The organism is Hafnia sp. (assembly GCF_036648275.1).
GTDB lineage: Bacteria > Pseudomonadota > Gammaproteobacteria > Enterobacterales > Enterobacteriaceae > Hafnia > Hafnia alvei.
This window is the reverse complement of record NZ_JAVXIQ010000001.1, coordinates 374,666-432,336: the sequence shown is the minus strand read 5'-3', so window position 1 is coordinate 432,336 and position 57,671 is coordinate 374,666. Positions and strand designations below refer to the sequence as shown.

56 protein-coding genes (2 of these 56 running past the window's edge) are annotated in these 57,671 nt (G+C 48.5%); 22 read left to right on the top strand and 34 right to left on the bottom strand.

The window, feature by feature from the left end; all coding sequences use genetic code 11:
* Positions 1-177, top strand: partial view of a multidrug effflux MFS transporter gene (locus tag RSC70_RS02185; protein WP_063587266.1) — the final stretch only. The gene continues 1,023 nt to the left of window position 1, outside the view; 177 of the gene's 1,200 nt are visible here — the last part of the coding sequence; its start codon lies off the left edge, out of view; it ends in the stop codon at positions 175-177.
* Between the two features lie 22 nt (positions 178-199).
* On the opposite strand, the gene dadX is transcribed toward RSC70_RS02185, so the two are convergent.
* Complete coding sequence (gene dadX / locus RSC70_RS02180; protein ID WP_332541513.1) at positions 200-1,270, bottom strand: catabolic alanine racemase DadX; 1,071 nt, start codon at positions 1,268-1,270, stop codon at positions 200-202.
* 89 nt (positions 1,271-1,359) lie between these two features.
* Positions 1,360-2,664 (bottom strand): D-amino acid dehydrogenase, encoded by a 1,305-nt coding sequence (locus RSC70_RS02175; protein WP_332541512.1) that lies wholly within the window; start codon positions 2,662-2,664, stop codon positions 1,360-1,362.
* Positions 2,665-3,379: 715 nt separating this feature from the next.
* On the opposite strand from RSC70_RS02175, the gene RSC70_RS02170 reads away from it, so the two are divergent.
* Complete coding sequence (locus RSC70_RS02170; RefSeq protein ID WP_040045095.1) at positions 3,380-4,915, top strand: SpoVR family protein; 1,536 nt, start codon at positions 3,380-3,382, stop codon at positions 4,913-4,915.
* Between the two features lie 74 nt (positions 4,916-4,989).
* Here the strand turns inward: RSC70_RS02170 and fadR are convergent, their stop codons facing one another.
* Positions 4,990-5,709, bottom strand: coding sequence for a fatty acid metabolism transcriptional regulator FadR (gene fadR, locus RSC70_RS02165; RefSeq protein ID WP_025801997.1), 720 nt, complete (start codon positions 5,707-5,709; stop codon positions 4,990-4,992).
* 298 nt (positions 5,710-6,007) lie between these two features.
* On the opposite strand from fadR, the gene RSC70_RS02160 reads away from it, so the two are divergent.
* Positions 6,008-6,295 carry a hypothetical protein gene (locus RSC70_RS02160; RefSeq protein ID WP_025801995.1) on the top strand — a complete coding sequence of 96 codons (288 nt, stop codon included), beginning with the start codon at positions 6,008-6,010 and terminating at the stop codon, positions 6,293-6,295.
* 60 nt (positions 6,296-6,355) lie between these two features.
* Here RSC70_RS02160 and RSC70_RS02155 read toward each other — a convergent pair whose 3' ends face one another.
* Complete coding sequence (locus RSC70_RS02155; protein ID WP_004090179.1) at positions 6,356-6,487, bottom strand: hypothetical protein; 132 nt, start codon at positions 6,485-6,487, stop codon at positions 6,356-6,358.
* Positions 6,488-6,733: 246 nt separating this feature from the next.
* On the opposite strand from RSC70_RS02155, the gene nhaB reads away from it, so the two are divergent.
* From nhaB to RSC70_RS02140, 3 genes are all read left to right on the top strand, one after another.
* On the top strand, positions 6,734-8,311 hold the full coding sequence (nhaB, locus tag RSC70_RS02150; protein WP_332541511.1) for a sodium/proton antiporter NhaB: 1,578 nt from the start codon (positions 6,734-6,736) through the stop codon (positions 8,309-8,311).
* A 110-nt stretch (positions 8,312-8,421) separates the two neighbouring features.
* Positions 8,422-8,952, top strand: a complete 531-nt coding sequence (gene dsbB, locus RSC70_RS02145; RefSeq protein WP_063587270.1) for a disulfide bond formation protein DsbB — start codon at positions 8,422-8,424, stop codon at positions 8,950-8,952.
* 182 nt (positions 8,953-9,134) lie between these two features.
* The gene (locus RSC70_RS02140) at positions 9,135-9,326 is read left to right on the top strand and encodes a hypothetical protein (protein ID WP_025801989.1); all 192 of its coding nucleotides are present in this window, start codon (positions 9,135-9,137) and stop codon (positions 9,324-9,326) included.
* Between the two features lie 178 nt (positions 9,327-9,504).
* Here the strand turns inward: RSC70_RS02140 and RSC70_RS02135 are convergent, their stop codons facing one another.
* The 3 genes from RSC70_RS02135 to RSC70_RS02125 all read right to left on the bottom strand — a co-directional run bounded on the left by RSC70_RS02135 (position 9,505) and on the right by RSC70_RS02125 (position 11,257).
* The gene (locus RSC70_RS02135) at positions 9,505-9,966 is read right to left on the bottom strand and encodes a YcgN family cysteine cluster protein (protein ID WP_025801981.1); all 462 of its coding nucleotides are present in this window, start codon (positions 9,964-9,966) and stop codon (positions 9,505-9,507) included.
* A gap of 106 nt (positions 9,967-10,072) precedes the next feature.
* Positions 10,073-10,729 carry a fumarylacetoacetate hydrolase family protein gene (locus RSC70_RS02130; RefSeq protein ID WP_025801979.1) on the bottom strand — a complete coding sequence of 219 codons (657 nt, stop codon included), beginning with the start codon at positions 10,727-10,729 and terminating at the stop codon, positions 10,073-10,075.
* A 243-nt stretch (positions 10,730-10,972) separates the two neighbouring features.
* Complete coding sequence (locus RSC70_RS02125) at positions 10,973-11,257, bottom strand: YcgL domain-containing protein (RefSeq protein WP_040045102.1); 285 nt, start codon at positions 11,255-11,257, stop codon at positions 10,973-10,975.
* 136 nt (positions 11,258-11,393) lie between these two features.
* Between RSC70_RS02125 and minC the strand changes: the two genes are divergently transcribed.
* The 3 genes from minC to minE are packed head-to-tail and all read left to right on the top strand — an operon-like array spanning position 11,394 to position 13,188.
* The gene (gene minC / locus RSC70_RS02120) at positions 11,394-12,077 is read left to right on the top strand and encodes a septum site-determining protein MinC (RefSeq protein WP_332541510.1); all 684 of its coding nucleotides are present in this window, start codon (positions 11,394-11,396) and stop codon (positions 12,075-12,077) included.
* Positions 12,078-12,102: 25 nt separating this feature from the next.
* On the top strand, positions 12,103-12,915 hold the full coding sequence (gene minD, locus RSC70_RS02115; RefSeq protein ID WP_025801973.1) for a septum site-determining protein MinD: 813 nt from the start codon (positions 12,103-12,105) through the stop codon (positions 12,913-12,915).
* A 3-nt stretch (positions 12,916-12,918) separates the two neighbouring features.
* Positions 12,919-13,188, top strand: coding sequence for a cell division topological specificity factor MinE (gene minE / locus RSC70_RS02110; protein ID WP_004090202.1), 270 nt, complete (start codon positions 12,919-12,921; stop codon positions 13,186-13,188).
* Positions 13,189-13,455: 267 nt separating this feature from the next.
* Here minE and rnd read toward each other — a convergent pair whose 3' ends face one another.
* Positions 13,456-14,571 carry a ribonuclease D gene (gene rnd, locus RSC70_RS02105; protein ID WP_234618395.1) on the bottom strand — a complete coding sequence of 372 codons (1,116 nt, stop codon included), beginning with the start codon at positions 14,569-14,571 and terminating at the stop codon, positions 13,456-13,458.
* 119 nt (positions 14,572-14,690) lie between these two features.
* The gene (gene fadD / locus RSC70_RS02100; protein ID WP_025801968.1) at positions 14,691-16,376 is read right to left on the bottom strand and encodes a long-chain-fatty-acid--CoA ligase FadD; all 1,686 of its coding nucleotides are present in this window, start codon (positions 16,374-16,376) and stop codon (positions 14,691-14,693) included.
* A 556-nt stretch (positions 16,377-16,932) separates the two neighbouring features.
* Here fadD and rluF point away from each other — a divergent pair.
* A complete protein-coding gene (gene rluF, locus RSC70_RS02095; protein WP_046450201.1) occupies positions 16,933-17,811 on the top strand; it encodes a 23S rRNA pseudouridine(2604) synthase RluF in 879 nt (292 codons plus the stop codon).
* A gap of 78 nt (positions 17,812-17,889) precedes the next feature.
* Here rluF and RSC70_RS02090 read toward each other — a convergent pair whose 3' ends face one another.
* The 4 genes from RSC70_RS02090 to RSC70_RS02075 all read right to left on the bottom strand — a co-directional run bounded on the left by RSC70_RS02090 (position 17,890) and on the right by RSC70_RS02075 (position 21,820).
* Positions 17,890-18,501 (bottom strand): Slp family lipoprotein, encoded by a 612-nt coding sequence (locus tag RSC70_RS02090; RefSeq protein WP_103009604.1) that lies wholly within the window; start codon positions 18,499-18,501, stop codon positions 17,890-17,892.
* A gap of 66 nt (positions 18,502-18,567) precedes the next feature.
* A complete protein-coding gene (gene tsaB, locus RSC70_RS02085) occupies positions 18,568-19,269 on the bottom strand; it encodes a tRNA (adenosine(37)-N6)-threonylcarbamoyltransferase complex dimerization subunit type 1 TsaB (RefSeq protein ID WP_046458145.1) in 702 nt (233 codons plus the stop codon).
* A 177-nt stretch (positions 19,270-19,446) separates the two neighbouring features.
* Positions 19,447-21,366, bottom strand: a complete 1,920-nt coding sequence (locus RSC70_RS02080) for an ATP-dependent DNA helicase (protein WP_282814623.1) — start codon at positions 21,364-21,366, stop codon at positions 19,447-19,449.
* Between the two features lie 136 nt (positions 21,367-21,502).
* Complete coding sequence (locus RSC70_RS02075) at positions 21,503-21,820, bottom strand: monooxygenase (RefSeq protein ID WP_025801959.1); 318 nt, start codon at positions 21,818-21,820, stop codon at positions 21,503-21,505.
* A gap of 137 nt (positions 21,821-21,957) precedes the next feature.
* On the opposite strand from RSC70_RS02075, the gene RSC70_RS02070 reads away from it, so the two are divergent.
* Complete coding sequence (locus RSC70_RS02070; RefSeq protein WP_025801958.1) at positions 21,958-22,302, top strand: RidA family protein; 345 nt, start codon at positions 21,958-21,960, stop codon at positions 22,300-22,302.
* A 61-nt stretch (positions 22,303-22,363) separates the two neighbouring features.
* On the opposite strand, the gene mdtI is transcribed toward RSC70_RS02070, so the two are convergent.
* The 6 genes from mdtI to zwf form a co-directional block, all read right to left on the bottom strand.
* Positions 22,364-22,693 (bottom strand): multidrug/spermidine efflux SMR transporter subunit MdtI, encoded by a 330-nt coding sequence (gene mdtI, locus RSC70_RS02065; protein ID WP_025801956.1) that lies wholly within the window; start codon positions 22,691-22,693, stop codon positions 22,364-22,366.
* Complete coding sequence (gene mdtJ / locus RSC70_RS02060) at positions 22,680-23,108, bottom strand: multidrug/spermidine efflux SMR transporter subunit MdtJ (RefSeq protein ID WP_025801954.1); 429 nt, start codon at positions 23,106-23,108, stop codon at positions 22,680-22,682. The genes mdtI and mdtJ overlap by 14 nt, the downstream gene beginning before the upstream one ends.
* Positions 23,109-23,729: 621 nt before the next feature.
* On the bottom strand, positions 23,730-24,371 hold the full coding sequence (locus RSC70_RS02055; protein WP_025801952.1) for a bifunctional 4-hydroxy-2-oxoglutarate aldolase/2-dehydro-3-deoxy-phosphogluconate aldolase: 642 nt from the start codon (positions 24,369-24,371) through the stop codon (positions 23,730-23,732).
* A 170-nt stretch (positions 24,372-24,541) separates the two neighbouring features.
* The gene (edd, locus tag RSC70_RS02050; protein ID WP_279204790.1) at positions 24,542-26,356 is read right to left on the bottom strand and encodes a phosphogluconate dehydratase; all 1,815 of its coding nucleotides are present in this window, start codon (positions 26,354-26,356) and stop codon (positions 24,542-24,544) included.
* 7 nt (positions 26,357-26,363) lie between these two features.
* Positions 26,364-27,059, bottom strand: coding sequence for a 6-phosphogluconolactonase (gene pgl / locus RSC70_RS02045; protein WP_332541506.1), 696 nt, complete (start codon positions 27,057-27,059; stop codon positions 26,364-26,366).
* A 143-nt stretch (positions 27,060-27,202) separates the two neighbouring features.
* Positions 27,203-28,678, bottom strand: a complete 1,476-nt coding sequence (zwf, locus tag RSC70_RS02040) for a glucose-6-phosphate dehydrogenase (RefSeq protein ID WP_040045109.1) — start codon at positions 28,676-28,678, stop codon at positions 27,203-27,205.
* A 477-nt stretch (positions 28,679-29,155) separates the two neighbouring features.
* On the opposite strand from zwf, the gene RSC70_RS02035 reads away from it, so the two are divergent.
* Positions 29,156-30,025, top strand: coding sequence for a MurR/RpiR family transcriptional regulator (locus tag RSC70_RS02035; protein WP_025801944.1), 870 nt, complete (start codon positions 29,156-29,158; stop codon positions 30,023-30,025).
* A 310-nt stretch (positions 30,026-30,335) separates the two neighbouring features.
* A complete protein-coding gene (gene pyk, locus RSC70_RS02030) occupies positions 30,336-31,778 on the top strand; it encodes a pyruvate kinase (protein WP_025801942.1) in 1,443 nt (480 codons plus the stop codon).
* Between the two features lie 83 nt (positions 31,779-31,861).
* Here the strand turns inward: pyk and lpxM are convergent, their stop codons facing one another.
* From lpxM to znuA, 3 genes are all read right to left on the bottom strand, one after another.
* Complete coding sequence (gene lpxM / locus RSC70_RS02025) at positions 31,862-32,824, bottom strand: lauroyl-Kdo(2)-lipid IV(A) myristoyltransferase (RefSeq protein ID WP_282806600.1); 963 nt, start codon at positions 32,822-32,824, stop codon at positions 31,862-31,864.
* A 165-nt stretch (positions 32,825-32,989) separates the two neighbouring features.
* The gene (mepM, locus tag RSC70_RS02020) at positions 32,990-34,309 is read right to left on the bottom strand and encodes a murein DD-endopeptidase MepM (RefSeq protein ID WP_332541505.1); all 1,320 of its coding nucleotides are present in this window, start codon (positions 34,307-34,309) and stop codon (positions 32,990-32,992) included.
* 13 nt (positions 34,310-34,322) lie between these two features.
* Positions 34,323-35,333: a zinc ABC transporter substrate-binding protein ZnuA gene (znuA, locus tag RSC70_RS02015; protein ID WP_332541569.1), complete on the bottom strand. Its 1,011-nt coding sequence runs from the start codon at positions 35,331-35,333 to the stop codon at positions 34,323-34,325.
* 73 nt (positions 35,334-35,406) lie between these two features.
* Here znuA and znuC point away from each other — a divergent pair, with 73 nt between their 5' ends.
* Together znuC and znuB are read left to right on the top strand one after the other, a co-directional pair.
* The gene (gene znuC / locus RSC70_RS02010) at positions 35,407-36,192 is read left to right on the top strand and encodes a zinc ABC transporter ATP-binding protein ZnuC (protein WP_234618391.1); all 786 of its coding nucleotides are present in this window, start codon (positions 35,407-35,409) and stop codon (positions 36,190-36,192) included.
* Positions 36,189-36,974 (top strand): zinc ABC transporter permease subunit ZnuB, encoded by a 786-nt coding sequence (gene znuB, locus RSC70_RS02005; RefSeq protein WP_332541504.1) that lies wholly within the window; start codon positions 36,189-36,191, stop codon positions 36,972-36,974. The genes znuC and znuB overlap by 4 nt, the downstream gene beginning before the upstream one ends.
* 70 nt (positions 36,975-37,044) lie before the next feature.
* Here znuB and ruvB read toward each other — a convergent pair whose 3' ends face one another.
* The 7 genes from ruvB to RSC70_RS01970 form a co-directional block, all read right to left on the bottom strand.
* Positions 37,045-38,049 (bottom strand): Holliday junction branch migration DNA helicase RuvB, encoded by a 1,005-nt coding sequence (gene ruvB / locus RSC70_RS02000; RefSeq protein ID WP_025801930.1) that lies wholly within the window; start codon positions 38,047-38,049, stop codon positions 37,045-37,047.
* Positions 38,050-38,071: 22 nt separating this feature from the next.
* Positions 38,072-38,686, bottom strand: coding sequence for a Holliday junction branch migration protein RuvA (gene ruvA, locus RSC70_RS01995; RefSeq protein WP_025801928.1), 615 nt, complete (start codon positions 38,684-38,686; stop codon positions 38,072-38,074).
* Between the two features lie 101 nt (positions 38,687-38,787).
* Positions 38,788-39,309, bottom strand: coding sequence for a crossover junction endodeoxyribonuclease RuvC (ruvC, locus tag RSC70_RS01990; RefSeq protein ID WP_025801926.1), 522 nt, complete (start codon positions 39,307-39,309; stop codon positions 38,788-38,790).
* Positions 39,306-40,052 (bottom strand): YebC/PmpR family DNA-binding transcriptional regulator, encoded by a 747-nt coding sequence (locus tag RSC70_RS01985; protein ID WP_025801924.1) that lies wholly within the window; start codon positions 40,050-40,052, stop codon positions 39,306-39,308. The genes ruvC and RSC70_RS01985 overlap by 4 nt, the downstream gene beginning before the upstream one ends.
* 119 nt (positions 40,053-40,171) lie before the next feature.
* A complete protein-coding gene (nudB, locus tag RSC70_RS01980; RefSeq protein ID WP_025801922.1) occupies positions 40,172-40,606 on the bottom strand; it encodes a dihydroneopterin triphosphate diphosphatase in 435 nt (144 codons plus the stop codon).
* The gene (aspS, locus tag RSC70_RS01975) at positions 40,606-42,396 is read right to left on the bottom strand and encodes an aspartate--tRNA ligase (RefSeq protein WP_103009598.1); all 1,791 of its coding nucleotides are present in this window, start codon (positions 42,394-42,396) and stop codon (positions 40,606-40,608) included. The genes nudB and aspS overlap by 1 nt, the downstream gene beginning before the upstream one ends.
* 107 nt (positions 42,397-42,503) lie before the next feature.
* Entirely contained in the window at positions 42,504-42,707 is a 204-nt protein-coding gene (locus tag RSC70_RS01970; protein ID WP_040045114.1) for an FmdB family zinc ribbon protein, read from the bottom strand.
* A gap of 819 nt (positions 42,708-43,526) precedes the next feature.
* Between RSC70_RS01970 and RSC70_RS01965 the strand changes: the two genes are divergently transcribed.
* The 3 genes from RSC70_RS01965 (at position 43,527) to RSC70_RS01955 (ending at position 46,120) form a co-directional block, all read left to right on the top strand.
* Entirely contained in the window at positions 43,527-44,633 is a 1,107-nt protein-coding gene (locus RSC70_RS01965; protein ID WP_234618389.1) for an SDR family oxidoreductase, read from the top strand.
* Positions 44,634-44,749: 116 nt separating this feature from the next.
* Complete coding sequence (locus RSC70_RS01960; RefSeq protein ID WP_282814625.1) at positions 44,750-45,568, top strand: DUF72 domain-containing protein; 819 nt, start codon at positions 44,750-44,752, stop codon at positions 45,566-45,568.
* Between the two features lie 156 nt (positions 45,569-45,724).
* Positions 45,725-46,120, top strand: a complete 396-nt coding sequence (locus tag RSC70_RS01955) for an MAPEG family protein (protein WP_332541501.1) — start codon at positions 45,725-45,727, stop codon at positions 46,118-46,120.
* Positions 46,121-46,706: 586 nt separating this feature from the next.
* Here the strand turns inward: RSC70_RS01955 and RSC70_RS01950 are convergent.
* Entirely contained in the window at positions 46,707-48,065 is a 1,359-nt protein-coding gene (locus tag RSC70_RS01950) for an amino acid permease (RefSeq protein WP_040045117.1), read from the bottom strand.
* 295 nt (positions 48,066-48,360) lie between these two features.
* Here RSC70_RS01950 and cmoA point away from each other — a divergent pair, with 295 nt between their 5' ends.
* Positions 48,361-49,152 (top strand): carboxy-S-adenosyl-L-methionine synthase CmoA, encoded by a 792-nt coding sequence (cmoA, locus tag RSC70_RS01945; RefSeq protein ID WP_063587640.1) that lies wholly within the window; start codon positions 48,361-48,363, stop codon positions 49,150-49,152.
* The gene (gene cmoB, locus RSC70_RS01940; RefSeq protein WP_025801905.1) at positions 49,149-50,120 is read left to right on the top strand and encodes a tRNA 5-methoxyuridine(34)/uridine 5-oxyacetic acid(34) synthase CmoB; all 972 of its coding nucleotides are present in this window, start codon (positions 49,149-49,151) and stop codon (positions 50,118-50,120) included. Before cmoA ends, cmoB begins: the two co-directional genes overlap by 4 nt.
* A 110-nt stretch (positions 50,121-50,230) precedes the next feature.
* On the opposite strand, the gene cutC is transcribed toward cmoB, so the two are convergent.
* On the bottom strand, positions 50,231-50,989 hold the full coding sequence (cutC, locus tag RSC70_RS01935; RefSeq protein ID WP_025801903.1) for a copper homeostasis protein CutC: 759 nt from the start codon (positions 50,987-50,989) through the stop codon (positions 50,231-50,233).
* A gap of 272 nt (positions 50,990-51,261) precedes the next feature.
* On the opposite strand from cutC, the gene RSC70_RS01930 reads away from it, so the two are divergent.
* Positions 51,262-52,404 (top strand): MalY/PatB family protein, encoded by a 1,143-nt coding sequence (locus RSC70_RS01930; RefSeq protein ID WP_282814627.1) that lies wholly within the window; start codon positions 51,262-51,264, stop codon positions 52,402-52,404.
* 66 nt (positions 52,405-52,470) lie between these two features.
* Here the strand turns inward: RSC70_RS01930 and RSC70_RS01925 are convergent, their stop codons facing one another.
* The gene (locus RSC70_RS01925; protein WP_282814628.1) at positions 52,471-53,034 is read right to left on the bottom strand and encodes a VOC family protein; all 564 of its coding nucleotides are present in this window, start codon (positions 53,032-53,034) and stop codon (positions 52,471-52,473) included.
* Positions 53,035-53,267: 233 nt separating this feature from the next.
* Between RSC70_RS01925 and argS the strand changes: the two genes are divergently transcribed.
* The gene (argS, locus tag RSC70_RS01920) at positions 53,268-54,998 is read left to right on the top strand and encodes an arginine--tRNA ligase (protein ID WP_282814629.1); all 1,731 of its coding nucleotides are present in this window, start codon (positions 53,268-53,270) and stop codon (positions 54,996-54,998) included.
* An 83-nt stretch (positions 54,999-55,081) separates the two neighbouring features.
* Here the strand turns inward: argS and murJ are convergent, their stop codons facing one another.
* Together murJ and RSC70_RS01910 are read right to left on the bottom strand one after the other, a co-directional pair.
* Complete coding sequence (murJ, locus tag RSC70_RS01915; RefSeq protein ID WP_130998565.1) at positions 55,082-56,620, bottom strand: murein biosynthesis integral membrane protein MurJ; 1,539 nt, start codon at positions 56,618-56,620, stop codon at positions 55,082-55,084.
* Positions 56,621-56,762: 142 nt separating this feature from the next.
* Positions 56,763-57,671, bottom strand: the 3' portion of a protein-coding gene (locus RSC70_RS01910; RefSeq protein ID WP_282814630.1) for a Gfo/Idh/MocA family protein. The gene runs 3 nt beyond the window's last position; the window shows 909 of its 912 coding nt (coding positions 4-912); its start codon lies beyond the right edge, outside the window; the stop codon is at positions 56,763-56,765.

Below are 57,671 nucleotides of genomic sequence, written 5' to 3'. Positions count from 1 at the left end.
GTTGGTTTTGTGCAAATGGCGATCGGTTCAAGTATTGCGTTAATCGCCATTGCGTTGCCGATGTCAGCTAAGCCTGCACTGGCGATTGTTATGTTGCTCGGTGGCCTATTGGCCTTATCCGCCCGATTGCTGAGTAGCAAGCTTAAAGGCCGGGTGAAGTCGATTAATCAGGCCTAAGTCGATTACGGCTCTTGTGCTATCAGCGTATGATCACTGGAACTCTCTGTGCTACGGCACAGAGAAGTTCATAGCCAATCGTTCCCGCAGACTGAGCAACATCGTCAACCGGCAGATTCTGCCCCCACAGTTCGACGGATGTACCAATCTGCGCATCGGGCAGTTCGGTTAAATCCACCGCGAGCATATCCATCGATACCGCACCCAACAAAGACGCTTGAATTCCGTTCACCCATACCGGCGTTCCCGATGGCGTATGCCTTGGGTAACCATCGGCATAGCCGCACGCCACAATACCGACTCTCTGTGGTTGATTGGCCTGATAACGGCTGCCGTATCCAATAGCATCGCCAGACGCCATATTTTGAATCGCAATAATTTCACTATATAAGCCCATCGCCGGCTGTAAATTGGCGTCAGCAATATCCTGCCAGCGCCCAGTTGGCGATGCGCCATATAAAACAACTCCCGGCCGAACCCAGTCTGCATGCGTATGCGGATGCCAAAGCACGGCTGCGGAATTAGCTAAACAGCGCGGTGCCGAAATATCTGCGCAAGCTGCGTTAAACGCGGCAAGCTGTGGCTCAACGCCAAGATGGTTATCAGCATTCGCAAAGTGGGTCATCAAAGTGACTTGCCCCACATGAGGTAACGCACGGGCAGAATGATAGGCCGCCATCAAATTCTCAGGCATAAAACCAAGCCGATGCATGCCAGAATTAACTTTGAGATAGATATCGATCGGTTGGCTCAACGGTGCGTGCTGTAACATCTGCAACTGATGCTCACAGTGAATCACCGTAGTCAGTCGATATTGATCGATAAGCGCTAAATCCTGCGCGTGGAAAAAACCTTCAAGCAGCAGAATCGGCCCATCCCAGCCCTGCTTACGCAACAAGATCGCTTCATCGATATCCAACAACGCAAAGCCATCCGTTTCTTTTAACGCTGGCCATACTCTACCGAGGCCGTGACCGTAGGCGTTGGCTTTAACCACTGACCAAATCTTAGCGCCGCGAGTTTGCTGGCGTATCTGACGCAAATTATGGGTCAGCGCCGAGAGATGTACCGTAGCGTGAATGGGGCGAGGCATAGCCCTCTCCTGTGAAATTAAAGCAAAATGCAGGTGAACCGCAGCGTTTATGAGCGCATAAACAGCCCCCATAAACGCGCTATTTTTTATTAATGTGCGGTATGGATATCGCTTAAGCTACGGCCGCTTTGCTGATGAAAACGTTTGTCGTAGCGGGCAACTGAAAGATCTTCCGAAGGTATAGCCGGAGTGACGCCTGAAATAATATCAGCCAGCAACTGCCCTGAGCCACAGGCCATCGTCCAGCCTAATGTTCCATGTCCGGTGTTTAAGTACAGGTTTTTAATCGGCGTTTTGCCAACCATTGGCGTGCCATCTGGCGTCATCGGGCGTAAGCCTGTCCAGAATTTGGCTTGCTCAATATTCCCACCGTTTGGATAAAGATCGCGAACCACCATTTCCAAAGTCTTACGACGCGCATCCAAGAGGTTAGTATTGAAACCGACGATTTCCGCCATTCCCCCTACGCGAATGCGTTGGTCGAAACGAGTAATCGCAATCTTATACGTTTCATCGAGTACGGTAGATACCGGTGCACCATCAGGATTGGTGATAGGAATGGTCAGCGAGTAGCCTTTCAGCGGATAAACCGGGATTGCCAGCATGTCATGTAGCAGAGCGGTAGAATAAGAACCTAATGCCACTACATAGGCATCACCAGTAATAACGTCGTTGCCGCACTGAATGCCGGTGATCTGGTTGCCCTCTTTGAGCAAACGATCAATTGATACATTAAAACGAAACTCTACGCCTGCACGCTGCGCCATGGCGGCCAATTGCTGGGTAAACAGCTGGCAGTCGCCGGTTTCATCATTGGGTAACTGCAAACCACCGGTGAGTTTGTGCTGAACCTGCGCCAGTGCCGGTTCAACCGAACCTAACTCACTCGCTTTCATCAAACGATAAGGAACACCGGCATCCTTTAACACTTCAATATCACGCGCCGCATTCTCAAATTGCTGCTCGGTGCGGAACAATTGCAGCGTCCCTTTTTGGCGGCCTTCATAATGAATATTGGTTTCCGCCCTCAATGCTTTTAAACAATCGCGGCTGTACTCAGACAAGCGCACCATGCGAGATTTATTCAGCGCATAGTGAGAGCTATCGCAGTTGCGCAGCATTTGCCACATCCAGCGCAGCTGATCGCTGGTGCCATCCAAACGGATCGCCAGCGGCGCATGGCGCTGGAACATCCATTTAATCGCTTTCAACGGAACGCCTGGCGCAGCCCAAGGAGCCGCATAGCCCGGAGAGATTTGCCCAGCGTTAGCCGCACTGGTTTCCAGTGCGGGGCCATCTTGACGATCTAACACCACAACATCATGGCCAGCCTGCGCCAGATACCAAGCGCTCGCCACGCCGACGACTCCACTACCCAGCACGATAACACGCATAGACGACTCCGCATCCCGATGATTAAAAGCACAATATTCTAGTTACATAAAAATAACCAAATATAAAAACCTATCCAACATTTCTTGACGCAAGTGTGAATGAAATCACGATTATTCATAGACTTCAGGTAAAGAGCCTCATTTCTCCACATACAGATAATAATCACTAACTCATTGAAATATAAGATTCAATATTATTATTGAATTTACACATCTGTAACATTACTATTAAGCATATGACATTCTAAATTGCCCCGCTGGTCATCGAACTTTACTTTATGTTGTATAAATGTGACTCACAGTGACTTCTTTTGTTTGATAACCATCAAACAGCTACATGCATCTACCAGCTAACTAAACGCCAGCATAAAGTGGCGATTTTCATTTCGTTAACTACAAAATTAACTGAGCAACTGCGTTGCAATTGGCTTAGTCATATCGTCACTAGGAACAGCGTTACGAGTGAAGTTTAATGCTGAGATAAGGCGATATTTTCAGAGCAAAAAACTATCAATTGAGAGGTTTCCAGCCAGCAAAAAACCTTTCTGATAACGTGTTTTCGTCACTTTAAGTGATTGGTAGCACGACAAAACATTTCGCTTTTTCTCCCTTGAGCTACGCTTGTTACAGGGTCTGCATGTCTGACAGATCCACTGACAAAAAGTCCACTGACAAAAAGTCCACTGACAATCATGTTTCGTCGGGAGATGCGCTAATGACTATTTCAACTCGTAAGCAGGCACGGGAAGCCACCACATTAAGTGATGGTCCTGATTGGACATTTCCGTTGCTACAGGATTATCTAGATCAAATCGATCGGGTTGCTAAACACTACCGACTGGACACTTATCCGCATCAGATTGAGGTGATCACCGCCGAACAGATGATGGACGCCTATTCCAGCGTTGGTATGCCTATCAACTATACCCATTGGTCCTTCGGTAAAAAGTTTATCGAAACCGAGCAGCTGTATAAGCATGGTCAGCAAGGTCTGGCGTATGAAATTGTCATCAACTCTAACCCTTGCATCGCTTATTTGATGGAAGAAAACACCATCACTATGCAGGCGCTGGTGATGGCACATGCCTGCTATGGGCATAACTCATTTTTTAAGAACAACTATCTCTTTCGTAGTTGGACAGATGCGAGTTCGATCGTGGATTATCTGCTCTTTGCTCGCCATTACATTACTCAATGTGAAGAGCGTTACGGCGTTGATGAGGTTGAGCGCCTACTGGACTCATGCCATGCGCTGATGAACTACGGCGTCGACCGCTATAAACGTCCGCAAAAAATATCCATGGAAGATGAAATTGCGCGCCAGAAATCGCGCGAAGAATATTTGCAAAGCCAAGTTAACGAGCTGTGGAAAACATTGCCGCGCCGCGAGCGTGAAGAGCATGCGGTTGAGGCCGCCCGTTTTCCCAGCGAGCCGCAGGAAAATATTCTCTATTTCTTAGAGAAAAACGCCCCGCTGTTAGAGCCTTGGCAGAGAGAGATCGTGCGCATCGTGCGTAAAGTGAGCCAGTATTTTTATCCGCAAAAACAGACTCAGGTGATGAATGAGGGTTGGGCCACCTTCTGGCACTACACGATTTTGAATCATCTCTATGACGAAAATCTGGTCAGTGACCGTTTTATGCTGGAGTTTTTGCACAGCCATACCAACGTGGTGTATCAACCGGCGTACAACAGCCCCTATTACAACGGCATTAATCCCTATGCGTTAGGCTTTGCCATGTTCCAAGATATCAAACGAATTTGTCAAAATCCGACCGAAGAGGATCGCCATTGGTTCCCCGCTATCGCCGGCACGGATTGGCTAGATACGCTGCACTTCGCCATGCGTGATTTTAAAGATGAGAGCTTTATCAGCCAGTTCTTATCACCGAAGCTGATGCGCGATTTTAGGCTTTTTACCGTGTTAGATGATGACCGGAATAACTATCTGGAAATCGATGCGATTCATAATGAAGAGGGCTATCGCCGCATCCGTGAGCAATTGTCGGCGCAGTATAATTTGAGTAACCACGAACCGAATATTCAGGTATGGAATGTCGCGCTGCGCGGTGACCGCTCATTAACGCTGCGTTATGTGCCGCATAATCGAGCTCCGCTAGATAAAGGCCGCCGCGAAGTGTTAAAACATCTGCATCGTCTATGGGGATTCGATGTGTATTTAGAGCAGCTTAATGATGATGGCAACGTCGAACTGCTGGAGCGCTGCCCTGCTCGACCCAATCAGCTTTGACCGTTTTCTCATCATAGAACGCAAAAAGGGCGCATCATGCGCCCTTTGTTTTATTCTCTATGCGACCCAATCAACTAGCGACGGCCTTCCGCCAAATCGCTCGGGATTGATCCCTGCATGCTATGCCAGATAGCACCGCTGTCTTTGCCATAGTTACGCACATATTCCATGACTTTCTCATAGTTCTGCTCGTGGCACAGCTGGCTCAGCTTGGCATAAAAGGTTAATGCCAATTTGCGCGCTTCTGGATTTGAGAAGTAATAACGCCCTACGCGGGTATACAATCCTTTCAAACCATTAAGGATGAGGCCGTAGATAGGATTGCCAGAAGCAAAGGCTAGCCCACGGAAAATTCCGTAGTCCAAATCCGTGAAAGCTTCTGCGTGATCGTCCACAGTCTCTGCCTGGGCCAAGATCTCCTGTACTTTATCTGGATGCTGACGCACCGCTGTACGAATAAAGATAGAGGCAATATTGGTACGTACAGATAATAGATTATCAATAAGCTGCGGAACACTATCGTGATCGAGACGAGCTAATGTTTCCAGAATATTTAAACCTGAGGTTTCCCAGAAATTATTCACTTTTGTTGGTTTACCATGCTGAATAGTTAACCAACCATCTCGAGCTAATCGCTGTAGAACCTCACGTAGCGTGGTGCGCGTGACACCAATGAGCTCAGACAGCTCACGCTCTGCCGGTAAGATTGATCCAGGTGCAAAGCGATTATTCCAAATGCTTTCAATGATATACTCTTCTGCAAACCCTGCTGGACTCTGCGCCTTAATAACCATATTGTTGACGTTCCGTAACGACGATATTCCACTAATAACATGGCGCTCATCATACCAGATCGCCTATGGCTGATATAGCGTTGATGCTCGGGATTCCACGAAACAATAGATCATCCATCACAAAAATAACCTCAATTTTATGCGGTAATTATGTTACACACCTGCATTTCTATGTAAAAGCCGCCTTCAACAATTAACACCTCATTAGCAAATAAGAATAAAACTCAATTAGATCTGGATTGCTGATAGATATGAGAGTTAAAATAACAATCGTTATCAATCGAGTTCAGAGGACAGTATGGATCTTGCAGGTATTTTGATTAGCGCATCCTGTGTGTTGACGACTTCCGCCCTACTGGTGACGGTCTATGGCGGCAGCGGTATGCCGCGTTTTTTCCGGAAACCTCAGCCTAAGTCTGAACCACATTATCAACAGTCAGTAGAAGCTTCCGCTTTAGAGGATGGAAAATCCCCTGACGTTGGCGATCTCAATATCTCTCTGCCAGCAATGAGCGCCATGGGCGATCTCAATATTGCATTGCCGGTGACACAAACCGTGATTGGCGATATCAGAGAAGCCTATTAGGCTATTGTGATGTGCATATAAAAAAACCGCCTAAACGGCGGTTTTTTGTGTTCACTGCTACTAGATTTTACAGCCTTCACAGTCGGCTTCATCATTCAGCTCAACAGGGACTTCATTGGCTTTTTCCTGCGCACGCTTTTCAGCCTGCTCAAGCTGAGCGTCAATGTCAAAATCAAAAATATCTTCGTTCATACAGAATACCTCGCTAGATCAATAAACGCAGTATAGCGGCGTTATCCACGCAGGTAAAACGCTACCTCCATGTTCATATTCTGCACAGACATAAATTCTCCAGATAAAAAACCATAATAATAAAATGATTTTAAAGGAATTATTTTATTTCCGTCTACTTTTACGTCACAGAACAAAAAGAGTATAGTCAGAGCTTCGCATTAAAATATTCTATCTGTTTGTTCAAATTTTGGGTGCAGAGTTGTTATGAACACCACATTTTCTCAGGCTTTCAGCAAAAATTTTCTCGGTAACGCACCAGACTGGTACAAAATAACCATTCTGCTCTTTCTGCTGGTGAATCCACTGGTATTCTTTTTTGTCAGCCCATTTGCGGCTGGATGGCTTCTGGTTGCTGAATTTATTTTCACCCTAGCCATGGCGCTAAAATGCTATCCCCTGCTTCCTGGTGGCCTGCTCGCTTTTGAAGCTATTCTCATCGGAATGACCACGGCGGAAAAAGTTAAGCACGAGGTGGCTGCTAATATAGAGGTCGTACTGCTGCTGATTTTCATGGTAGCGGGTATCTATTTTATGAAGCAGTTGCTGCTGTTTGTATTTACCAAGCTGCTGCTGAACATCCGTTCAAAAATCGCACTCTCATTAGCTTTTTGTATTGCTTCAGCCTTTCTATCTGCGTTTCTCGATGCTCTGACGGTCATCGCGGTTGTCATCAGCGTCGCCGTTGGGTTTTACGGCATCTATCATAAAGTCGCTTCAGGCATCGATGAATCATTGGCGCTTAATGATGACAGTCACCTTCAAAATGCAGGCCGACGCGCGATCTTAAATCAGTTTAGATCTTTCTTACGTAGCCTCATGATGCACGCAGGTGTGGGTACCGCGCTCGGCGGCGTCATGACGATGGTCGGTGAACCACAGAACCTAATTATTGCTAAAAGCGCTGACTGGGATTTTGTTTCCTTTCTATTACGTATGGCTCCCGTCACCGTGCCCGTGTTTATTTGTGGGATCATGACCTGCTATTTGGTTGAGCGGTTTCACATATTTGGCTACGGCACCCGCTTGCCAAAACGCGTTCGCCAAGTTCTACGTGAATACGATCATAACGCTACACGGAAGCGCACCCGTCAGGAACGCCAAAAACTGTTTATTCAGGCATTAATTGGTATTTGGCTGATCACCGCGCTGGCGTTCCATCTGGCCGAGGTAGGTTTGATTGGCCTGAGTGTTATCGTATTAGCCACGGCATTTTGTGGCGTTACCGATGAACACGCCATTGGCAAGGCCTTTCAGGAGTCACTGCCTTTTACCGCGCTGTTGACCGTATTTTTTGCCGTCGTCGCCGTTATTATCGACCAGCAGCTATTCTCACCGGTCATTCATTTTGTGCTTCAGGCCTCACCTGAACATCAATTAACGCTTTTTTATCTGTTTAATGGTCTACTTTCGTCTATTTCAGACAACGTGTTCGTGGGTACGGTGTATATTCATGAGGCGAAAGCGGCATTGGAATCTGGCGCGATCTCACTTAAACAGTTTGAGATGCTGGCCGTTGCGATCAATACCGGTACGAATTTACCATCGGTGGCAACGCCAAACGGTCAAGCCGCGTTCTTGTTCTTATTAACGTCAGCGCTCTCCCCTCTCATTCGTTTATCATATGGGCGGATGGTGTGGATGGCTCTGCCTTATACCGTTGTAATGACACTTGTTGGGTTAGCCTGCGTCCAGTTCACATTAGAACCGGTGACTCAGCTGTTTTACCAGTGGCATTGGCTGTCTTTACCGCCGGTCAATGAGGTATTGTCGAGTGTTAATTAGCAACATCATTAATACTTAAACAATGACTAGTTTTTCAATCTAATAGCTGGCAGGTAAGACAATATCGTTTACACTGCGCACATCTAGCTGTGGCATGGAATGGATCTGATATGTTGCAATTTTTAAATGGTTGTTCTCGTGGTCGCGGAGCTTGGGCACTTTTAGCCATCACCGCATTAATATTTGAGTTGGTCGCGCTGTATTTCCAGCATGTCATGCTATTAAAGCCTTGCGTATTATGCATTTATGAGCGCTGTGCATTGTTTGGCATTATGGGCGCAGGCATTGTTGGCGCCATTGCGCCTAAAACGCCGCTACGTTGGGTTGCTATCCTAATCTGGATTTATAGCGCCTATGAGGGCTTGATGCTGGCATGGAAGCACACCATGATTCAGCTACATCCATCGCCGTTTGTCACCTGTGATTTCTTTGTCTCCTTCCCTTCGTGGTTACCGTTAGACAAATGGGCTCCGGGCATTTTCTCGGCATCAGGTGACTGTTCAGTGCGTCAGTGGGAGTTTCTGACGTTAGAGATGCCACAATGGTTAGTCGGCATTTTTGCTGCGTTCTTGTTGGTTGCCGCATTGGTGTTCATTGCGCAGTTTGTGAAGCCAAAACGCCGCGATTTGTTTGGTCGCTAACGATCTCTTTGAAAGACAAAAGCACCTGTTAAGGTGCTTTTTTTTATGCCCCGCCGACTTCACATTGGCGCAAATCAGGTTAGTTGTCACAGTTACCAGCCTATTTATCCTAGCATCCTTGAATCCCTCGCTTCAGCCCTCTAATCTTGAGTGATAACATCCCACATTCAGAGAGCTAACCTATGATGCATCAATTCAAAGTTATCTACAGATCAAACAACGAAGTGCATGATTTCATTATGAACGGGCAAGCCACATTGAGTAAGGAGGATGGCGAGGTTTTAGAGGCCGCGCTGATTGACGTGGCGCAATACCTTAGCGCCAGTGCGAAAGACCTGCATATACTCTCGGTTGAGCGGTTACAGCATCTTTAAGTTAACCATTCAGTGAAAATTTAACGCAAAAAAGCCTGAAGATTATCAACGAATAAAACTCGAAGAAATCTATCAGGCTTTTTATCTTTCAGAAGAACTCGCACAACTAATAATATTTAAAGTCTATTATTAATTAAACCAGCTGCTGGCTTTTTTCTCGTTATCTACAAATTTAATATTAAGAATCAGACCCATTGGTTGCCCAGAAAGGTTTATTCATAATGTGGTCTTCCCAATCGCTAACTTCACTCTCGCGCACGGCAATGTAACGCACGGAGATCCGCTCGGCGTGCATCGCTTTCTTAGAGCCCACTTTGAGGGGATGCCATTCTGGTAAGTCTTTGCCTTCGTGAACCATCCGATAGGCGCAGGTAGGAGGAAGCCATTCGAAGGTTTCAAGATTTTCGCGCGTTAGCTTGATACAGTCTTCTTCATACTCAAAACGACGCTCATAATGACGACATTGGCACGTTTTGATGTTGAGTAGGTTACATGCAACGTTGGTGAAGTAGATTTCGTCGGTATCTTCGTCTTGCAGTTTATGCAAGCAGCACTGCCCACAACCATCACAAAGTGATTCCCATTCATCATTGCTCATTTCAGCTAATGTTTTTTCTTGCCAGAAAGGGAGAGTTGTCATGCTTGTGTGTCCGATAATTACAGTTGGGCTGCACTATATAGACGCTTTGGCGGTGAGATGCAAGTTTTGTCCTTACTAAAACTGTGCTTAGTAAGGACGCTACTGGCTAGATAATGCGAGTACTCAATGAGTTACCATTGATGGATAACGTTAGCATATCGCCAGAGACTAAAGGCCCAACGCCCTGTGGGGTTCCGGTCAAAATAATATCGCCCGCACGCAGAGTAAAGTAGCGGCTCATATAGCTTATCAGCGGCAGAATCGGCGTTATCATGTCACGCGTGTTGCCTTGCTGACGAATAGCGCCGTTGATGCTTAAGCTTAGTTCAGCATTTTGCGGGTCGCCAAACTCAGATTCAGGGATGAATCCAGAAATGGGGCAAGAACCATCGAAGGCTTTCGCCTTTTCCCAAGGACGTCCTGCTTTTTTGCATTCAGCCTGAATATCACGCAGCGTAAGATCTAAGGCAACTCCGTAACCTGCAATAGCGCGTGCCACACGATCTTCATTAGCCTGCTTCAGCGGTGTGCCAATCAGGATGGCCAATTCAATCTCATGATGAACAGAACCAAAATCTTTCGGGATGGCAACAGGCTGGCGAATATCACAAAGCGCCGTTTCCGGTTTGATAAATAACACCGGCTCTGGTGCCTGCATACCACCCATTTCTTTGATGTGATCGCCGTAGTTACTGCCAACGCAAACCACTTTACTGACAGGAAGCTCTAGCAAAGCGCCCTGCCAATCACGATGTTGATACATAGACTTCTCCTGTGGTTATACACAACGCGATGCTATCGCCACGTTATTCCATGGGGCATACATAATCTGAAGCGAGAATCGAGACGCCAACGACATCTGAGCTTCCTGCCCTTCTTATATAAAGTACATATGAAGCTAGTTATGAAACCAGTTATGAAACTACAGCCGCAATCATCAACACTTCAATGGATTTGCGCCGAGATAGCTCGGCGCTCTATATTTATGTGAATATCATCACACTATTCATTCGCCAGAGGATTTTTTAGTTTGCTCAAAATGCATTTTTAGCAAACTTTCGGGCGGCGGAGGCAGCTGTAAATAATACCCTTGCTCTTTTAAAGCACTTTTGACTTTTTCAATGTCGGCAGAGCCTAGTTTCTTTTTACTCTCTAAATCGATCATCATGGCTAATTGCGGTTGGCCAAAACTTTTCATCAGTTCTTCAGGCACCGATGAGAAATCGTCTCTTTTTTCGACATAAAGATAGGTCTGATCGCGTTTTGAACTTCTGTAAATGGTACAAATCATTTTTTCACTCTAATTAATTCAGACGGCGACTTGCCTAGATATAGCACTGACTATAACATGCTTAATGTACATCGGAATATTACCCCCTGTGTGGTTATTCCGGGGATTTAAAGTTGCTGAAACTGAGTCAGGATAGATGTCACAATCGCCAATAGAACTAAAAGGCAGCAGTTTTACCCTTTCGGTTGTTCATTTGCATAATTCGCAACCGGAGGTAATACGTGAGGCATTAATCGAAAAAGTCGAGCAAGCGCCCGCTTTTTTGAAAAATGCCCCTGTTGTTATTAATATTGCTAACGTCCCTGAAGGCGCAAGCTGGCAGAAATTACAACAGGCCATTACCGAAGCTGGGCTGCATGTCATTGGCGTAAGTGGTTGCACCGATGAAGGGCTTAAACGTGCTGTAACGCGTGCAGGCTTGCCTTTGCTAAGTGAAGGGAAAGGTATTAAGAAAAGTGCGCCCGTCGCGTTACCCGAGCCACCCGCACCGGTTAAAACCCGTATTTTGAGTACGCCGGTTCGGTCTGGACAGCAGATATATGCACGAGACTGTGATTTGATTGTCACCAGCAGCGTCAGCGCGGGTGCCGAAGTGATCGCCGATGGCAATATCCATATTTACGGCATGATGCGCGGACGCGCCCTTGCAGGAGCCAGCGGAGATACATCCAGTCAGATTTTTTGTGCTCACCTTGCCGCTGAACTGGTGTCTATCGCCGGTCAGTACTGGCTGAGCGATCAAATCCCTGAAGCTTTTTATGGGCAGGCTGCCAGACTCAATTTGAGTGACAGTGCCTTAACTATACAACCTCTATTCTAGGCCCTTCGACAAGGAACCCATATACATGGCACGCATTATTGTTGTTACATCCGGTAAAGGGGGCGTTGGTAAAACCACATCTAGCGCAGCCATCGCTACCGGTTTGGCCCAAAAAGGTAAAAAGACCGTTGTTATCGACTTTGATATCGGTCTGCGTAATCTAGACCTGATCATGGGCTGTGAGCGTCGTGTGGTGTATGATTTTGTTAACGTGATTCAAGGTGATGCCACTCTTAATCAGGCGTTAATCAAAGATAAGCGTACAGAAAACCTCTACATTCTCCCGGCCTCACAAACTCGCGACAAAGATGCCTTAACGCACGAAGGCGTTGAGAAGGTCTTAAACGATCTCGGCACGATGGACTTTGACTTTATCGTCTGTGATTCACCAGCAGGTATCGAAACTGGCGCACTAATGGCGCTGTATTTCGCTGATGAAGCCATCATTACCACTAACCCAGAAGTGTCGTCTGTACGTGACTCTGACCGCATCCTCGGCATTTTGGCGTCAAAATCTCGCCGTGCAGAAAAAGGCGAAGATCCAATCAAAGAGCATCTGCTGCTGACCCGCTACAACCCAGGCCGCGTGAGCCGTGGTGACATGCTGAGCATGGAAGATGTGTTAGATATTCTGCGCATCCCGTTGGTTGGCGTGATCCCAGAAAGCCCATCCGTACTGCGCGCATCAAACCAAGGCGAACCTGTTATACTGGATAAAGAGTCAGACGCCGGTCAGGCTTACCAAGACATGGTCGATCGCTTGCTGGGCGAAGAACGTGCATTCCGATTTGTTGAAGAAGAGAAAAAAGGCTTCCTGAAACGCCTGTTCGGGGGATAAAACATGGCATTACTTGATTTCTTCCTGTCGCGCAAAAAGCCGACAGCCAATATAGCCAAGGAACGGCTGCAAATTATTGTTGCGGAGCGACGTCGCGGTGATAGTGAGCCACAATATTTGCCCCAGTTAAAACGAGATATCTTGGCTGTAATCTGCAAATACGTGCAGATAGATCCAGAAATGCTGACGGTACAGTTTGAACAAAAAGGCGATGATATTTCGGTATTAGAGCTTAATGTGACCTTACCTGAAGCAGAAGAAGCAGCTAAATGATTTTATCATTCTGACGTTCTCTTATAGAAATATAAGGGAACGCCTGTATATATAAACAGACCTTTTAATAAGTAATTATCTCAAAAATAGCTATTATCAAGATTATTCCTAATATTAATTAATGCACCAATGAATATTGAGAATATTCACATAGACTACTTTCTATAAGTTTTGTTTTTATATTATTGATTCATTTTCTGATATGTTCGAAAAAAATAAAGACAGCCAATAGCTGTCTTTATTTATATTGCTCGATTGTCAAGACGATCACAAGGTAGCCAAAATGGCCCTAACCTGCTCGCCAAGCAAATCCGCTCTCCAGCCTTGAAGTAAGTCAGGCTGTTCTTCTTTCAGCTTCCAGTGCCAGCTTAGCAGTGCGTTTATTTGTCTACGCGAAGCGATCAGTTCCGCCGTTAACCCGCTACGTTCAGCCGCGTTTTGCACTACGGCTTTTAGCTCTTTAAACGCATGCTTATAACCACTGTGATCAACTAATCGTTCAACCGGCTGTGGCCATTCAGACTCAGGGATATTGGCGGACTCAGCCACCATTGCCACCAGCGTTTTTCCATGGAAACGGATCTCAGGGCCACTCAACCCCAGCTCGCCTAGTTCGCCTTGAGAGGTCGGTAGATAGCGCGCAACCTGCCACAGGTTCTCTTCACGCACCACGAAATTAACCGCCATGTCACGCTGCCTAGCTTGATTGATACGCCACTCAGCCAGTTTCTGTAAACACGCTAGCTGGCGCGTACGCAGCTGCCAAGCGTTGGTAATATCACGATAGGCTAACGCAGGTTCCACCACTTCTTGGCGACGACGACACAGGGCCAAGCATTCGTCATTTGCGGCATCCGTCCAGCCAGCCTCAGCCACTTCCGCAATAAGCTTATGTGCAAGCGGCAACAGATAGAAAACATCGGCAGCAGCGTACTCACATTGGCGCTCGGTCAGCGGACGCGCCAACCAGTCAGTGCGGGATTCACTTTTGTCTAATTCAACCTGTAAATACTCATTCACCATCGCGGCAAACCCACAGGAAAGCGGGCGGCCCGTGAAGGCAGCTAAAATCTGCGTATCGATCATTGGCGTTGGCAGCGTCTGAAAATCATGGATAAAAACCTCCAGATCTTCGCTACCTGCATGCAGAAGCTTTGTAACGTCGGGATTTTTCAGCAGTTCAACGAAGGGCTGCCAGTCGGTAATTGGCAACGGGTCGATCAGCGACAACGTTTCGCCATCAAAAAGCTGAATTAGGCCTAACTGAGGATAGTAGGTGCGGGTACGAACAAATTCGGTGTCTAGCGCAATGTAAGTGTGGCGGCTTGCTTGCTCGCAAACCTGCTTAAGTTCGCTACTGGTGGTAATTAACTGATAATTCAAAACATCATTCTCATTTTCATATTTCTGGCGTCATCAAAACGCCAGCTGAGTTAGTCGGTACAAACAACGACGCCGGTAGCAACCGGCGTCAACGTTTATCGGCTCAGAATAATGAGAAGCTATACGGCGCTTTCCTGCGAGGCCGCTTGCTCCTCACGCAATTTTCTGCGTAGGATTTTCCCTACGTTAGACTTTGGCAACTCATCGTAAAACTCCACCTTCTTCGGAACTTTATAGCCCGTGAGATGTTTACGACAGTGTGCAATCAGCTCATCGCGAGTCAGAGAGGGATCTTTCTTCACAACGCAGATTTTAACCATCTCGCCAGAAGCCCCGTTCGGAACACCGATTGCCGCGCACTCAAGCACTTTATCATGCATTGAGACCACTTCTTCGATTTCATTCGGATAAACATTGAAACCAGATACTAATATCATATCTTTTTTGCGATCGACAATGCGTAAGAAGCCCTCATCATCGATGGTGACAACATCGCCGGTAGATAGCCAACCGTCTTTAAGAATTTCGTCGGTCGCCTCAGGACGCTGCCAGTAACCAAGCATCACCTGTGGCCCTTTCACTTGTAGCTCCCCTGCCTCACCGTGCGGGACTTCATTGCCGTTATCATCGACCAAACGCACATCGGTAGAAGGAACCGGAAGGCCGATACTGCCACTATAGTGCTTCAAGTCGTACGGATTGCCTGAAACCAATGGCGCGCACTCCGTCAATCCATATCCTTCCAGCAAATGGCGTCCGGTTAATTTTTCCCACTTTTCGGCTACCGAACGCTGAACTGACATCCCGCCGCCGACTGACAACCGTAACGTGGAGAAATCCAACTCACGGAAATCTTCGTTATTGAGCAACGCATTAAACAGCGTATTGACACCCGTTAACGCCGTAAATGGATAGCGGCTGAGCTCTTTCACCACGGCAGGAATATCGCGCGGGTTGGTGATCATCAGATTGCAGCCACCCATCTCAATAAACAGCAGGCAGTTCACGGTTAAAGCAAAAATGTGGTACAGCGGCAGCGCCGTCACCACCAGCTCATGGCCTTCATTCAGCAATGGGCCATATGCCGCACGCGATTGGATCAGGTTAGCCTGCATATTTCGATGCGTTAGCATCGCGCCTTTCGCAACGCCGGTAGTACCGCCGGTGTATTGCAAAAATGCGAGGTCATTATTGGTGATATCTGGCTTGATATACTGTTGGCGCCGCCCACGTTGTAACGCCGAGCGGAAAGAAATCGCATCGGGTAAGTTATATTTGGGCACCAGCCGCTTAATATACTTCACCACAAAGTTAACCAGCGTCCCTTTTGCCGCCGACAGCTGGTCGCCCATACGGGTCAAAATGACATGCTTCACCTGCGTATTGAAGACGACTTTCTCCAGCGTATGCGCAAAGTTAGAGACGATCACAATCGCGCTGGCACCGCTGTCATTCAGCTGATGTTCTAATTCTCGTGGGGTGTAAAGCGGGTTAACGTTAACCACAACCATCCCCGCACGAAGCACGCCAAACAGCGCAATGGGATATTGCAGCAGATTAGGCATCATCAACGCAACGCGGTCACCCTTCTTCAGCCCTAACTCATTTTGCAAATAGGCCGCAAATGCACGGCTACGCTCTTCAAGCTTACGGAAGGTCATCACCTGCCCCATGTTGATGAACGCAGGCTGGTCAGCAAAACGCGCCACCGACTGCTCGAACATCTCCACCAGAGAGGTGTATTGATCAGGATCGATTTCCGCAGGAACATCTGCCGGATATCGTTTCAGCCAAACCTTTTCCAAGGTCGTTCTCCCGTAATTATTGTTATCTTGTTTAAGCATCGTTTGCATCGCACACCTGAACCGTTAGCCATGAGAAACAACAGAACAATATCTAATGTTTAACAAAATTTTAACTCAGCGTACCAGTTCATGTGTAAACAATTTTCAGGTTGCGATATGCATCACTAAAATGGCTTTTGCTCTGATCTTACCCAGCGTAGAGAAATGGGCAGACCGCTATAAAAACAAAAAGCGGCCTCGTGGCCGCTGTGGATATAATACCAAAAAGAGTAACTTTTTGTAAAATTAGCGATTTTTTAGTCTAAAAAAACGTCAATATGCTTAATGCTGATCGTTTAAGAGATCGAGATACACGGGTCTACCACACCGCGGGGTGCTCCCCCCTAAAATCGAGCTTAAGTGACCAGCATTATTCATATGCTTATTTTTTCCGCTGTAATTGCATACCTAGATGGCGACTGTGACCAATGCAACACTCAATATTTCAAGAAGTGATAAATCGCGGTTCGTATCGGAGCTCAACTCATGTATATTCCGCTTTTTATCGGAGGGAACCATGCTGACCAACTCATCGACTCGTCTGAACAAATACATCAGTGAAAGTGGCATTTGCTCACGACGCGACGCCGATCGCTACATTGAGCAAGGGCATGTTTTTATTAACGGTAAACGTGCCGGAATTGGCGATCAGGTTTTCGCGGGTGACGTCGTGAAAGTTAATGGCCAGTTGATTGAACCTCGTGACGCCGACGACCTCGTGCTGATTGCGCTCAACAAACCCGTTGGCATTGTGAGCACCACGGAGAACGGTGAGAAAGATAATATCGTGGATTACGTCAACCACAGCACCCGCGTTTTTCCCATTGGTCGCTTAGACAAAGATTCACAGGGCATCATCTTCCTCACCAACCACGGCGATCTAGTCAATAAAATTCTGCGCGCCGGTAATGATCATGAAAAAGAGTACCTGGTCACCGTGAATAAACCGGTAACCGATGAATTTATTCGTGGCATGGGCGCGGGGGTACCGATCCTCGGTACGGTCACGAAGAAGTGCAAAGTGAAAAAAGAAGCGCCATTTGTGTTTCGTATCACTTTAGTTCAGGGCTTGAACCGCCAAATTCGCCGTATGTGTGAACATTTTGGCTTCGAGGTTACCAAGCTCGAGCGTACCCGCATTATGAACGTCAGCCTTGCAGGCCTGCCGCTGGGCGAATGGCGAGATTTAACCGACGATGAACTTATCGAGCTGTTTAAATCTATTGAAGATTCTTCTTCTGAAGCCAAACCAGCGAAGAAAGCGAAACCGAAGGCAAAACCCGCAGCAGCTAAAAGCGCTCCGGCTAAAGGGCCAAAAACCGCCGCTAAAGGTGCGGGAGATGCCGCTTCACGTAAGCGTTTTACCCAGCCTGGGCGTAAGAAAAAAGGCCGTTAATCAGCAAGCACCTGAAATGACAAAGCCCCGAAATCGGGGCTTTGTTTTAATCAGTCGATAGTTAAACGCGTGAGCAGATTAATTCTCTGTTACCACGCTTTGCACTCTGGCAGGGCCTGGGTTATACCAACCCCAGCCGGGACCAAAGCCTGGCCCCCAGAAGCCACCGCGACCGTAAGCACCATAACCATAATCCCACGGGCCAAACGGCTGTGGCGGCATTACGATTTCCTGAGTGATATGCCAACGCTGATAACCCTGTACGTCCATCGTGACAAAGGTATACGGTGTCTTACCTATTTTACCATCGACGCTGCCGGTAAGCGGCCCAACGACCGTCACTAGCTGACCTTTGAAATCAACCGGATCCAAGAATGTAGCGCTTTTGGCAATCAAACGCCCAACCGAAGGCTGATTCAGGATAGGTCTTGCGGTGTCATCCAATGGCATCACCGCAATCTCTAACATCGTGGCGTCTTTCTGGTTAATCACGTTAACCACGGTACCGCCAAAGCGTGATTCCTGCCCAACATACAGAGCCGGCGCGTTATGAACCGCAACGAAATTCTGCTGCGGTGTGGCCGACGTGCCTTTGATTGAGTCCGGGATCGTGACACACCCAGACAACAACAGCGGGCTACAAACGATCGCCACGCTGACTAACCGACGAACCCATTGCATTGAAGGCATATTTTATTCTCCAAAAACTAACTATCTTGTTCTTATGACTATTAGTTTAGACAGAAGTTGCCTGAATTATTCACGCCCCGGTAGTTTTTTCCATGTCACTTCATTACGTAAATAAGTTGGCTGTGCATTTTCTACCGCCGTGACGTTGCCTAAGGCAAAATCGGCCAGCGCAAGAGGCAACATGTCTTCAGCCTGTGGGAGCAACATCTGGCCGTCAATCAAGTGAATCGCAGTATCAGACGCCATATCAGGATAAGTCCCCCAACCAGTTCCAACGTGTGCCCAGTCACCGCTTAACGCCATGATGTTCTGCTGTGCGCGATCGGGCGTTAGCACGGCTTCAGTGCTCTCACCAACCCACACACCATTATCTTGTCGCTGGTATTGTCCCCAATAGACTTCACCCATGCGGGCATCAATAGCGGCTAATACCTGAGTGGCTCCGGTTACGCGAAACGCGCCCTGCGCCATGGTGGCCAGAGTGGAAACGCCAATCATCGGCAATTCAGCGCCCATCGCTAGCCCTTGAGCAATGCCGATGCCAATACGTACGCCGGTAAAACTGCCCGGACCACGGCCAAAAGCCAATGCGTCCAGTTGATTCAGCGTAACGCCTGACTCAGCCAACACTTGCTGCACCATGGGCAAAATACGCTGCGTGTGCTCGCGTGGACAGATTTCAAACAGCGCATGTTTTTCGCCATTATTCCAGAGTGCAACAGAACAGGCTTCTGTTGCCGTATCGATCGCTAAAATTCGCGTGGACATGCCAACCTCGGGCGGGACAGTGAATGAATAAAGAAAAATCAGGATGCGGATCATAGCACAGCCTGTGTTTTGATGCTTCTGAAGGGTTTGATGCGCTGAATAAATCGAGATGAGCGATAAAGCTCGCAGCGGAACAGAGATGAAACACCTTGCGGTGCTCCATCTCACTGAGAAAAGTTAATCGATCGCGGGTTGGCTACCGGCTTTAAGGAACGTAATCACCTTATTCAGATCTCGCGTTCGCGGCGCAGGCGGTAAGCTATTCAGGAAAACTTCACCGTATGGCCGCATGACTAAGCGGTTATCGCAAATAATCACCACGCCACGATCGCTGGTGTCGCGAATTAAACGCCCCACCCCCTGTTTGAGCGTTATCACCGCATCAGGCAATTGCACTTCAGCAAAAGGATCGCCGCCGCGAATACGACAGTCTTCAATACGCGCTTTGAGCAACGGATCGTCCGGTGAGGTAAACGGGAGCTTATCGATAATTACGCAGGATAATGTATCACCGCGCACGTCAACGCCTTCCCAGAAACTGCTGGTTGCGACTAACAATGCGTTACCCGCAGCAACGAACTCAGCCAGTAAACGAGGCTTACTGGTTTCACCTTGCAATAGTACTGGCAGCGTCATAGTTGCTCGAAACTCTTCCGCTAAATCACGCATCATGGCGTGTGACGTACACAGGAAGAAACAGCGCCCTTCGTTAGCCTCAATCACCGGCCTTAACATTCTTGCCAGTTGTCGCGCCGCGCCACGCTGATTCGGCGTGGGCAAAAATCGAGGCACGCACAGCATCGCTTGGTTGGCGTAATCAAACGGGCTCGGCAGGAGTAGGCTTTTGGCTTTATTTAAACCTAACCGCGCCGTGAAATGAGAAACATCGTCGTTCACCGCCAGCGTTGCAGAGGTGAAGATCCATGAACCTGGCTTCTCTTTCATGACTTCACTGAATTTTTCCGCCACGGTGAGCGGCGTCAGCGCCATGACAAAATGGCGCGAGTTGCATTCATACCAATAGCTATAGCCCGGAATCGACACATCGCGCAGGCGCTTCAAGCGGTTACGATATAGCGTGGCTCGCTCAAAAGCGGCATCGAGTAACGCTGAACGCCCGAGGGACATTTTCACTACGTCATAGCAGAGCTCTAAAGCATCATCGAGCAACACCAGCGCACGCTGCACTTCTGGCAATGCTAAAGCCTCGCGTAAATTCCCGCGATAGCCGGGATCGCCCAGCGCCAAGCGAAAATCTTGGGCACTCTGGCTTAATCTGTCGGCGCATTTTTGCAGCTGTGCGGTGTCACGGACTTCTGTTCGGTAGGCAATCGTAATGTCTTTGGCCAAATCCATCAGTTGGCGGCTGGTCAATTGCTGGCCGAAATACTGGCTGGCGATATCAGGTAGCTGATGGGCTTCATCGAAAATCATCACGTCGGCATCAGGGATAAGCTCGCCAAATCCAGTTTCTTTCACCACCAGATCGGCTAAAAATAGATGATGGTTCACCACGATGATGTCAGCATCCATCGCCCGACGACGTGCTTTAACGACGAAACAATCTTTGTATTGTGGACAGTCGCTGCCCAAACAGTTGTCATTGGTGCTGGTGACGAGTGGCCAGATTGTACTGTCTTCCGATACGCCATGGCAGTTACTCACGTCACCGTCTTCCGTTTGGATTGACCATCCGCGCAGGTGCATAAGGTCGGATAGCGCATCAGAAGCCAGTTCGCCACCCACCATTGATTGCTGCTCTAAACGCTCAAGACACAAATAGTTCGAACGCCCTTTCAGTAAAGCCAGCTTTCCCGTGAACTTTAACGCATCACGAACGGTGGGCAAATCGCGGGCATAGAGCTGATCCTGTAGCGCTTTAGAACCGGTAGAGATAATCACCTTTGCGCCAGAACGCAGGGCCGGAACCAAATAAGCATAGGTTTTCCCCGTTCCGGTTCCCGCTTCAACCACTAACTCTTCTTTGAATTGAATCGCTTTGGTGACAGCTTCGGCCATATGTTGTTGTGCTTCACGCGGTTTAAAACCCCGTATCGCTTTAGTTAGAATGCCATCGGGCGCGAAATCGTCTGTCACACAGCCTCTCTTTCTTTTTGTGAAGGCGTGATTATGCCAAGTGTTGACAGTAACAACCACCTACTTTGATGCAAGCCTATATATGACTAAGGCCGCCCGAAGGCGGCCTTGATAGAAACATCAATACGAATATCACTTAGCTTGCCGGTTTAAGATTCCCACGCGTGATATGCGTTAGAGGAACGTTAATATCAAAAATGCGGCTGCGAATATCGGTCGCGCCCATCTGTGCCACTCGTTTGATGTGCATAGCGGCGTATTGCTCTGCACTGGTTTTATCGCTGAACAGGTAAATACCGCCGGCTTCACCGGCATCTACATTTTCAGTCCAGATTTTTGAGATAAAACCCGGCTCTTGCGTGATGCTCTGCGCCAACGGCGTTGCCATTTCGGCCAAGCGGTCACCTAGCATTTCTCCCGGCATTTTAAAGTCGATTTGCAATAATACGGTCATCTGTGACTCCTTATATTTTTTAGTTCCTGTCTCTCTCTTTGAGAATGCCACATACTTGCCACTGAAAGCAGTGTTTTTCATCCGTTTTCTATATACTCAACGGATTGTCATGTTGTAGAACCTACAAGGAGTTACTAATGTCTATCGAACGTATCAATCCAGAAAAACGCTGGTCTGACGCCACTGTCTTCAACGACACTATCTATTACACCAGCGTTCCTGAAAATCTGGACGATGATGCAACGTCACAGACCGCCAACGCCTTAGCCGCTATTGATATGATCTTGAATCAGTTGGGCACGGATAAAACCCGCATTCTTGATGCCACCATTTTCTTGGCTGATGGCGACGACTTTCAGGCGATGAACGCCGCGTGGGATGCTTGGGTGCCCGCAGGCAAAGCGCCAGTGCGCTGTACCGTTCAGGCCAAATTGATGAACCCTAAATACAAAGTTGAAATCAAGATTATCGCGGCACGTTAATGTGCGCATAAAAAAAGCCGCTCAGCATATTGAGCGGCTTTTTTGTGCGGCTAATCTGTCGTTACGCCAGCTTAATCATAATCATGCCAGCCAGCAGCAGGGTTAACCCCGCCCAACCTTTTTTATTCAAACGCTGACCGAACAGTATCCAGCCAGCAGCGACCGTTGCCGCGATACCAAAACCGCCCCACAGCGCATACGCCACGGACAGTTCGATGCCTTTCACCGCCTGTGACAGGGAGCTAAATGCACCCAACACCGCGGCCAACGACAGTAACCCCATCCAAATACGGCGGAAACCGTCTGACCATTTCAGGAAGATATTAGCTAAAATTTCTAATACGACAGCAAATGCTAACCACGCGATATGGAACCACTCAAGCTGTTGCATGATTGCCTCCTACGTTAGTTTTTGTTTGCGCAGGTTTGTTTTTCATCGCTACGGCGCTTTTTTGTTCACCTGTTTTGGCAGATGGTTTTTTAGTTTTTACCGTACCCGACTTAACCAGCGCGATACCCGCAATCAGCGTAACCAAGCCCATCAATTTCATCAGGGACATACTTTCGTCAAACCACATTACGCTGAACAAGGTAATAAACAGAATACCGATACCTTCCCACAGTGCGTAAGCAACGCCTAAGGCAACACGCTTCACCGCAAAAGAAAGTAAGATATAAGAGATGGTGATCATCACCAGCATAACGATATTGCCCGTCATGCCGCCGCTCAGACTCGCCCACTTCATTGATAGCGTACCGATAATTTCGGCCGCGATGGCACATGCCAAAAAGATCCAATAAATCATTTTTCTCTCCACAGAGTTTTATTTTTTATTCGACCCGTTATTTTTTAATTTTTAACCCTATCAGGCTTGAAAATAGGCGCAGTAAGGCTAAATAACATTGCAGAAAACCATCATTGGCGTTCCGATGTTAAATACGGATCGGTAAGAATTATTCGGTTAGGATAAACGCAGACAACATCTGGCTGAGTCGCTGGTTTTATCAGCTACCGTAAGTGGAGAAAGAAGCTAAAGCTCGCTACACCAGTGATGTTCACTAGAAAGCGTTGTAGAAATGAATAAGAGATATGTAGAAGTTTTAATCATCAAGCGATTGTGAGTTTTCATAATAGTTTACATCTTCCCCCCGTACCTACTCCCTACCATACGGTTTGTTCAGTGTCCTCATCAGGTTTAATTAACTGCATTATTTGTATCATAGGCAATTTTATTAAGCAAACCGCCTTTTTGCAAGTTTTCACAGAAAAATGAATATAAATAAGCAAGTTAGGTAATTAAAAAAGAAAGCCACCCTAAATGGATGGCTTGATTTCTGTGGAGCCTCAACGAGTTAGCGTTGCTTAACTATTATGCAGCGTGCATAAAACAACGCTTTTTGTGCTCACAAAAAATGGTCAAAATATTTTACGCTTTTGCACCTGCAACCGCTTCTTTAGCCAGTTCAGTGATACGTGCGTAGTCGCCGTTGTCCAAAGCATCGTTAGGGATCAACCAAGAACCACCGATGCACAGCACGCTTTTCAGTGCCAGATAGTCACGATAGTTTTGTGGATTGATACCACCAGTTGGGCAGAAACGGACATGAGAGAATGGACCCGCGATAGCTTGCAATGCTTTAACGCCGCCGTTAGCTTCGGCTGGGAAGAATTTGAATTCTTTCAGACCGTGATCCATACCCAGCATCAGTTCTGACACGGTGCTGATACCTGGGATCAGTGGGATTGAACCGGCAGTTGCTGCTTTCAGCAAATCAGCGGTTAGGCCTGGGCTAATTGCAAACTGAGCACCGGCTTCGGTGACGTCAGCCAACTGCTTAGCGTTGGTAACGGTACCCGCGCCTACGATAGCTTCTGGAACTTCTTTGGCGATCAGGCGAATAGCCTCAACCGCACACTCGGTACGCAGGGTCACTTCCAGCACACGAACGCCACCGGCAACCAACGCTTTAGCCAAAGGCACAGCCTGCTCAATTTTTTTAATAACGATTACAGGTACAACCGGGCCGGCTGTCATGATTGACTCGGCGCTTACTTTCCAGTTTTTCATCTGCTTATTATCTCCATGGTGCCTTGCGGCATGGTTTATGGCTGGCGTTGTTGTTTTCAAACAGGAAAACCTTGCCATACCCCTCTTTCTTGATGCGGAACGCATAATCTGGGTACACAACGCCAAAAAGAATCATTAACGCGAGCTCGCATTAAGCCCGCGTCATAGAATTAATAGAATTTAATGCAGCTAGCGCCTTCTTCGGCACCGGAGAGCTGTTCACGCAGCGCGGCAAACATCTCACGGCCTGAGCCATCGTGCAGTTCAGACAAATCAGGATGAACCAGTTCACGACTCGCCAATTCAGCCTCATCCACCAGCAAAGTGAGTTCGCCGGTTTTACCGTTAACGCGAACCATATCGCCGTCACGGACTTTAGCCAGCAGACCACCTGAATAAGCCTCAGGGGTTACATGGATGGCTGATGGGACTTTGCCAGAAGCGCCAGACAGACGACCATCAGTGACTAATGCCACTTTCAGTCCGCGATCCATCAGAACGCCTAATGGCGGCATCAGTTTGTGCAGTTCAGGCATACCGATAGCGCGTGGGCCCTGATAACGCACTACTACTACACAGTCTTTATCCAGTTTGCCTGCTTCAAACGCAGGAACCACGTCGTGCTGGCTGTGGAATACTACCGCAGGTGCTTCAATAATTTGATTGCCAGCAGGTACGGCAGAGGTTTTCATCACGGCACGGCCTAAGTTGCCCGTCAGCACTTTTGTACCACCGTGAGATTCAAACGGTGATGCAAAGCTAGCAATGACGTTGCTGTCATGGGATTTTTCAGGACCTGGACGATATACCAGCTTGCCCTCTTCCAAGAAAGGCTCTTGGGTATAACGGCTCAAACCATGACCAGCAACGGTTTCAACATCTTCATGCAGCAAGCCGCCTTTCAACAGCTCTTTGACCAGCACAGGCACGCCGCCCGCCGCTTGGAAATGGTTGATATCTGCGGGACCGTTTGGATAGATGCGGCACATCAATGGCACCACGTCAGACAGGTCAGAGAAATCATCCCAGTTGATATGAATGCCTGCAGCACGCGCCATCGCCACCAAATGCATGGTGTGGTTGGTGGAGCCGCCGGTTGCTAGCAGAGCGATAATGCCGTTCACGATGACTTTTTCGTCAACCATGCGACCAACAGGCATGTAATTGCCGCTCGTCTCCGTCATACGAGTTACCTGACGCGCTGCGGCGTCGGTTAATGCGGCGCGTAATGGCATATCTGGCTGAACGAAAGATGAACCCGGCAAATGCAGGCCCATCACTTCAATCACCATCTGATTGGAGTTCGCCGTACCATAGAAAGTGCAGGTACCTGGCGCATGGTAAGACGCTGCTTCAGCTTCAAGCAGCGCATCACGGCCCAGCTTGCCTTCTGCATACAACTGACGAACACGAACCTTTTCTTTGTTAGGCAAACCGCTCGGCATTGGACCGGCTGGCACGAACAGGGTCGGTAAATGGCCGAAAGACATCGCGGCCATAAACAGACCCGGCACAATTTTGTCGCACACGCCAAGATACAGCGCGCCGTCAAACATATTGTGCGAAAGACCCACAGCGGCGGACATGGCAATCACTTCGCGGCTCATCAATGAGAGCTCCATGCCGTCCTGTCCCTGAGTTACACCATCGCACATCGCAGGTACGCCAGCGGCCACTTGCCCTACTGCTCCAACCGAATGCAGCGCAGCTTTGATCTGCTCTGGGTAGGTTTCATAGGGTTGGTGCGCCGAAAGCATATCGTTATACGAGGTCACGATACCGATATTGCTCTTGATCATGCTGGTCAGAGACGCTTTATCATCCTGACCACAAGCGGCGAAACCGTGTGCCAAGTTGCCGCAGGCTAACTGAGAACGATGTACCTTCTTGCTACGCGCTTTTTCGATTTTGGCCAAATAGGCCGCACGACTGTCGCGGGAGCGTTCAATAATGCGTTGAGTAACTCGGGATACTGTTGGGTTCATTGCTGCCTCATGCCGTCCAGTAGATGTCGACCGGCGTTTGTGTTTGATGTAACACCGCGCGGATCGGCATCTCATTCACATCCGTACCCTGAATTGCGCGCTGATAAACATCACGCTTGCTACCACCTACCACATGCAGGTAGATATGGCGGCTATTGAGCAGAGCCGGAAGTGTTAGGGTGATACGATCGAGTGGCGCGGTCAGCGGGGTCATCCCCATGCAGACTCGGCCAGAATCCATCGCGAGAGCTGGGAACAGATTCTCTGCCCCAGGGAAGAGCGAAGCGGTATGGCCATCATCACCCATGCCGAGGATCGCGACGTCAAACGGACGGGCAATAGATTGCAACGCACGTTCTGTGTCTGCGGCTCCGGCAAACGGGGTGGCATGACTATTCTTCAAACCAACAAACTTCGCGGTTGCGGCGTGGCCCTTCAGCAAATGTTCTCGTACCAGCTTTTCGTTACTGGAATCATCATTTGCATCGACCCAACGTTCGTCCGCTAAGGTGATGGTGACCTTGCTCCACTCAATGGCTTGCTGAGTTAACGCCTCGAACAGTCCTAGCGGTGTACGACCACCCGACACGACTAGACTGGCTTCTCCCTGAGCGCTAATGCTGTGGCTCAGAGCTGCGGCTATTTCCTCAGCAAACTGTTCGTTGAGCGCCTGTGCGCTCGTAAATTCTTTAAACTGTGCCATTTCAACCTCTCCTAAACTGTTCTATACCCAAAATAATTGGAGTGCAGCCAACACCGGTGCGACTTCAAGTATGCCGGGTATGAATCTCAACACACGGAGGGAACGCCCTCCGTGATGCTTTGCGATCAAATAACGTTGTAACGTTACTCGAATTCATTCCATGCACGGCCATCGCGACTGATCATCGCAACAGAGGCGACAGGGCCCCAAGTACCGGCTTGGTATGGTTTAGGAGATTCATTGTCAGCGGCCCATGCTTCCATAATGGAGTCGACCCACTTCCATGCTTCTTCTACTTCATCGCGACGCACGAACAGTGCTTGGATCCCACGCATGGTTTCCAACAGCAAACGCTCATAGGCATCGGCTAAATGCTCTTGATGGAAAGTATCGGAGAAGCTCAGATCCAGTTTAGTGGTTTGCAAACGATGCTTATGTTCCAGACCTGGCACCTTATTCAGGATGTCAATCTGCACGCCTTCATCAGGCTGTAAGCGGATCGTCAGTTTGTTCTGCGGCAGCTCTTGGTAAGAGTCGCTGAACAGGTTGAGCGGCGGGTTCTTAAAGTAAATAACCACTTCAGAACATTTTGATGGCAGACGTTTACCCGTACGTAGATAGAACGGAACGCCAGCCCAGCGCCAGTTATCGATATCAACGCGAATAGAGACGAAGGTTTCCGTGTTACTGCTTTTGTTCGCCCCTTCTTCTTCCAGATATCCTGGTACTTTTTTGCCTTGCACAAAGCCTGCGGTGTATTGACCACGCACCGTGGTATCACGCACGTTAGAATGGTTAATACGACGTAGTGAACGCAACACTTTGACTTTTTCATCACGGATGCGGTCGGTAGAAAGATCCGCCGGCGGTGACATGGCAATCATGGTCAAAATTTGCAACAGATGGTTTTGAATCATGTCGCGCATCTGGCCAGCTTTATCAAAGTAGCCCCAGCGACCTTCAATACCCACTTCTTCAGCGACGGTGATTTGCACGCTGTCGATCATGCTGTTGTCCCAGTTATTCGCAAACAGGGAGTTAGCAAAGCGCAGCGCCAGCAGGTTAAGTACCGTTTCTTTGCCCAAATAGTGGTCAATACGGTAAACCTGTGACTCATCGAAGAATTCAGCCACCTGATTATTGATGGCGCGTGAGGATTCCAAATCGGTACCGAGTGGTTTTTCCATCACGATGCGGCTTGGATCTTTATTCAGACCGGATGCACCCAAACCTTGGCAGATTGCGCCGAAAGTACTTGGTGGCATCGCAAAGTAGTTGATGGTGACGCGTTTCTTCTGATCCAGCATTTTTGCCAGATTTTTGAAATGCTGAGTGTCATTGACGTCAAGGTTACAGAAATCCAGACGCGCGCTGAGCGTCGTCCACAGTTCTTCATCAACCTTTTCCTTCAAGAAGGTGTCCAGAGCTTCGCGGACTACCTTAGTGTAGGCGTCTTTATCCCAATCAGCGCGACCTACGCCGATGATACGAGTGTCCGGATGGATATGACCGGCTTTTTCTAATTGGTACAGGGAAGGCAGCAGTTTACGGCGGGCTAAATCGCCCTTGGCGCCGAAAATGACCAGGTCACAGGCCTGTGCTGTTGACGTAACCGCCATGTTCATCTCCTCGTTGCAGGATGCTTGTAATTTTATTACATAATTAATGTACTATTTTTGACTATAGCCAGTAAACATGCTTTTTTGCCGAAAAAACAACCATAAATGGTATGAAATTTTCGTTGACCCCGCCGCAGACCGCGTAATGACAGATACATTATGTAATTTTCCGTCAAAACTGAAGCAATATTACCATATCGAAAGTTAGACACACGTCATACTCTGGTAAAAAAAGCCCACGAAGCGGCATCATCTCGCTGCAAAGCAGTTGTGGCTCGTAGTATATTTTCATCAAACAATCATAGATTTCTCCTTTCTTTGAAATCGTTTTGCTCAATAGATGTCAAAATGCAGGAAAGCGGCGAGTGAAAAACACCCAATGAGCTTACCGGAGTAAGGGATTCGGGCGCACGAGAGTAGCCAACACACCTGCAGTTTGAAAGATGACGGGCATACAATCCATGAGTGAATGTGTATATGAATACGCTGGACAAAATTCAGGCCAACCTGGACCAACTCAGTAAATCCGAGCGCAAAGTTGCCGAGGTTATCTTGGCTGCACCGCAGACCGCAATTCACTCTAGCATTGCGACGCTGGCGAAAATGGCTGATGTCAGTGAACCCACGGTAAACCGTTTTTGTCGTCGTTTAGAAACCAAAGGCTTCCCCGATTTTAAACTTCATCTAGCACAGAGCCTTGCTAATGGGACGCCGTATGTCAATCGAAACGTAGAAGAGACTGACAGCGTTGATGCTTATACCAGCAAAATATTCGAATCTGCGATGGCCAGCCTTGAAATGGCCAAGAATAACCTTGATATGGCCGCGGTTAATCGCGCCGTTGATCTGCTCACTCAGGCCAAGAAAATTTCATTCTTTGGTCTAGGTGCATCCGCCGCCGTTGCTCATGATGCCATGAACAAATTCTTCCGGTTTAACATTCCTGTGGTTTATTTTGATGACATCGTCATGCAAAGAATGAGCTGCATGAATTCGAACGAAGGCGATGTTGTGGTTCTTATCTCCCACACAGGCCGTACCAAAAGCTTGGTCGAAATGGCACATTTAGCACGCGAAAATGACGCCACCGTGATTGCCATTACCTCCCGTGACACGCCGCTTGCTCTGGAGGCTACCCTACCCTTAATTCTGGATGTGCCAGAAGACACCGATGTCTACATGCCAATGGTATCGAGAATTGCTCAATTGACGCTGATTGATGCACTGGCAACTGGCTTTACCTTGCGCAGAGGCGCAAAATTCAGAGATAACTTGAAGCGAGTCAAAGAAGCGCTGAAAGAATCGCGCTTTGATAAGGGACTGGCGCTGCCCCACCATTTCGATTAAATCGGTGAGCGGCTAAGATATAAAGTACACGTTTAACGTCAATCAGGCACCAAAACATAAAAACAACCTGTCATTTTCTGCTAGATAATGAAAAGACGGGTATTTATCAACCGCATGCTTTCTTTTGCGGTTTCATGCGAGCAGGCTTGATGAGTTGATCTACCCAGTGATTTTTAAGCATAAGAACGTCGCTGCTACGAGTTAGCAACCACGCCCGCTTAAGATAATCGGGTTACGTGGATGCGTAATCAACTGCCTGTTCGTTGTATTGGCACCAACACCAATGCTTCACATGTCAACGGAGTTACACATGTCCAGACGGCTCAGAAGAACCAAGATCGTAACCACCTTAGGCCCAGCAACCGACCGCGATAATAATCTAGAGAAGATTATTTCTGCTGGTGCTAACGTCGTACGTCTCAATTTCTCTCATGGTACAGCTGAAGATCATCTTGCTCGCGCCAATAAAGTCCGTGAAATTGCAGCAAAACTAGGACGACATGTTGCCATCCTCGGAGACCTACAGGGTCCGAAAATCCGCGTATCTACCTTCAAAGAAGGCAAAGTATTCCTTAACATCGGCGACAAATTCCTGCTCGACGCCGATCTCACCACCGGTGAAGGCGATAAAGAGAAAGTCGGCATCGACTACAAACGCCTGCCGGAAGACGTGGTTCCCGGCGATATTCTGTTGCTCGACGATGGCCGCGTGCAGCTCAAAGTCCTCGAAGTTAAAGGCAGCAAAGTGTTTACCGAAGTGACCGTCGGTGGCCCTCTCTCCAATAACAAAGGGATTAACAAATTAGGCGGCGGTCTGTCTGCTGAAGCCCTAACCGAAAAAGACATCGCTGATATCGCTACTGCGGCGAAAATTTCTGTCGATTATCTGGCAGTTTCTTTCCCTCGCACCGGCGAAGACATTAACTACGCGCGCCGCCTTGCACGCGATGCCGGTTGTGATGCCAAGATCGTGGCTAAAGTTGAACGTGCCGAAGCGGTATGCAGCGAAGAAGCGATGGATGACATCATCTTAGCCTCTGACGTCGTGATGGTTGCTCGTGGTGACTTGGGCGTCGAAATTGGCGATCCAGAGCTAGTAGGCATTCAGAAACAGCTGATCCGCCGCGCACGCAAATTAAACCGCTCCGTTATCACTGCGACCCAAATGATGGAGTCGATGATCACCAACCCAATGCCTACACGCGCTGAGGTCATGGACGTGGCTAACGCCGTGCTGGACGGTACTGATGCAGTGATGCTATCGGCAGAAACGGCGGCTGGGCAATACCCTGCTGAAACGGTCGCCGCCATGGCGCGCGTATGTTTGGGTGCTGAAAAAATCCCAAGCATCAACGTTTCTAAGCATCGTTTAGACGTGCAGTTCGACAATATCGAAGAAGCGATTGCGATGTCTAGCATGTACGCGGCTAACCACCTGAAAGGCGTTACCGCGATCATTGCCATGACCGAATCAGGCCGTACGGCGCTGATGATGTCTCGCATCAGTTCTGGCTTGCCAATATTTGCCATGTCTCACCGCGAACGCACCTTGAACCTGACAGCGCTGTATCGCGGCGTAACGCCGGTTTACTTCGACAGCACCAGCGACGGCGTAGCGGCAGCTCAGCACGCTGCAAATCTGCTGCGCGATAAGGGCTTCTTGGTTTCGGGCGATCTCGTTATCGTCACCCAAGGCGACGTGATGGGCACTATCGGCAGCACCAATACCAGCCGAATCCTCCGCGTTGAATAAAGTGAAGTAATAGAAATAACAAAGGGGCGCAATTCAATTGCGCCCCTTTTCTTTGGATTCAACTCATAAAACTTAGGCGAAACCTATAAGTCTTTTCGCTTGTACGGCTCAAGCTCACCCGGTTTGCGGGTTTTTAGCAACTTCAGGATCCACGTATATTGCTCTGGATGTGGCCCCATCAGTAACTCAACTTCTTCGTTCATGCGGCGAGCCATATCGTGCTCATTCATATCGGCAATATCATCCATCGGTGGACGGATATAGATATCCAACATGCTTGTTTTGCCGTCATACACAGGGAAAAGCGGAATAACCTGAGCACGACAAAGCTTCATCAAGCGACCAATCGCAGGCAGCGTGGCTTTATATGTAGCAAAGAAATCTACAAACTCGCTATGCTCCGCACCATGATCTTGGTCTGGCAGATAATAGCCCCAGTAACCATGCCGCACCGAACTGATGAAAGGCTTAATACCATCGTCGCGAGCGTGCATACGCCCACCAAAACGCCGACGACAGGTATTCCACAGCCAGTCCACCATCTTATTCTTTTGGTTGTGGAACATCGCAGCCATAGGCTGGCCTTGAGCAGCCAGCAACATCGCAGGAATATCAACGGCCCAACCGTGTGGCACTAAAAAGATGGCATTCTTACCGCTCTCACGCAGCGCTTCGATATGCTCCATACCATGCCAGCGAGTGCGCTTTAGTACGCGTTGTGGATCGCGCAGCGTAAGCTCGGCCATTAAAAACATAGACTGCCCTGCGCGCTCAAACATTCGGTCAATAATGTCTTCACGCTGAGCGTCTGTTAATTCTGGAAAGCAGTACAACAGATTAATTCTTGCACGACGTCGTGCCCCACCAGCGAGTTTCCCTGCCCAGCGCCCAACGGTAGCAAGGATCGGATCTCTCAGACGCACTGGCAAATAGGCCATTGCGACCATGGCCCCAACGCCTACCCACGCCCCCCAGTATTTAGGCAGCAGGAAACTTTTTTCAAACCGCGGGATAAACTCCACGTTTGACCGTTGTTCTTTTTCCATACAAAAGCTCTTTAATAAAACATCCGCTAATTATATACCCAAGTAGTTTCAATACGGCTTGATATAACTCTTGGACATAGAACAACCGATAAAAATTTGCGCATAAATAAATAGCACAAAGAAAAACAGCCGGTTATAGCCGGCTGTTATAAACGATTCCTAATCTTAATCTAGCTGGAGTTGCGGAACAACCTGACGCACCTGAGCTAAATACTCGCGGCGATCTTTGCCAGACAATCCATCAGAGCGAGGAAGTTGCGCCGTCAGTGGATTCACAGCCTGATTGTTCAACCAGAATTCATAATGCAGATGTGGCCCTGTAGAGCGTCCGGTATTGCCCGACAGCGCAATACGATCGCCACGTTTTACTTTTTGCCCCGGCTTAACCAGAATTTTTTTCAGGTGCATAAAGCGCGTCGTATATTGGCGACCGTGACGGATAACCACGTAGTTGCCCGCCGCGCCGCTGCGTTTAGCGATGACCACTTCACCATCACCAACGGCTAATACAGGTGTTCCCACCGGCATCGCAAAATCTACACCTTTGTGTGGAGCAACACGTCCTGTTACCGGATTTACACGGCGCGGATTAAAGTTAGAGGATACGCGGAATTGTTTTGTGGTTGGGAAACGCATAAAGCCTTTCGCCAAACCGCTGCCCTGACGATCGTAGAATTTGCCATCATCTGCACGCACGGCGTAATAATCTTTACCACCGGAGCGCATTCTTACACCCAGTAGTTGGCTTTGCTCACTACGGCCATTCAACTCTTCACGCGACATCAGCACGGAAAATTGATCGCCCTTCTGCAATTTACGGAAATCCATTTGCCATTGAAGCGCCTTGATCACAGCATTCACTTCTGAACGGCTCAGGCCTGCGGCACGTGCGCTATTGACGAAGCTTCCGTTCAAGGTTCCCGTGACAACTTTATTTTTCCACTCGCCCTGCTGAGACTCCACGGCTTCTTTGAAGTTACCGTTCACCAGATTATAGGTACGTGTTTCGCGACGATTCACTTCCCAAGTCAGCTGTTGCAGTTCACCTGCATCATTCACTACCCACGAAAGCGTTTGGCCAATTTTGAGGTTACGCAGTGCGGGGTTTTGCTTAGCAAGTGCGGACACCTCTGACATATCAATGCCAAACTGGGTCAAAATGCTGCCAAGCGTATCACCGGTAGAAACCACGTAGTCGTGGGTACCAGAATCGCTATCAGCTTTGTCGTCTAATTCATCGGTAGGAACTTCATCTTCTGGGGCGGGCTGATCCAGTGGCTCACTGGCCTCAGGAACGAGCGTTCGCAACTGTTTATTATCCAACGGGACAATTTTGGCAGAGGCGCTATCGATATTCGGTTGGTAAACGAATGGCCGCCAAATAGAGACGGCCAACGTGATGACGGTCAGTGACCCTAGCATAACCCGATGTGGTCGGGGCAAGTTGTTATACGCTAGGGCGATAGATCGCGCTATCTGCTGCACTCGGATATTCCTCTTAATCTCCGTTCAGGCAGCTTGAATACTGTTGTGATAGCTGAGTTAAGAACCTCATGTAACTATCAGCACCCAGTGCGATCGCGCTACCCAAGGGATCTAAGGTTCCCTGGCGGACTTTTGTCCCCTGCGCAACCGCTGAGATTACTGCTGGCCTGAACTGTGGCTCAGCGAAAACGCAAACGGCTTTCTGCTCAACCAACTGTGTTCGAATTTGATGTAAACGCTGTGCGCCAGGCTGAATCTCGGGATTGACCGTGAAGTGACCTAAAGGAGTCAGACCAAAGGTGTTCTCGAAGTAACCATAGGCATCATGAAAGACAAAATAGCCTTTACCTTGCACAGGCCGCAGCATCATACCAACATTTTTTTGCGTCTGCTCTAGTTGTTCCTCGAATTTACGTAGGTTGACATCCAGTTTGTCTTTGTTTTGTGGGCTTTGTAACAATAATTTGTCGTGTATCGCTATCGCTATCTGTTTTGCAATGGCTGGAGAGAGCCAAATATGCAGGTTATATTGCCCATGATCGTGATCATGATGCTCTTCTGAACCAGTCTCAGCGCCATTTGTAACATTATGTGTAGCAGATTTTTCGGATTTTTCTACATTGCTTTCTGCCGTATGCGCTTTATGGTCATGATCGTCATCATCATCACCGGCCATGAGCAGGCTGTGAACGGCTGGCAGCCCTGTCAGCATCAGATTCTTGTTATTTTCGAGCTGTTGAACCGGTTTTGTCAGGAAAGCCTCCATTTCTGGCCCTACCCATACTACCAAGTCAGCTTCACGCAAACGTTTGATGTCGGATGGCTTGAGTGCATAATCATGCGGTGACGCCCCATCTGGAAGCAAAACTTCCGTTGTTGTAACTCCATCAGCAATTGCCGAAGCGATAAATCCTAAAGGTCTGATTGAGGTTAATACCGCAGCCTGTGCGCAGCTGATCCCAGCGCTTGTTACCAGTGCAGCAGCAATAATAGTGCGCTTAAACCAGGCTTTTTTGTGTATCATGTCAAAATTCTCTTCTTCAATTTGGGTGATCGTTATATTATAACATTTCATCCATTCTGCAATATGCAAAAACATGTCGAGTCAAAATACAGTTCAAAACAATAATAGTTTGGTATCGCTGAAAGACATCACGGTGAGCTTTGGTGCTCGCAATGTGCTTTCTCACATATCTCTCGATCTCAAACCAGGGCGTATTCTGACGCTGCTGGGGCCAAACGGTGCCGGAAAGTCTACGCTGGTTCGCGTCGTGCTGGGGTTGATAAAACCCACTTCAGGCACGATTAACACCGCAGAAAAGCTCACCATTGGCTATGTGCCGCAAAAACTGCACCTCGATGCAACGCTGCCGTTGACCGTCAGCCGATTCATGCGCTTACGTCCCGGTGTAAAAAAAGAAGATGTATTGCCTGCATTGAAGCGTGTACATGCCGCTCATCTGCTCAATCAACCGATGCAAAAACTCTCTGGCGGCGAAAACCAGCGGGTTTTGCTGGCGCGCGCATTGCTCAATAAGCCTGATTTATTGGTATTGGATGAACCTACCGCTGGCGTTGACGTTAACGGGCAACTGGCGCTGTACGATTTAATCAACCAGCTCAGACAAGAACTTAATTGCTCAGTACTGATGGTGTCGCATGATTTGCATTTGGTGATGGCAAAAACGGACGAAGTATTGTGTTTAAACCAACATATTTGCTGTTCAGGAACGCCAGAAGTGGTGTCGATGCATCCTGAATTTATCGCTATGTTTGGTAACCGTGGTGCAGAACAACTCGCGATTTATCGCCATCATCATAATCATCGTCACGATCTACAGGGAAAAATTGTGTTGAAAAGTAATGGGAGCCAGCCGCAATGATTGAGTTACTTCTCCCCGGCTGGATCGCAGGCGCATTGCTGGCGTTAACCGCTGGCCCACTTGGATCGTTTGTCGTGTGGCGCCGTATGTCATATTTTGGCGATACGCTAGCGCACGCATCCTTGCTAGGCGTTGCGTTTGGCCTACTGTTGAACGTGAATCCTTTCTTTGCCGTTATCGTCGTGACACTGCTGCTGGCCATTGGCCTTGTATGGCTGGAACGACGCCCGACGCTCGGCGTAGATACCTTGCTCGGTATCATGGCTCACAGCGCGCTGTCGTTGGGGCTAGTAGTTGTCGCTTTAATGTCAAACGTACGCGTGGATCTGATGGCGTATTTATTCGGCGATCTACTATCCGTCACCTATGACGATATTATTATGATTGCCATCGGTGTCGCCGTCGTACTGGGTATCTTATGGTGGCAATGGCGACCGCTGCTTTCGGTAACGATTAGCCCAGAGCTTGCCCACGTAGACGGAGTTAACCTCGAACGTGTGCGCATGATATTGATGCTAGTTACCGCACTCACCATCGGCTTGGCAATGAAATTCGTGGGCGCATTAATCATCACCTCACTGCTGATTATCCCTGCCGCCACGGCGCGCCGCTTCTCACGCACGCCTGAACATATGGCCGGCATCGCCGTTATCATCGGTATTTTAGCCGTGACCGGCGGGCTCACGTTCTCTGCTTTCTACGATACGCCTGCTGGGCCGTCAGTGGTGCTGTGCGCAACCGCAATGTTTATTCTCAGCCTGAGTAAAAAACAGAGCATGTAGAGCGTTACAGGTATAAAAAAGCCCGAGACATTAAATATGCTCGGGCTTTTTTACGACGTAAGAAACGCGACTACTCTTCTCGGGTCAGACCAAAATGTTTATAGGCGTGGTTGGTCGCCATACGACCACGCGGTGTGCGCTGCAAGAAGCCCTGCTGAATGAGGTAAGGCTCCAATACGTCTTCAATGGTTTCACGCTCTTCACCAATAGCCGCCGCAAGGTTGTCGAGCCCCACTGGCCCACCCATGAACTTATCAATGACCGCCAACAGCAGCTTTCGGTCCATGTAGTCGAAGCCTTCGGCATCAACGTCCAGCATATTTAACGCCTGCGTCGCCACATCGCCATTGATATTACCATCAGCACAAACTTCGGCGTAATCCCTCACTCGGCGCAGTAAACGGTTGGCAATACGCGGCGTACCGCGAGAGCGACGCGCCACTTCATGTGCGCCCTCTTCCGTCAATGACAAACCGAGGCATTGTGCGCTGCGGCCAACGATGTGTTGTAAATCGGCAACCTGATAAAACTCCAAGCGCTGCACAATGCCGAATCGGTCGCGTAACGGCGAGGTTAGTGATCCCGCTCGCGTCGTTGCCCCCACGAGCGTGAAAGGAGGTAGGTCGATCTTAATAGAACGCGCCGCGGGCCCCTCTCCGATCATGATATCGAGCTGATAATCTTCCATCGCCGGATACAAAATCTCCTCAACAACCGGAGACAAACGGTGGATCTCATCGATAAACAAAACATCATGAGGTTCGAGGTTCGTCAGCATCGCAGCGAGATCGCCCGCTTTCTCTAACACGGGGCCAGAGGTTGTGCGTAAATTCACGCCCATCTCATTGGCGACAATATTAGCCAAGGTTGTTTTCCCCAACCCTGGAGGGCCGAAGATCAACAGGTGATCGAGCGCATCGCCGCGCAATTTGGCCGCTTTGATGAAAATCTCCATCTGACCACGCACCTGTGGTTGCCCAACGTATTCTGATAGGCTTTTTGGGCGGATAGCGCGATCGATAATTTCTTCTTCGCTTTGCACTTCCGCAGTAATCAGACGGTCAGCTTCAATCATCCTTCATTTACCTCACTGGCGATCACAGCGCCGCGCGCAGTGCATCACGAATTAATGTTTCGCTATCAGCATCTGGTTTGGCAATTTTGCTGATCATCCGGCTGGCTTCTTGCGGTTTATAGCCCAGCGCAATCAGCGCTGCAACGGCTTCGCCTTCAGCATCAATTTCAGCGGCCGGTTTCTTCGCTTCAGGCATTGGCAGTTCACTGTGGTTATTAAACAGGTCGCCGGTTAAACCTTTAAAGCGATCTTTCATTTCAACCACTAGGCGCTCCGCCGTTTTCTTACCCACACCGGGTAATTTCACCAGCGTGCTAACTTCCTCACGCTCGATAGCGGTAACAAACTGCTGTGCTGACATGCCGGATAAAATGGCCAGCGCCAGTTTTGGCCCAACGCCATTGACTTTAATCAGCTCGCGGAACAGCGCGCGCTCTTGTTTGTTATTAAATCCGTACAGCAACTGCGCATCTTCACGCACCACAAAATGGGTGAAAATAATGGCTTCCTGCCCAACATCAGGCAGTTCATAAAAACAGGTCATCGGCATATGGACTTCATAACCTACGCCGTTGGCTTCCAGCAGCACTTCCGGCGGCTGTTTTTCCAGAACAATACCTCTGAGACGACCTATCACGCGCAATTCCTCTTAAAATGTTAACTCTTTCATTATGGCTTACAGCTTATACCATAAAAAAGGCTGGATGAATATCCAGCCCATTGAGTTCGATACCTAATTTACTTTAAACGCCCGCGCGCTAAGTTCAAGCGCGTTGGGCTAGCTCTCAGCGCATTTTGGCTTACATGACAATGCGTGATTGCCACAGCCAGCGCATCGGCTGCATCGGCCTGCGGGCTCGCCGACAGCTTCAGCAGAGAACGCACCATATGCTGAACCTGCGATTTCTCGGCAGCCCCCGTCCCAACCACGGTTTGTTTGATTTGTCGCGCCGCATATTCAAACACCGGCAAATCAACGTTCACCGCGGCCACAATAGCAGCTCCGCGAGCCTGACCCAGCTTTAAGGCTGAATCGGCATTTTTAGCCATAAAGACCTGTTCAATGGCAAAAATATCGGGCTGGAACTGAGCAATAATTTCACTGACGCCGGCATACACCAGCTTGAGACGTGTAGGTAAATCATCGACAGAGGTGCGGATGCACCCGCTGCCGAGATATTCGAGCTTTCGCCCTACTTGGCGGATCACGCCATAGCCTGTGATCCGCGAACCAGGGTCAATCCCGAGGATGATACTCATTCCAGAGTAGCCGCAACCTCGTCGGAAACTTCACCGTTGTGATAAACTTCCTGCACGTCATCACAATCTTCCAGCATGTCGATCAGGCGCATCAATTTCGGCGCAGTTTCTTCGTCCATTTCTGCCTTAGTAGAAGGGATCATAGAAACTTCAGCAGATTCGGCAACCAGACCGGCAGCATCTAACGCATCTTTCACTTCACCGAAGGTTTCCCACGGAGTGAACACGTCGATAGCGCCGTCGTCATAGGTGACAACGTCATCAGCACCAGCTTCCAGCGCTGCATCCATCACGGTATCTTCATCTAGGCCCGGTGCGTAGGAAATCACACCTTTTTTGGCAAACAGATAAGAAACAGAACCGTCAGTTCCCAAATTACCGCCGGTTTTAGTGAAGGCATGACGCACTTCAGCCACGGTACGGTTACGGTTGTCACTCAGACATTCAACCATAATTGCAGATCCGCCAGGACCGTAACCTTCATAGATGATGGTTTCCATATTGGTATCATCATCACCGCCAACACCACGCGCGATTGCACGGTTCAACGTATCGCGGGTCATGTTGTTAGACAGCGCTTTATCAATTGCTGCGCGCAGACGTGGGTTCGCACCCGGATCACCACCACCTAATTTCGCAGCGGTAACCAGCTCGCGAATAATTTTGGTGAAGATTTTACCGCGCTTAGAATCCTGCGCAGCTTTACGGTGTTTCGTGTTGGCCCACTTACTATGACCTGCCATATGTTTCTCCGGTAAAAGCCGTAGGGCTTTAAAAATGACAAACTTTACGCCTGTTAGGATGAATAGTGACAAACCGCCAAGCTTATTGGCTCAACACGGCTTGCCACACAGGCACTTAATCAATGAACGAGTTCTTCAATCGCCTGCCGGTTGCTCCACGATTTGGTGAGCTGGGCAGCCTGCTCAACGTCTAGCCATTGATAAGCCAGATGTTCCGTCAGCGGAATTTCTCTCTCTGACGGCAGCGCCAAACAGAACCAGTGCTCCAAATTACGAGTTACACCGGGTGCATAGCGATGGCGCAAATGCGCAAATAACTCAAACTCCACACAGTGCTGACAGTCCATCAATGACAGGCTTTCACCTGAAATATCAATACCGACTTCTTCCTTTACTTCACGCTGTGCGGCGTGCGGCGCAGATTCACCTTCTTCTAAGCTGCCGGTAACCGACTGCCAGAAATCAGGATCGTCGCGCCGCTGTAACATCAGCACCCGACCACTCTGGCGGGCATAAATGACCACCAGAATCGACTCAGGACGCTTATATGCCATTAGGCTTTCTCTGCGTCGTCTGCGCTGCCTTTTTTGGCAACCACAGAGATAGAGAGTTCCTGCAGCGATGCAGGATTTGCAAAACTTGGCGCATCGGTCAGCGGGTCAGCCGCAGCTGTTGTTTTAGGGAATGCGATAACATCACGGATATTATCGGTACCGGTTAACAGCATCACCAGACGATCCAGACCAAATGCCAGACCTGCATGTGGAGGCGTACCATACTTCAGCGCGTCCAGCAGGAAGCCAAACTTGTCGCGTTGTTCCTGTTCGGTAATTCCCAGAATACCGAATACGGTTTCCTGCATTTCACCGTTATGAATACGCACAGAACCACCTCCCACTTCATAGCCGTTCATGACCATGTCATATGCGTTAGCAATAGCGCCAACTGGATGTGCTTTCAGTTCTGCTGGAGAGATATCGCGAGGCGCAGTGAACGGATGGTGCATCGCAGCTAAACCGCCTTCACCATCTTCTTCAAACATTGGGAAATCAACAACCCACAGCGGTGCCCAGCTGTTTTCGTTAGTGATTTTCAGTTCACGACCCACTTTCAGACGCAGCGCGCCCATAGCATCGGTGGCGATCTTGCTGGTATCCGCGCCGAAGAACAGAATATCTTCGTTTTGTGCGCCGGTACGTTCCAGAATGGATTCTAAAACTTCAGCATTCAGGAACTTAGCAATTGGGCTTTGAACCCCTTCCATTCCTGCGGCACGGTCATTGACCTTCATCCATGCCAAACCTTTAGCGCCATAGATGCCGACAAACTGGCCGTATTCATCAATAATTTTACGTGTCAGCTGCGCACCACCCGGAACACGCAACGCAATAACGCGACCTTTAGGATCGTTAGCTGGGCCAGAGAAGACTTTAAAATCAACGTCCTTAACCAAATCAGCAACGTCAACCAGCTCCAGCGGGTTACGCAGGTCTGGTTTGTCGGAGCCATAACGACGCATCGCTTCAGCAAACGTCATAACAGGGAATTTGCCCAGATCGACGCCTTTGATTTCCTGCCACAGAGAACGTGCGAGTTCTTCCATCACTTCACGCACTTGTTCCGCGCTCATGAAAGAAGTTTCCACATCGATCTGGGTGAATTCAGGCTGGCGGTCAGCGCGCAGGTCTTCATCGCGGAAGCATTTAACGATCTGATAATAACGGTCAAAACCAGACATCATCAGCAACTGTTTAAACAGCTGTGGAGACTGTGGCAGCGCATAGAATTTACCTTTATGCACTCGGCTTGGTACCAGATAGTCACGGGCACCTTCAGGCGTTGCCTTAGTCAGCATCGGGGTTTCGATATCCAGGAAACCGTGGTTATCCATGAAGCGGCGCACAAACGCAGTAATGCGCGCACGCGTTTTCAGACGCTGTGCCATCTCAGGGCGACGCAGGTCAAGATAACGATACTTCAGGCGGTTTTCTTCGCTGTTAGTCTGGTTGAAGTCTAACGGCAGTGGTTCTGAACGGTTAATGATTGTCAGAGCATGGCCAAACACTTCCACTTCACCGGTGGACATGTCTTTATTTTTTTGGCTATCTGGACGCGCACGAACGGTACCCGTGATTTGCACGCAGAACTCGTTACGCAGCTCTGAAGCTTGCTGGAACGCTTCTTTATGATCAGGATCGAAGAATACCTGTACCACGCCTTCACGGTCACGCAGATCGATGAAGATTAAACCACCCAGATCGCGGCGGCGATGTACCCAACCGCAAAGCGTCACTTCCTGACCCTCATGGGACAAATTCAACTGCCCGCAATAATTAGTACGCATAACGATATCCTTTGGCTTTCTTATGTACTTCACCGATGCCACATCCGAACATGACTCCGGATGGGTGCTGCCTGTGCAGCCCTATAATATTTTAAACTCGAGTCGTGCTAATTCTCTGATTTTCCTGACTTCGGTTTGAAGTCAGTGGCATACCATCCGGTTCCCTTGAGTTGGAAACCCGCAGCAGAAACGCGTTTTTTCAGCGTCGGTCTGCCGCATGCCGGACAATCAACCAACGGCGCATCGGCCATTTTTTGCAATTTTTCTAACTGATGATTGCATTCGCTACAAGCGTATTCGTAGATCGGCATAGCAGTGATAGATTACATGTTCGATGAAAAAAGGCGGCTATTATAAAGGAAATTCACCGCTGCGATAAGAGCAGACGCGCACTTTGCACGGATTCTCGCCACCTCGTTAAAACAGTCTATACTCTCACCGCTATGCAGGATACTGTTTGTTAACTTATTGATACATCGCATTTTCTTTTTAAATTAACAAATTACAAAACATCGTTACCAAGTCACCGCTACATCCCGTTACGTTTAATGAACTTATTTCGCCTTCTTTTTAGGCAAAAGCCCTGTGCACCTTCACCGCATTACTGGCTATTTCCACATACTGACAATGAGCGGTTTCCCATTTTTGCGCCATGATGGATATCTACGATTTGATAAGAATCAAATAAGTACAATAAACTTACATTCGCTAAGCGATCTCACCACAAGACCAGCCGCATGACGTCATTGAGAGAGAATAGCATCCATAGACCCCATAGCCGCATGCATCATCGGTAGATTTAAAAATCAAAATAGCGAATTTATCTACACGCTAGTAGGCCTACATCTTAATCACGTGACGCAGAGTGCACCTACCGATTCAATCCAGCAGATAGTTAAACCAATATTAAATAGACATGCCAAAAACTAACAAACGCGACATTATTTTGTAAGTAACGAATACAAATAAAATATTTATATTTTTATATACTGAAAAGTGCACAAAAAATTAATTCAAATAAATAAAACTCAGATTAAATAGCAATGACTCCCTTTTTTCATTTACTAATCGTTTAACCATTCAGGAATAAAATACTCTCGAATATCTTATCTAGCATTGGAAATGAAAAAATGAATCTACTTATTACTGGGGCAACGGGCTTTTTGGGCGGTGCCGTACTCGCAAAAGTATTGCTTGATGACAAGCCAGTATCTCTTCTTCTTTTAGTGCGCTCAGATAATTCGCAAAATGCTTTAGCTAGGATAAAAAAGAATCTGGTTAATTTTGGCTGCACTGAAAAAACATTAGAAAAATTAACGAGTGATAATATTCTCATCGGCGATCTTTCTGACCCTGACGGTTTTATTCACGATGAAAGATTAAACAATATAACTCACGTTATTAATAGCGCAGCTATCGCTTCGTTTGGCGAAAACCCTCTCATTTGGAAAGTAAACGTTGAAGGCACATTAAAATTTGCCACTCACATGTCTAAACATGCGAAACTCCAGCGATTCGTCCATGTTGGCACTGCGATGTCATGTGTGCCAGAGGCTGGCTCTGTCGTCACAGAAAGCCTGACGCTAAAAGATGAAAACGAGCATCTGGTTCAGTATACCTATTCAAAGTCTGTTATCGAAAATCGTATGCTGGCAGAGTGCCCTGATTTACCGTTAGTGATTGCAAGACCTTCCATTATTGTCGGCCACAGCGAGCAAGGCTGTAAACCGTCCACCAGCATATTCTGGGTATTCCGAATGGCGCTAATGTTGGGCAAATTTATGTGCTCAATGGATGACAAGATTGATGTTATTCCCGTTGATTACTGTGCCGATGCCCTTCTTCTTCTCCTACAAAAAGAGAATATGAATGAAAAGATATTTCATATTTCAGCGGGCGAAGCAGGCAGTGTCACTTTCGGTGAAATAGACCGTGCTATTGCTCAAGCAACAGAAACAAAACCGGTTAATCTCTCTTATGAACAAGTGGAATATATCGAATTAGTTAAATCTAGAAAAAGTTTTAAAGGTATATTTGGGCAGTGTAACGAGCGACTGATGTTACGAGCGATGCGCCTCTATGGTGAATTCTCAATTCTTAATGTTCGTTTTTCTAACGAAAAATTACTCGGGCTTGGAATATCTGCGCCGCCTCGATTTACCGATTATGTGGCTAAGTGCGTCGCCACCACGGCAAATCAATCGATACCTGAGCAAATGGTCGTAGATTTCAAGTAATACACGCATAGTAAATAGGCTTATTTAATTAAGCCTATTTACGTTTTTGCCTAGCCCGCTAATATTTCTTTTATGTTATATTTCCCCAGCATTTGTTCTGGAGAGATATCGACATCATGACATATATCGGCCTTCCACAGTGGCAACACGCAGCCTGGCATAAAATTGGGCTTAAAGATCTTGCGGATTACAGCCAATACTTCAACTGTGTTGAAGGCAACACCACGTTTTACGCACTGCCCAAACAGGAATTATCACGACGCTGGCGCGATATGACAGAAGATGATTTTCGATTCTGCTTCAAATTTCCATCCACGATAAGCCATCAGGCCGCATTAACCCATTGTGGCGACCATTTGCAGGATTTCTTTAGCTGCCTCTCTCCTGTTCATTCGCGCATCGGGCAGTTTTGGTTACAACTTCCTGCTGCATTTTCGCCGCAACATTTATCCCGCCTATGGCAATTTTTAGACTTGCTACCGAAAGAATTTACCTACGGCGTTGAAGTCCGTCACATAGACTTCTTTGCCAAAGGCGATGCTGAGCGAGCGCTAAATCGTGGACTCTATGAGCGAAAAATAAACCGTGTGATGTTAGATAGCAGACCCGTTCATCATGCCGTACCACATACCCCAGCAATCCGTGATGCACAGAAAAAGAAACCAAAACTTCCCGTACACGCTGTTTTGACTGCCGAAAACCCACTCATCCGTTTTGTCGGAGGCGATGTGCTAGATGACAATCGTCGCTGGCTAGATCAATGGGGAAATAAAATGGCTGAATGGAGTAATACCAATGCGCCCTATCTTTTTATTCACACGCCAGACTGCACCGATGCACCACAGCAGGCCCGAGCGCTTTGGCCACTTCTTGCCAAATACATCCGCAATTTACCGCCTCAACCCGATTGGCCTTTGCAAGCAGATATGTTTTGATCGGCCGCGAATTTTCAATACCTGCATCACAACCCCAAACTGACTGATGCTTTAACGAGCTAACTATTTTACTTACAACGATATTTCCTAAGGACAATGCTCTTTGGGCCCGCTATTATTCATTCGTAGGTAAATTATTGGGCAATGGAGCTAAAAATGATAAGCGCGCTTTATGTCGTGCTCGGCGCACTGTTGTTGATCAAGCTATCTTTGAACGTTGTTAAACTGCGTATGCAGTATCGCGTTGCCTACGGTGACGGCGGTTTTTATGAGCTACAAACCGCAATCCGCGTACATGGCAATGCCGTTGAATATATTCCTATAGCGGCGATACTGCTGGTGATGATGGAAATGAATGGTTCACTGATTTGGATGATCCACGTATGCGGAATTTTACTGATCGCGGGTCGTCTAATGCATTCCTACGGTTTACGTCACCGTGAAATTCGCTGGCGTCGCTCGGGAATGAGTGCGACCTATATATCTCTGGTACTGATGGTAATCGCTAATCTGTTTTATCTGCCGTGGGATCAGATGTTTACCTTAGATTAGGCGTCTTATTAACGTTTTTGTTAAAGGAGGAGAGTTCCCTCTCCTCCTTAGATGCGACCCAAATCAGCTAATAAATCTCAATTCTGTTTCAAGCAGTTGCAACGCAGCAACCATGAACTTTGCAAGAACGGTAAGAAGTTCTAGAAATTTCATACGCTCTCTCCTAGTCAGGAGCACTAACGATGACTTTGCCTTTCCGCTGCCTATCAGCCATCTGATTGTTGAAAAATACTAACGTGCTTCCTTGAGTTAAGGCACCAATCGACACCACTCGCTATTGGCTAGGACTTGAAACTCGTTGCCCGATTGCGGCTCAAAACACGTTATTCATTTCAACAAAAGTGATTATATGCCACGATACTGTGTATACAACCAGTATTTGTGGTAATATTTATTAAGTTTGTTGTAACCGTCAATAAATTGACTTGCTTGCCCTGCCGCCTTATATTTGTGTAGTTGAAGAATACTAACGTGCACCGCAGTCACAAAATAAAAAACCTCGCATACCCGCGAGGTTTTTTATTTTCAGCCAAATGACATAACAAAAAGGCAATCCGAAGATTGCCTTTTGCTCAGCACTCACCGCTTACACTTTATTTTTCTTACGAGAAAGCATAAAGCCAACCCATAGAACAGCTACCCAAATTGGAAGCAAGATCACTGAAATCCGAATCCCCGGAGTCATATACATGATCACCAAAATGAGCGCCAAGAAAGCCAAACATAGGTAATTACCATACGGATACCAAAGCGCTTTAAAGGCTGTCGCTACGCCCTGCTGGTTTTTGACCGCTTTGAACTTGAGATGAGCCATACAGATCATCACCCAGTTAATGACCAGCGTCGATACCACCAGCGCCATCAACAGCTCAAAAGCCTCACCCGGCATAATATAGTTAATCAAAACTACCGCTGAGGTTGTTAAGGCAGAAAGACCAATAGACAGAATCGGCACGCCACGACGGTTCACTTTCGTCAATGCCGCTGGGGCATTACCCTGCTTTGCTAGCCCAAACAGCATACGGCTGTTTGAATATACGCAGCTGTTATAAACAGACAGCGCAGCGGTAAGAACCACGATATTTAACGCGGTAGCTACCCAGTTGCTATCCAGCGCATGGAAGATCATTACAAACGGACTTCCGCCCTGCACAACGTTTTGCCACGGATAAAGAGACAGCAAAACGGTCAATGAGCCGATATAGAAAATCAGAATACGGTAGACCACCTGATTGGTGGCTTTAGGAATGCTTTTACGCGGTTCGCTTGCCTCTGCGGCAGTAATTCCTACCAACTCAAGACCACCAAAGGAGAACATAATCACCGCCATAGCCATGATTAAGCCGTGCCAGCCATTCGGTAAAAAACCGCCTTGGGTCCATAAGTTGGTGATACTTGCCTGCGGGCCACCAGAACCGGAGGCTAACATCCACGCACCAAAGACAATCATGCCAATAATCGCACCGACTTTGATGATCGCAAACCAAAACTCAGTTTCACCGTATACGCGAACGTTGACCAAATTGACGATGTTGATGATCACAAAGAAGCCAGCCGCCGACATCCACGTTGGAATATCCGGCCACCAATACTGGATGTAGATGCCCACCGCAGTCAGTTCCGCCATCCCGACCAGCACGAACATAACCCAGTAATTCCAACCGGCTAAGAAGCCGGCAAAACTTCCCCAGTACTTATAGGCAAAGTGGCTAAATGAACCTGCTACTGGCTCTTCAACCACCATTTCACCCAGCTGGCGCATAATTAAAAATGCGATAAAGCCACCAATGGCGTAACCCAGCAGCACCGACGGGCCTGCCATTTTAATGGTTTGCGCAATACCTAAAAATAGCCCCGTACCAACTGCACCTCCGAGTGCAATCAGTTGGATATGTCTATTTTTCAATCCCCTTTGTAGGGTTTCTTCTTGTTGCAGATCGCCCATTTTATCCTCTGTGCGATAGCGTCATTCGCGCTGTGTGAACGCTGAATCGTGGCGCATCGTATTATTTTATTTACATTGCGGGCTGCTTTGTATCACTTCCGACCTATTGCAATCAAGCCAAACTTCATGCTAAGCGAACTAGTTGTTGCCAGTTTATCCATTCGTCAACGCGCTTATTAACGCTATCAATGCACTATCGCCGCCGTCACAACCCTCTTCCTCGCAAGGGAATAGCCCTAGCAGGGGTTTATCTGATAAAATGTGCGCCCTTTGTTGAAACCGCATGCATCTGTTTATGTCAAACCGCGATACTCATTCTGATAACACTTTTGATGATAAGAAAGGCGTTGACCGCGATACGCTTTTCTCGGCCCCGATTGCTAAGCTCGGCGATTGGACTTTTGACGAGCGCGTCGCTGAAGTTTTTCCCGATATGATCCAGCGCTCGGTGCCGGGTTATTCCAACATCATCTCAATGATCGGGATGTTGGCAGAGCGTTTTGCACAGCCAAATACCAACGTGTATGACTTGGGGTGCTCGTTAGGCGCAGCGACGTTATCTATGCGCCGCAATATTCACGCCGAAGGATGCCAGATTATCGCCGTGGATAATTCCCCTGCGATGGTAGAGCGCTGCCGCCGTCACATAGACGCTTTCCGCGCCCAGACCCCCGTCGACGTTATCGAAGCCGATATTCAAAATATTCATATTGAGAACGCCTCGATGGTGGTTCTCAATTTCACGCTGCAATTTTTAGCTCCCGAAGAGCGCCAGTCGCTGCTGAATAAAATCTATCAGGGACTATTACCGGGTGGCGTATTGGTACTCTCTGAGAAGTTTAATTTTGAGGATAAAACGCTGGGCGAACTGCTATTTAACATGCACCACGACTTCAAGCGTGCCAACGGCTATAGCGAGCTAGAAATCAGCCAGAAGCGCAGCATGCTGGAAAATGTGATGCTGACCGACTCGGTAGAAACCCATAAGAAACGCCTGAATCAGGCCGGATTTGAGCACGCAGAAATCTGGTTCCAATGCTTTAACTTCGGCTCCTTGTTAGCCGTGAAAGGAGACGTCGTCGCATGATCGAGTTTGGTAATTTTTATCAGCGTATTGCTAATAGCCCGCTCAGCCACTGGCTGGAAGTGTTACCGGCACAGCTGGCCGCATGGCAACGCGAGTCGCTGCACGGCAAATTTAAAGACTGGTTTAACGCCGTCGATCGCCTTCCTGAAATCACGCCCCATGCTTTAGATTTACTTCACGGCGTCAGTGCTCAAGCGGAACCTGAGCTCGGCCCAGGGCAAAAAGAAGGCATCGAAAAAATGCTGCGTGCGTTAATGCCGTGGCGTAAAGGCCCATTCGATTTGTACGGCATTCATATCAATACCGAATGGCGCTCTGATTGGAAATGGGAACGCGTTTTACCGCATATTTCCCCGCTGGAAGGTCGCACTATCCTTGATGTGGGCTGCGGCAGTGGCTATCACCTATGGCGTATGATTGGTGCCGGTGCCCATTTTGCCGTGGGCATCGATCCAATGCAGCTTTTCCTATGTCAGTTTGAAGCTGTGCGCAAACTATTAGGTGGCGATCAGCGGGCACATTTACTCCCGCTCGGCATTGAACAACTGCCGGAGTTGGCTGCCTTTGACACCGTGTTCTCGATGGGCGTGCTCTACCATCGTCGTTCCCCACTTGATCACCTCTATCAGTTAAAAAACCAACTGGTTAAAGATGGCGAACTGGTGCTTGAAACGTTGGTCATCGAGGGTGATGAAAATCAGGTCTTAGTGCCCGGCGACCGCTACGCGCAAATGCGCAACGTCTATTTTATTCCTTCGGCAAAGGCCTTGGTAAAATGGCTCGAAAAATGCGGTTTTGTTGATGTTCGCATCGTTGATTCTTGTGTGACTACGCTGGATGAACAGCGCCGCACCGACTGGATGATCAGCGAGTCATTGGCGGAGTTCCTCGATCCTAACGACCAAACAAAAACCGTAGAAGGCTACCCTGCCCCTATTCGCGCGGTCATCGTGGCGCGTAAACCCTAAGCATTAAACGAAAAAAAGCCCCAACAACAATTGTTGGGGCCATACTGTTTAGTGAGACATCCACTAAAATTCGTACTACTTCTACTGGAACTGCTCAACACACCTCTGCGTTATGCAGAACGTGGATACGGTTCACCGAGACTTAGCGCGGTTTTCATTGCTTCGACCACTTCGCCATCGACGCAATAATGCGTAAATTCATCAAACTCACTGTCTGAGCACATCGTCACGCCCGCCTTACGGTAGCGCATTTCTGACGGCACCATATGGCCCGCAGAGCTATGTACTTCAGTCAAACCAATCTCTTGGAATTTGTGCAGGTTAGTTAAACGCACCCCTGCACCCGCCATAATCACCGGCCCTTGAGTTTCATTCAGCAACTCTTTAAGCAACGGTAAGCCAACTTCAGCGCTTTGCTGCTGACCTGATGTCAGAATGCGCGCAATCCCTAAATCGGTCAACTGGCTCAACGCAACGAGTGGGCTCACACACATATCAAAAGCACGATGGAACGTGATCGCCATATTACCGCTCAGTTGCATCAGCTCACGCATTCTTGGCAAATCGATATGCCCTTCAGCATCTAACATACCGATGACAGCGCCGGGGAACCCCATATCGCGGATCATCGCCATGTCATTTTTCATCACTTCAAATTCAGTATAGCTGTAGCAAAAATCTCCGCCGCGTGGACGAATAATCGGATGTACGGGAATAGAAACCTTATCGCGAGCCAGTTTCAAGGTCCCGTAGCTTGGCGTTAAACCACCGTCTAACTGGCTTGCGCAAAGCTCAATACGGTCTGCACCTGCGCGCTCCGCCGTCAGGGCACATTCCACCCCGAAGCAACAAATTTCCAATTTCATAATGAAAAAACCTCCAAAAAAAACCGCCAAAACAGACTACGTTACGTGAAAACTTTTCATTCCAACGTAATGACACTTGAGAAAGTGGAACCTTCTCGCGTAGGCTGACAAAAAACGTGATAAGTATCGTTCCCAGTAACGAACTCTTGATACGCTTAAGAACACTTATGCAAACCGGCAGAAAAACGCACATTAATCATCGCCATGACGTTTTTACCGTCTGTTTTACTATTGCCTACTGGGGCAGGAACTAAGCCTACTAAAGGATGAATACTATGACATTCAATTTTGATGAATGGGTCGACAGAAGTCACAGTGATAGCCAGAAATGGAACAAATATGCGAACAAAGACATCATTCCGATGTGGGTCGCTGATACCGATTTCCGCTCCCCACCGGCTGTTATTGATGCACTGCAAAAACGCGTTGCTGAGGGCGTATTTGGCTACGGTGATCCATCACAAGAATTGGTGAGTATATTTATTGAGCGCATGCGCGATCTATACCAATGGGATGTAAAACCTGAATGGCTAGTCTTTTTGCCGGGTATGGTTTGCGGCTTGAACCTCAGCGTTCGTGCCTTTACCGATCCTCAGCAGCACACATTGGCCCCCTTCCCAATCTATCCGCCGTTTGTTAAATCATCTCGCTTTGCTCATCGCCAGCAGCTGTCAATTCCTGTGAAGCTACACGAACAACGCTGGGTCATGGATTTAGACAGCGCCGAGCAACAGCTCTCCGGCAATGAAAAACTGATGATGCTTTGCAACCCGCATAACCCGGGCGGCACGGTTTATACGCGCGAAGAGCTTGAAACTCAGCTCGCCTTTGCCCAGCGTCACGATCTCGTTATTTGTTCTGATGAAATTCACTGCGATCTGCTGCTAGAGCCAGGCGCAAAACATATCCCGATCGCCTCTTTGAGCGAAGAAGCAGCCCAGCGCAGCATCACGCTGATGGCACCATCAAAAACCTATAACATTGCCGGACTAGGTGCGACGATTGCCATTATCCCAAATAAAAACCTACGCGACCGTTTCAACACAGAACGCGCAGGGCTAGTTCCTAATGTGGATATTCTGGCTTACGTTGCTGCTGAAGCCGCCTACCGTGATGGGCAGGAGTGGCTTGACGCACAGCTTGATTATCTGCGAGGCAACCGCGATCTGCTGGTGAAACGCATCAATGCAATGAAAGGCCTGTCAACGGTTAATCTCGCCGCCACCTATCTGGCGTGGGTCGATGCATCTGAATTGCCGGTAGATAACCCACATGCCTTCTTCGAACAGGCCGGCGTCGGTCTGTCACCGGGTGCGGATTTCGGTGATGCCAAATTTGTACGCATCAATTTTGGCTGCCATCGTGACCTGCTGAACAAAGCACTCGACCGCATGGAAAATGCCATCAACGCGCTGTAATTTTCCATAAAAAAAGCGCCATGTCCCGCAACGGAATGGCGCTTTTTTTTACGTAGGAACGTCAGCTTACTGCTGTTCGCTCGCAACAATTTCACGAATAGAATGAGGATGGAATTTTATAGTAACCTCGCCGTCGGTGACCGCCAACGTCGGGTTTGGCAAACGTTCTTGCTCCCCTTTAGGACTGCTGAATTTCAACTTGATGCCCGGCGCCAGCAGTGCCGAGTCTGACAACAATTCTAGAGCGCGCGGATGCAACGTTGCCGGATCGCCGCCAATCACCAATTCAACATGCTCCCAGCCTTCGTGCGGATAGCGTTTCTCACCCGGATAAGGCAGCTCCACGCAGTCAATTAACCACGGGCCAACGCGCAGCGGCTGGTTGAGATCAAACAAACAAATGAGCCGTCCGTTAATTATATTTTCAGACAGCAAAGAACCACAGATTTCAAACCCCGCCCGCCAACGATCGGCCGTGGCATTCTGGTGACAACGCAAAGAGATATGGTCCGCGCTAAATGCCGATAAATCGAGTTCAAGCTTGTCAGCAAATTCCTGTAGCAGCGTGGTAAAACGATCCAGATCTGCATCTAAATCGCGCAGTGTTTCAATCTCTGCCAAAAATGTCATTTTCTCGGTTCTCCGCTATCCGCAAGGCTGCGTACTTTACCTGCTCTTTTCACAGACTTCCACGTCCTATTTATGGCGGCTATCTTCGCTGTATAAGCGCATGCTTGCTGACTCACGCAGCGAATTGACATATAATTATCGGCTGTTTTGGTGTGAATGCACCTCGATTAACGATCTCACATATAAAACGCCGTCGTCACGCACGTCTGGCGTTACAAACTTAAGGTAACCCGGTGAATATTCAGGCACTTCTTTCAGATAAAGTCACCCAAGCTCTGGTGGCTGCAGGCGCTCCTGCTGACAGCGAAGCTCTTGTCCGTCAATCCGCGAAAGCGCAATTCGGCGACTATCAGGCCAATGGCGTCATGGGCGCGGCCAAGAAACTGGGTATTGCTCCACGACAACTGGCAGAGCAGGTGCTGACCCATCTTGAGCTAGACGGTATCGCGAACAAAGTTGAAGTCGCGGGTCCGGGTTTTATTAATATCTTCTTAGATCCTGCATGGCTGGCAAAACAGGTTGAAGCTGCGCTGGCAGATGAGCGTTTAGGCGTTGCTCCGGTGAAACCACAAACTATCGTGGTTGACTACTCCGCACCAAACGTCGCTAAAGAGATGCACGTTGGTCATTTGCGCTCCACCATCATCGGTGACGCATCCGTTCGTACCTTAGAATTCCTCGGTCACAACGTCATTCGCGCTAACCACGTCGGCGACTGGGGTACCCAGTTCGGCATGTTGATTGCCTATCTGGAAAAAATGCAGAACGAGCACGCGAATGAAATGGATCTTTCCGATTTGGAAGCCTTCTACCGCGAAGCGAAAAAGCATTATGACGAAGATGCCGCGTTTGCTGAGCGCGCACGTGCCTATGTAGTTAAACTGCAAGGCGGCGACGAATACTGCCGCGAAATGTGGCGCAAACTGGTCGACATCACCATGTCGCAAAACCAGAAAAACTATCAGCGTCTGAACGTCACCTTAACCAAAGATGACGTCATGGGTGAAAGCCTATACAACAGCATGCTGCCTGGCATCGTTGCAGATTTGAAAGCTAAGGGTTTAGCAGTAGAAAGCGAAGGCGCTACCGTTGTATTCCTCGACGAATACAAAAACAAAGACGGTGAACCTATGGGCGTCATCATCCAGAAAAAGGATGGCGGCTACCTGTACACCACCACCGATATCGCCTGTGCGAAATACCGTTACGAAACGCTGGGCGCAGACCGCGTGCTTTACTACATCGATTCCCGTCAGCACCAGCACTTGATGCAGGCATGGACAATCGTGCGTAAAGCGGGCTACGTACCAGACTCTGTCAGCCTCGAACATCACATGTTCGGCATGATGTTAGGCAAAGACGGTAAGCCATTCAAAACCCGTTCAGGCGGCACCATTAAACTGTCTGACCTGTTGGACGAAGCGGTTGAACGCGCTGGCAAACTGATCGCAGAGAAAAATCCAGATTTAAGCAACGAAGAGCTGGCTAAGTTGGTTGACGTTGTTGGCATCGGCGCCGTGAAATACGCGGATCTGTCAAAAAGCCGCACCACAGATTACATCTTCGACTGGGATAACATGCTGGCGTTCGAAGGCAACACCGCGCCGTATATGCAATATGCGTATACGCGTGTGTCTTCCGTATTTAAACGCGCCGGTATTGATGAAAAATCCCTGACTGGTGATATAGTCCTGACGGAAGATCGCGAAAAAGCGCTGGCCGCTCGCCTGATTCAGTTTGAAGAAACCATTACTCAGGTGGCTCGTGAAGGTACTCCGCACGTCATGTGTACCTACCTGTATGACTTAGCGGGTCTGTTCTCAAGCTTCTACGAAGCGTGCCCTATCCTGACGGCTGAGAGCGAAGAGCAACGTAATAGCCGCCTGAAATTAGCTGCGCTGACGGCAAGAACGCTGAAAACTGGCTTAGATACGCTGGGTATCGAAACCGTAGAACGTATGTAATTCGTTTATTATTCGTCATATTGCTCTGACATAAAAAAAACCGGCCTTTATGGCCGGTTTTTTTTATTGCCTAACAAACATCATCACACGACGACGTTGCGCGTAAAGTCTCGCACGCGGAATCCAAGCAGCCCCAATGCTGCAAAATAAGAGCCTGCACCAACCACAACCACCGCCATTAAGCGTAACAAACGCATCAGCATGTTGCCTGAGTCCCACGCTGGCATAAACCACATCATACCGATGAGCACCGCGGTCATGATAACAACCGCGACCACCAGCTTAACCAAGAAGAGAGTCCAGCCCGGCTGAGGGGTATACATTTTTTGCTTACGCAACTGCCAATACAACAGGCTGGCATTAAGGCAGGCCGCAAGCCCGATAGAAAGAGACAGCCCTGCGTGTTTGAACGGCCCAATGAAAGCCAAGTTCATTAGCTGAGTCAGAATCAATGTGGCGATGGCAATTTTCACCGGCGTTTTAATGTTCTGGCGGGAGTAAAACCCTGGCGCCAACACTTTCACCAGAATGAGCCCCATCAAACCGACTGAATAGGCAATCAACGCACGCTGAGTCATTTCGGTATCAAAAGCGGTGAACTGACCATATTGGAACAGAGATGCAATCAGCGGCTTAGATAAAATCCCCAAGGCAATTGAGCTCGGTAGCGCCAACACAAAGCACAGACGAAGCCCCCAATCCATTAAGCGGGAATACTCTTCATGCCGTCCGCTAGATACGCTTTTCGCCAATGACGGCAGCAAAATCGTGCCTAATGCCACGCCCAACACACCGGATGGAAACTCCATCAAACGGTCAGCGTAGTACATCCAAGAAACCGAGCCCGACACCAAGAATGACGCGAAGATGGTGTTGATGATCAGTGAAATCTGGCTCACGGAAACACCAATAATGGCGGGTCCCATCAGCTTCATCACGCGCCAAACGCCAGCATCATGCAGGTTCAAACGCGGCAGGACTAACATCCCGATCTTTTTCAAGTGTGGCAGTTGGTAAGCCAACTGCAATACGCCACCTACGGTGACCGCCCACGCCAATGCCATCACTGGTGGATGGAAATACGGCGCCGCAAACAGAGAAAAACCGATCATACTGACGTTTAAAAAGGTCGGAGCAAAAGCAGGCACCGAGAATCGATTCCACGTATTCAGTATTGCGCCCGCTAACGAGGCCAAAGAGATCAGTAAGATATAGGGGAACGTGATGCGCAAAAGCGACGATGTCAGCGCAAATTTATCCGGCGAATCGACAAAGCCCGGCGCAGTCACATAAATCACCCACGGCGCAGCGAGCATACCCAGCACGGTCACCACCGCCAGCACCAGCGTAAGCATACCGCTGACGTAGGCAACAAAAGTCCGTGTCGCCTCTTCGCCCTGCTGGCTTTTATATTCCGCTAAAATAGGCACAAATGCCTGAGAAAATGCGCCTTCGGCAAAGATACGCCTTAACAGATTCGGCAGTTTAAATGCGACAAAAAAGGCATCCGTCGCCATTCCCGCACCAAAAATACGCGCCACAAGCGCATCTCGCGCAAATCCCAACACGCGCGAAAACATGGTCATCGAACTGACCGCCGCCAGTGATTTTAATAAATTCATGAGTTAGTTTTTTCAACGGTTGCGACCCTTGCTGAATACAGCAAGGGCAATTTAGGAGCACTAGTCTACTTATCTCACACGGAAGATCTAGTTAGAGATGTTACAAACCAAGATGATAGGGACAAAATGTTTGCCAATATACCTACTGTGAAAGTAAGCCTTCAATAATTCGCTGAGCGGCAATCGCCTGCTCGCCTGAGGTTATTGGTGCCGTTTGGTTCTCAACGCAGTCGATGAAATGATTTACCGCGCCAACAAACCCTCGTTGTTCAAGGGTGGATTGCCAGCCAGCTATCGGCAATTCACACAAAACTGTGTCGCGTTCAATATGCAAGCTCCTAAGATCCTGCGCTTCATAAATCGCCCCACCGCTGACAACCTGCATCACTTCACGCTGCGAGCCCGCCGCGCGGTGCATAGAGGTAGTGACCTGAGTCTGCCCTGCGCTAAAATGATGCTCGGCGTAAATCATTTGCCCCACGTCGTTGGTATGCAAAGTTCCCGACTTTAACGTTAAGTTTTTACCGCTCATCCATAGTGCGGTATCCACTACGTGCAGATAGTCATCTAGCAAGGTGAAACGCGCATCTTTGGGGCCAATATTTTGATGCCGATGTTTATCCATGCGAATTGCGGCTACGTCGCTGGCCTGCTGTTTAATCTGTACATAGCGCGGCGCAAACCGGCGATTAAACCCGACCATCAAACGGCAATTTTTCTGTTCAGCCAGCGCAATTAACTGCTCGGCTTGATCGAGCGTTTCCGCCAACGGTTTATCGACATAAACATGTTTGCCGTGCTGCAAAAGCTCGCGCACGACGTCAAAATGCGTATTGGTGCTGCTGTGCACAAACAGCGCATCGCACTGTTCGGCTAGCTCATCTAGCCGAGAAAATGCCGTCATTCGGTAGCTATCACATACCCCCTGCGCCTTAGCCAGCGTGGGAGAAAAACCACCGACCAACTGCCATCGTTCTGCCTGACTCAAAATAGGCAAATAGGCTTTTTGCGCGATACCACCTAACCCAACAACGCCAATACGTAATTTCGT

Coding starts and splice junctions, on each gene's coding strand:
- zwf (WP_040045109.1), bottom strand. CDS start 28,678: ATGGCGGTTACGTCAACAGCACAGGCCTGTGACCTGGTCATTTTCGGC.
- znuB (WP_332541504.1), top strand. CDS start 36,189: ATGATTGAGTTACTTCTCCCCGGCTGGATCGCAGGCGCATTGCTGGCG.
- rluF (WP_046450201.1), top strand. CDS start 16,933: ATGCTGACCAACTCATCGACTCGTCTGAACAAATACATCAGTGAAAGT.
- murJ (WP_130998565.1), bottom strand. CDS start 56,620: ATGAATTTATTAAAATCACTGGCGGCGGTCAGTTCGATGACCATGTTT.
- ruvB (WP_025801930.1), bottom strand. CDS start 38,049: ATGATTGAAGCTGACCGTCTGATTACTGCGGAAGTGCAAAGCGAAGAA.
- RSC70_RS02055 (WP_025801952.1), bottom strand. CDS start 24,371: ATGAAAAACTGGAAAGTAAGCGCCGAGTCAATCATGACAGCCGGCCCG.
- aspS (WP_103009598.1), bottom strand. CDS start 42,396: ATGCGTACTAATTATTGCGGGCAGTTGAATTTGTCCCATGAGGGTCAG.
- RSC70_RS01925 (WP_282814628.1), bottom strand. CDS start 53,034: ATGACATTTTTGGCAGAGATTGAAACACTGCGCGATTTAGATGCAGAT.
- RSC70_RS02125 (WP_040045102.1), bottom strand. CDS start 11,257: ATGATTTGTACCATTTACAGAAGTTCAAAACGCGATCAGACCTATCTT.
- RSC70_RS02135 (WP_025801981.1), bottom strand. CDS start 9,966: ATGACAACTCTCCCTTTCTGGCAAGAAAAAACATTAGCTGAAATGAGC.
- mdtI (WP_025801956.1), bottom strand. CDS start 22,693: ATGCAACAGCTTGAGTGGTTCCATATCGCGTGGTTAGCATTTGCTGTC.
- ruvC (WP_025801926.1), bottom strand. CDS start 39,309: ATGAGTATCATCCTCGGGATTGACCCTGGTTCGCGGATCACAGGCTAT.
- dadX (WP_332541513.1), bottom strand. CDS start 1,270: ATGCCTCGCCCCATTCACGCTACGGTACATCTCTCGGCGCTGACCCAT.
- tsaB (WP_046458145.1), bottom strand. CDS start 19,269: ATGTCCACGCGAATTTTAGCGATCGATACGGCAACAGAAGCCTGTTCT.
- RSC70_RS01930 (WP_282814627.1), top strand. CDS start 51,262: ATGACATTCAATTTTGATGAATGGGTCGACAGAAGTCACAGTGATAGC.
- RSC70_RS01965 (WP_234618389.1), top strand. CDS start 43,527: ATGAATCTACTTATTACTGGGGCAACGGGCTTTTTGGGCGGTGCCGTA.
- RSC70_RS02160 (WP_025801995.1), top strand. CDS start 6,008: ATGGATCTTGCAGGTATTTTGATTAGCGCATCCTGTGTGTTGACGACT.
- RSC70_RS01960 (WP_282814625.1), top strand. CDS start 44,750: ATGACATATATCGGCCTTCCACAGTGGCAACACGCAGCCTGGCATAAA.
- pgl (WP_332541506.1), bottom strand. CDS start 27,059: ATGGCACAGTTTAAAGAATTTACGAGCGCACAGGCGCTCAACGAACAG.
- minE (WP_004090202.1), top strand. CDS start 12,919: ATGGCATTACTTGATTTCTTCCTGTCGCGCAAAAAGCCGACAGCCAAT.
- RSC70_RS01950 (WP_040045117.1), bottom strand. CDS start 48,065: ATGGGCGATCTGCAACAAGAAGAAACCCTACAAAGGGGATTGAAAAAT.
- nhaB (WP_332541511.1), top strand. CDS start 6,734: ATGAACACCACATTTTCTCAGGCTTTCAGCAAAAATTTTCTCGGTAAC.
- znuC (WP_234618391.1), top strand. CDS start 35,407: ATGTCGAGTCAAAATACAGTTCAAAACAATAATAGTTTGGTATCGCTG.
- pyk (WP_025801942.1), top strand. CDS start 30,336: ATGTCCAGACGGCTCAGAAGAACCAAGATCGTAACCACCTTAGGCCCA.
- minD (WP_025801973.1), top strand. CDS start 12,103: ATGGCACGCATTATTGTTGTTACATCCGGTAAAGGGGGCGTTGGTAAA.
- RSC70_RS02155 (WP_004090179.1), bottom strand. CDS start 6,487: ATGAACGAAGATATTTTTGATTTTGACATTGACGCTCAGCTTGAGCAG.
- RSC70_RS02070 (WP_025801958.1), top strand. CDS start 21,958: ATGTCTATCGAACGTATCAATCCAGAAAAACGCTGGTCTGACGCCACT.
- RSC70_RS01970 (WP_040045114.1), bottom strand. CDS start 42,707: ATGCCGATCTACGAATACGCTTGTAGCGAATGCAATCATCAGTTAGAA.
- RSC70_RS02130 (WP_025801979.1), bottom strand. CDS start 10,729: ATGTATCAACATCGTGATTGGCAGGGCGCTTTGCTAGAGCTTCCTGTC.
- RSC70_RS02035 (WP_025801944.1), top strand. CDS start 29,156: ATGAATACGCTGGACAAAATTCAGGCCAACCTGGACCAACTCAGTAAA.
- minC (WP_332541510.1), top strand. CDS start 11,394: ATGTCACAATCGCCAATAGAACTAAAAGGCAGCAGTTTTACCCTTTCG.
- dsbB (WP_063587270.1), top strand. CDS start 8,422: ATGTTGCAATTTTTAAATGGTTGTTCTCGTGGTCGCGGAGCTTGGGCA.
- RSC70_RS01955 (WP_332541501.1), top strand. CDS start 45,725: ATGATAAGCGCGCTTTATGTCGTGCTCGGCGCACTGTTGTTGATCAAG.
- RSC70_RS02090 (WP_103009604.1), bottom strand. CDS start 18,501: ATGCCTTCAATGCAATGGGTTCGTCGGTTAGTCAGCGTGGCGATCGTT.
- lpxM (WP_282806600.1), bottom strand. CDS start 32,824: ATGGAAAAAGAACAACGGTCAAACGTGGAGTTTATCCCGCGGTTTGAA.
- RSC70_RS02175 (WP_332541512.1), bottom strand. CDS start 2,664: ATGCGTGTTATCGTGCTGGGTAGTGGAGTCGTCGGCGTGGCGAGCGCT.
- nudB (WP_025801922.1), bottom strand. CDS start 40,606: ATGGCATATAAGCGTCCTGAGTCGATTCTGGTGGTCATTTATGCCCGC.
- RSC70_RS02075 (WP_025801959.1), bottom strand. CDS start 21,820: ATGACCGTATTATTGCAAATCGACTTTAAAATGCCGGGAGAAATGCTA.
- mdtJ (WP_025801954.1), bottom strand. CDS start 23,108: ATGATTTATTGGATCTTTTTGGCATGTGCCATCGCGGCCGAAATTATC.
- cmoA (WP_063587640.1), top strand. CDS start 48,361: ATGTCAAACCGCGATACTCATTCTGATAACACTTTTGATGATAAGAAA.
- edd (WP_279204790.1), bottom strand. CDS start 26,356: ATGAACCCAACAGTATCCCGAGTTACTCAACGCATTATTGAACGCTCC.
- RSC70_RS02170 (WP_040045095.1), top strand. CDS start 3,380: ATGACTATTTCAACTCGTAAGCAGGCACGGGAAGCCACCACATTAAGT.
- RSC70_RS02140 (WP_025801989.1), top strand. CDS start 9,135: ATGATGCATCAATTCAAAGTTATCTACAGATCAAACAACGAAGTGCAT.
- RSC70_RS01985 (WP_025801924.1), bottom strand. CDS start 40,052: ATGGCAGGTCATAGTAAGTGGGCCAACACGAAACACCGTAAAGCTGCG.
- znuA (WP_332541569.1), bottom strand. CDS start 35,333: ATGATACACAAAAAAGCCTGGTTTAAGCGCACTATTATTGCTGCTGCA.
- cmoB (WP_025801905.1), top strand. CDS start 49,149: ATGATCGAGTTTGGTAATTTTTATCAGCGTATTGCTAATAGCCCGCTC.
- fadR (WP_025801997.1), bottom strand. CDS start 5,709: ATGGTTATTAAGGCGCAGAGTCCAGCAGGGTTTGCAGAAGAGTATATC.